The sequence below is a fragment of the Actinocrinis puniceicyclus genome (assembly GCF_018283645.1).
Taxonomy (GTDB): Bacteria; Actinomycetota; Actinomycetes; order Streptomycetales; family Catenulisporaceae; genus Actinocrinis; species Actinocrinis puniceicyclus.
In genome coordinates, this window is sequence record NZ_JAGSXH010000008.1 from 1 (window position 1) to 57,671 (window position 57,671).

At 69.7% G+C, this 57,671-nt stretch carries 48 protein-coding genes, 1 tRNA gene and 2 rRNA genes (1 of these 51 running past the window's edge); 45 read left to right on the top strand and 6 right to left on the bottom strand.

The window, feature by feature from the left end; all coding sequences use genetic code 11:
• Positions 1-286: 286 nt before the first annotated feature.
• Both KGA66_RS03800 and rrf read left to right on the top strand, forming a co-directional pair.
• A 23S ribosomal RNA gene (locus tag KGA66_RS03800) occupies positions 287-3,416 on the top strand.
• A 119-nt stretch (positions 3,417-3,535) separates the two neighbouring features.
• Positions 3,536-3,653: ribosomal RNA gene (gene rrf / locus KGA66_RS03805) — 5S ribosomal RNA — on the top strand.
• A 375-nt stretch (positions 3,654-4,028) separates the two neighbouring features.
• Here rrf and KGA66_RS03810 read toward each other — a convergent pair.
• From KGA66_RS03810 to KGA66_RS03830, 5 genes are all read right to left on the bottom strand, one after another.
• Positions 4,029-5,381 carry a DUF58 domain-containing protein gene (locus KGA66_RS03810; RefSeq protein WP_211464648.1) on the bottom strand — a complete coding sequence of 451 codons (1,353 nt, stop codon included), beginning with the start codon at positions 5,379-5,381 and terminating at the stop codon, positions 4,029-4,031.
• 68 nt (positions 5,382-5,449) lie between these two features.
• Positions 5,450-6,433, bottom strand: a complete 984-nt coding sequence (locus KGA66_RS03815; protein ID WP_211464650.1) for an AAA family ATPase — start codon at positions 6,431-6,433, stop codon at positions 5,450-5,452.
• Between the two features lie 65 nt (positions 6,434-6,498).
• Positions 6,499-7,725 (bottom strand): DUF4350 domain-containing protein, encoded by a 1,227-nt coding sequence (locus tag KGA66_RS03820; RefSeq protein WP_211464526.1) that lies wholly within the window; start codon positions 7,723-7,725, stop codon positions 6,499-6,501.
• Between the two features lie 44 nt (positions 7,726-7,769).
• Positions 7,770-8,483, bottom strand: coding sequence for a DUF4129 domain-containing protein (locus KGA66_RS03825; protein WP_211464528.1), 714 nt, complete (start codon positions 8,481-8,483; stop codon positions 7,770-7,772).
• Positions 8,484-8,485: 2 nt separating this feature from the next.
• Positions 8,486-9,586, bottom strand: coding sequence for a hypothetical protein (locus KGA66_RS03830; RefSeq protein WP_211464530.1), 1,101 nt, complete (start codon positions 9,584-9,586; stop codon positions 8,486-8,488).
• 184 nt (positions 9,587-9,770) lie between these two features.
• Here KGA66_RS03830 and mtrA point away from each other — a divergent pair, with 184 nt between their 5' ends.
• From mtrA to KGA66_RS04000, 34 genes are all read left to right on the top strand, one after another.
• Entirely contained in the window at positions 9,771-10,448 is a 678-nt protein-coding gene (gene mtrA / locus KGA66_RS03835; protein ID WP_211464652.1) for an MtrAB system response regulator MtrA, read from the top strand.
• 190 nt (positions 10,449-10,638) lie between these two features.
• Positions 10,639-12,528 carry an MtrAB system histidine kinase MtrB gene (gene mtrB, locus KGA66_RS03840; protein ID WP_211464532.1) on the top strand — a complete coding sequence of 630 codons (1,890 nt, stop codon included), beginning with the start codon at positions 10,639-10,641 and terminating at the stop codon, positions 12,526-12,528.
• The gene (locus KGA66_RS03845) at positions 12,521-14,383 is read left to right on the top strand and encodes an LpqB family beta-propeller domain-containing protein (protein WP_211464533.1); all 1,863 of its coding nucleotides are present in this window, start codon (positions 12,521-12,523) and stop codon (positions 14,381-14,383) included. The genes mtrB and KGA66_RS03845 overlap by 8 nt, the downstream gene beginning before the upstream one ends.
• Before the next feature lie 70 nt (positions 14,384-14,453).
• Positions 14,454-15,176, top strand: a complete 723-nt coding sequence (locus tag KGA66_RS31375; protein ID WP_211464534.1) for a ComF family protein — start codon at positions 14,454-14,456, stop codon at positions 15,174-15,176.
• A gap of 619 nt (positions 15,177-15,795) precedes the next feature.
• Positions 15,796-16,491, top strand: coding sequence for a ribosome hibernation-promoting factor, HPF/YfiA family (gene hpf / locus KGA66_RS31380; RefSeq protein WP_211464535.1), 696 nt, complete (start codon positions 15,796-15,798; stop codon positions 16,489-16,491).
• 249 nt (positions 16,492-16,740) lie between these two features.
• On the top strand, positions 16,741-17,559 hold the full coding sequence (locus KGA66_RS03860) for a response regulator (RefSeq protein ID WP_211464536.1): 819 nt from the start codon (positions 16,741-16,743) through the stop codon (positions 17,557-17,559).
• A gap of 99 nt (positions 17,560-17,658) precedes the next feature.
• Entirely contained in the window at positions 17,659-18,870 is a 1,212-nt protein-coding gene (locus tag KGA66_RS03865) for a calcium:cation antiporter family protein (RefSeq protein ID WP_246506981.1), read from the top strand.
• 137 nt (positions 18,871-19,007) lie between these two features.
• On the top strand, positions 19,008-20,216 hold the full coding sequence (locus KGA66_RS03870) for an NAD(P)/FAD-dependent oxidoreductase (protein ID WP_211464537.1): 1,209 nt from the start codon (positions 19,008-19,010) through the stop codon (positions 20,214-20,216).
• Positions 20,217-20,326: 110 nt separating this feature from the next.
• Positions 20,327-20,397 (top strand) — tRNA-Gln (locus KGA66_RS03875).
• Positions 20,398-20,608: 211 nt separating this feature from the next.
• Positions 20,609-22,120: a bifunctional UDP-N-acetylglucosamine diphosphorylase/glucosamine-1-phosphate N-acetyltransferase GlmU gene (gene glmU, locus KGA66_RS03880; protein ID WP_312886730.1), complete on the top strand. Its 1,512-nt coding sequence runs from the start codon at positions 20,609-20,611 to the stop codon at positions 22,118-22,120.
• Positions 22,121-22,405: 285 nt separating this feature from the next.
• A complete protein-coding gene (locus KGA66_RS03885) occupies positions 22,406-23,383 on the top strand; it encodes a ribose-phosphate diphosphokinase (RefSeq protein WP_312886731.1) in 978 nt (325 codons plus the stop codon).
• Between the two features lie 15 nt (positions 23,384-23,398).
• Complete coding sequence (locus KGA66_RS03890; protein ID WP_211464540.1) at positions 23,399-23,632, top strand: hypothetical protein; 234 nt, start codon at positions 23,399-23,401, stop codon at positions 23,630-23,632.
• 242 nt (positions 23,633-23,874) lie between these two features.
• Positions 23,875-24,507, top strand: coding sequence for a 50S ribosomal protein L25/general stress protein Ctc (locus KGA66_RS03895; RefSeq protein ID WP_211464542.1), 633 nt, complete (start codon positions 23,875-23,877; stop codon positions 24,505-24,507).
• A 117-nt stretch (positions 24,508-24,624) separates the two neighbouring features.
• A complete protein-coding gene (gene pth, locus KGA66_RS03900) occupies positions 24,625-25,215 on the top strand; it encodes an aminoacyl-tRNA hydrolase (RefSeq protein ID WP_211464544.1) in 591 nt (196 codons plus the stop codon).
• Positions 25,216-25,363: 148 nt separating this feature from the next.
• Positions 25,364-26,677 (top strand): glutamate-1-semialdehyde 2,1-aminomutase, encoded by a 1,314-nt coding sequence (gene hemL, locus KGA66_RS03905; protein WP_211464546.1) that lies wholly within the window; start codon positions 25,364-25,366, stop codon positions 26,675-26,677.
• 61 nt (positions 26,678-26,738) lie between these two features.
• The gene (locus KGA66_RS03910) at positions 26,739-27,404 is read left to right on the top strand and encodes a histidine phosphatase family protein (protein ID WP_211464548.1); all 666 of its coding nucleotides are present in this window, start codon (positions 26,739-26,741) and stop codon (positions 27,402-27,404) included.
• Between the two features lie 43 nt (positions 27,405-27,447).
• Positions 27,448-28,047, top strand: coding sequence for a TlpA family protein disulfide reductase (locus tag KGA66_RS03915; RefSeq protein WP_211464550.1), 600 nt, complete (start codon positions 27,448-27,450; stop codon positions 28,045-28,047).
• Between the two features lie 28 nt (positions 28,048-28,075).
• Positions 28,076-28,888, top strand: coding sequence for a cytochrome c biogenesis CcdA family protein (locus KGA66_RS03920; protein WP_211464656.1), 813 nt, complete (start codon positions 28,076-28,078; stop codon positions 28,886-28,888).
• A 34-nt stretch (positions 28,889-28,922) separates the two neighbouring features.
• Positions 28,923-30,665, top strand: coding sequence for a cytochrome c biogenesis protein ResB (gene resB / locus KGA66_RS03925; RefSeq protein WP_211464552.1), 1,743 nt, complete (start codon positions 28,923-28,925; stop codon positions 30,663-30,665).
• The gene (gene ccsB, locus KGA66_RS03930; protein ID WP_211464554.1) at positions 30,662-31,696 is read left to right on the top strand and encodes a c-type cytochrome biogenesis protein CcsB; all 1,035 of its coding nucleotides are present in this window, start codon (positions 30,662-30,664) and stop codon (positions 31,694-31,696) included. The genes resB and ccsB overlap by 4 nt, the downstream gene beginning before the upstream one ends.
• 151 nt (positions 31,697-31,847) lie before the next feature.
• The gene (locus KGA66_RS03935; protein WP_211464556.1) at positions 31,848-34,034 is read left to right on the top strand and encodes an LCP family protein; all 2,187 of its coding nucleotides are present in this window, start codon (positions 31,848-31,850) and stop codon (positions 34,032-34,034) included.
• Positions 34,035-34,122: 88 nt separating this feature from the next.
• Positions 34,123-35,247 carry a dihydrofolate reductase family protein gene (locus KGA66_RS03940; RefSeq protein WP_312886735.1) on the top strand — a complete coding sequence of 375 codons (1,125 nt, stop codon included), beginning with the start codon at positions 34,123-34,125 and terminating at the stop codon, positions 35,245-35,247.
• Positions 35,248-35,333: 86 nt separating this feature from the next.
• A complete protein-coding gene (locus tag KGA66_RS03945; RefSeq protein WP_211464560.1) occupies positions 35,334-36,785 on the top strand; it encodes a menaquinone biosynthesis decarboxylase in 1,452 nt (483 codons plus the stop codon).
• A complete protein-coding gene (mqnP, locus tag KGA66_RS03950; protein ID WP_312886736.1) occupies positions 36,782-37,702 on the top strand; it encodes a menaquinone biosynthesis prenyltransferase MqnP in 921 nt (306 codons plus the stop codon). Before KGA66_RS03945 ends, mqnP begins: the two co-directional genes overlap by 4 nt.
• 126 nt (positions 37,703-37,828) lie before the next feature.
• Entirely contained in the window at positions 37,829-38,581 is a 753-nt protein-coding gene (locus KGA66_RS03955) for a DUF6264 family protein (protein WP_211464562.1), read from the top strand.
• 94 nt (positions 38,582-38,675) lie between these two features.
• Complete coding sequence (locus KGA66_RS03960) at positions 38,676-39,380, top strand: UbiX family flavin prenyltransferase (protein WP_211464564.1); 705 nt, start codon at positions 38,676-38,678, stop codon at positions 39,378-39,380.
• A gap of 194 nt (positions 39,381-39,574) precedes the next feature.
• Positions 39,575-40,033, top strand: coding sequence for an Lrp/AsnC family transcriptional regulator (locus KGA66_RS03965; RefSeq protein ID WP_211464566.1), 459 nt, complete (start codon positions 39,575-39,577; stop codon positions 40,031-40,033).
• A 138-nt stretch (positions 40,034-40,171) separates the two neighbouring features.
• Positions 40,172-41,335: an aminofutalosine synthase MqnE gene (mqnE, locus tag KGA66_RS03970; protein WP_211464568.1), complete on the top strand. Its 1,164-nt coding sequence runs from the start codon at positions 40,172-40,174 to the stop codon at positions 41,333-41,335.
• A 56-nt stretch (positions 41,336-41,391) separates the two neighbouring features.
• Complete coding sequence (locus tag KGA66_RS03975; protein WP_211464570.1) at positions 41,392-41,943, top strand: GNAT family N-acetyltransferase; 552 nt, start codon at positions 41,392-41,394, stop codon at positions 41,941-41,943.
• 131 nt (positions 41,944-42,074) lie between these two features.
• Positions 42,075-42,473, top strand: a complete 399-nt coding sequence (locus tag KGA66_RS03980) for a DUF4229 domain-containing protein (protein ID WP_211464572.1) — start codon at positions 42,075-42,077, stop codon at positions 42,471-42,473.
• 105 nt (positions 42,474-42,578) lie between these two features.
• On the top strand, positions 42,579-43,436 hold the full coding sequence (locus KGA66_RS03985) for a menaquinone biosynthetic enzyme MqnA/MqnD family protein (RefSeq protein ID WP_312886737.1): 858 nt from the start codon (positions 42,579-42,581) through the stop codon (positions 43,434-43,436).
• A gap of 159 nt (positions 43,437-43,595) precedes the next feature.
• Entirely contained in the window at positions 43,596-44,768 is a 1,173-nt protein-coding gene (gene mqnC, locus KGA66_RS03990) for a cyclic dehypoxanthinyl futalosine synthase (protein WP_211464662.1), read from the top strand.
• Positions 44,769-44,911: 143 nt separating this feature from the next.
• The gene (locus KGA66_RS03995; protein WP_211464574.1) at positions 44,912-46,663 is read left to right on the top strand and encodes a glycosyltransferase family 39 protein; all 1,752 of its coding nucleotides are present in this window, start codon (positions 44,912-44,914) and stop codon (positions 46,661-46,663) included.
• A gap of 9 nt (positions 46,664-46,672) precedes the next feature.
• A complete protein-coding gene (locus KGA66_RS04000) occupies positions 46,673-47,971 on the top strand; it encodes an amidohydrolase family protein (RefSeq protein ID WP_211464576.1) in 1,299 nt (432 codons plus the stop codon).
• A gap of 14 nt (positions 47,972-47,985) precedes the next feature.
• Here the strand turns inward: KGA66_RS04000 and KGA66_RS04005 are convergent, their stop codons facing one another.
• Positions 47,986-48,675, bottom strand: coding sequence for a demethylmenaquinone methyltransferase (locus tag KGA66_RS04005; RefSeq protein WP_211464578.1), 690 nt, complete (start codon positions 48,673-48,675; stop codon positions 47,986-47,988).
• Between the two features lie 42 nt (positions 48,676-48,717).
• Between KGA66_RS04005 and KGA66_RS04010 the strand changes: the two genes are divergently transcribed.
• From KGA66_RS04010 to nuoF, 9 genes are all read left to right on the top strand, one after another.
• Positions 48,718-50,349: a N,N-dimethylformamidase beta subunit family domain-containing protein gene (locus KGA66_RS04010; protein WP_211464580.1), complete on the top strand. Its 1,632-nt coding sequence runs from the start codon at positions 48,718-48,720 to the stop codon at positions 50,347-50,349.
• Positions 50,350-50,425: 76 nt separating this feature from the next.
• On the top strand, positions 50,426-51,730 hold the full coding sequence (locus tag KGA66_RS04015) for a geranylgeranyl reductase family protein (protein ID WP_211464582.1): 1,305 nt from the start codon (positions 50,426-50,428) through the stop codon (positions 51,728-51,730).
• A gap of 144 nt (positions 51,731-51,874) precedes the next feature.
• The gene (locus tag KGA66_RS31385; RefSeq protein WP_211464583.1) at positions 51,875-52,579 is read left to right on the top strand and encodes a DUF433 domain-containing protein; all 705 of its coding nucleotides are present in this window, start codon (positions 51,875-51,877) and stop codon (positions 52,577-52,579) included.
• Between the two features lie 591 nt (positions 52,580-53,170).
• Positions 53,171-53,530, top strand: a complete 360-nt coding sequence (locus KGA66_RS04025) for an NADH-quinone oxidoreductase subunit A (RefSeq protein ID WP_211464585.1) — start codon at positions 53,171-53,173, stop codon at positions 53,528-53,530.
• 11 nt (positions 53,531-53,541) lie between these two features.
• On the top strand, positions 53,542-54,096 hold the full coding sequence (locus KGA66_RS04030; RefSeq protein ID WP_211464586.1) for a NuoB/complex I 20 kDa subunit family protein: 555 nt from the start codon (positions 53,542-53,544) through the stop codon (positions 54,094-54,096).
• The gene (locus tag KGA66_RS04035; protein ID WP_211464587.1) at positions 54,093-54,839 is read left to right on the top strand and encodes an NADH-quinone oxidoreductase subunit C; all 747 of its coding nucleotides are present in this window, start codon (positions 54,093-54,095) and stop codon (positions 54,837-54,839) included. The genes KGA66_RS04030 and KGA66_RS04035 overlap by 4 nt, the downstream gene beginning before the upstream one ends.
• A 29-nt stretch (positions 54,840-54,868) precedes the next feature.
• The gene (locus KGA66_RS04040; RefSeq protein ID WP_211464588.1) at positions 54,869-56,242 is read left to right on the top strand and encodes an NADH-quinone oxidoreductase subunit D; all 1,374 of its coding nucleotides are present in this window, start codon (positions 54,869-54,871) and stop codon (positions 56,240-56,242) included.
• A gap of 11 nt (positions 56,243-56,253) precedes the next feature.
• Positions 56,254-57,000, top strand: a complete 747-nt coding sequence (nuoE, locus tag KGA66_RS04045) for an NADH-quinone oxidoreductase subunit NuoE (protein WP_211464664.1) — start codon at positions 56,254-56,256, stop codon at positions 56,998-57,000.
• Positions 56,997-57,671: the 5' portion of an NADH-quinone oxidoreductase subunit NuoF gene (gene nuoF, locus KGA66_RS04050; RefSeq protein ID WP_211464589.1), read on the top strand. Its footprint extends 645 nt past the window's final position; 675 of the gene's 1,320 nt are visible here — the first part of the coding sequence; its start codon is at positions 56,997-56,999; its stop codon lies beyond the right edge, outside the window. Before nuoE ends, nuoF begins: the two co-directional genes overlap by 4 nt.

Here is a 57,671-nt window from a genome sequence, read left to right on the forward strand (position 1 = left end):
GCTTCATTTCTCCTGCTGTTGTGGGGGGTGGGGTGGGTTTGTTGTCTCGGTGACGGTGGGTGTCCTGCTTGTCATACCGGATGTGCCGGGTGTCTTGGTCTCGTTGTGGGGCTGGGTTCTGGTGTGTGTGGGTGGTGGGTGTGGGGCGTTCGGGTCCGTGGGGTGTTTGTGAACTGGATAGTGGATGCGAGCATCTAGATCTCGATGATCGCGTGCCCTGTGGGGTGCGTGGTCTGGTCTTTATTTTTTTGGGTCTGGTTTCTGTTGTGTTTTTTGACGCCGAGCGTGGTAAGTGATTTAGGGCGCACGGTGGATGCCTTGGTACCAGGAGCCGATGAAGGACGTGGGAGGCCGCGATAGGCCCCGGGGAGCTGTCAACCGAGCTGTGATCCGGGGGTGTCCGAATGGGGGAACCCGGCGCCCGTGATGGGGCGTCACCTACTCCTGAATGTATAGGGAGTGTGGAGGGAACCCGGGGAAGTGAAACATCTCAGTACCCGGTGGAAGAGAAAACAAGAGTGATTCCGTGAGTAGTGGCGAGCGAAAGCGGATTTAGCCTAAACCTTGTGCGTGTGATACCCGGCGGGGGTTGCGCATGGGGGGTTGTGGGACCCTTCTGCATGGTCCGCCGATCGTGTGGGGAGTGAGAAACCGTGGGTGTGGTGGAACGGCATGCGAGTGGCCGGCCGGAGTGGGTGAGAGCCCCGTACACGTCATGTCTGCGGCTCCCGAGGGTGTTCCCGAGTAGCGCGGGGCCCGTGAAATCCCGTGTGAATCTGCCAGGACCGCCTGGTAAGGCTGAATACTTCCTGGTGACCGATAGTGCACGAGTACCGTGAGGGAAGGGTGAAAAGTACCCCGGGAGGGGAGTGAAAGAGTTCCTGAAACCGTGTGCCTGCAAGCCGTCGGAGCGTCGTGCCGCCTGTTGGGGTGGTGCCGTGACGGCGTGCCTTTTGAAGAATGAGCCTGCGAGTCAGTGGCGTGTGGCGAGGTTAACCCGTGTGGGGTAGCCGTAGCGAAAGCGAGTCCGATAAGGGCGGTTGAGTCGCGCGTTCTGGACCCGAAGCGGGGTGATCTAGCCATGGGCAGGGTGAAGCGCCGGTAAGACGGTGTGGAGGCCCGAACCCACCGGGGTTGAAAACCCGGGGGATGACCTGTGGTTAGGGGTGAAAGGCCAATCAAACTCCGTGATAGCTGGTTCTCCCCGAAATGCATTTAGGTGCAGCGTTGCGTGTGCGTGCCGGAGGTAGGGCTCTGGATGGCTGATGGGCCCGACAAGGTTACTGACGTCAGCCAAACTTCGAATGCCGGTACGTTGAGCGTGGCAGTGAGACTGCGGGGGATAAGCTCCGTGGTCGAGAGGGAAACAGCCCAGAGCATCGGCTAAGGCCCCTAAGCGCGCGCTAAGTGGGAAAGGATGTGGGACCGCGGTGACAACCAGGAGGTTGGCTTAGAAGCAGCCATCCTTGAAAGAGTGCGTAATAGCTCACTGGTCAAGTGGTTTCGCGCCGATAATGTAGCGGGGCTCAAGTGCGCCGCCGAAGCCGTGTCTACGCCCGTGATGCCTTCGCCTCGTGCAAGCGGGGTGCAGGGCGGGTGTGGGGTAGGGGAGCGTGCCTCGTCCGGTGAAGCGTCCCTGTGAGGGAGGCGTGGAGGGCGGGGCAGTGAGAATGCAGGCATGAGTAGCGATATCCGCAGTGGGAATCTGCGGCGCCGGTAGACCAAGGGTTCCTGGGCCAGGTTGTTCCGCCCAGGGTGAGTCGGGTCCTAAGGCGAGGCCGACAGGCGTAGTCGATGGGCAACGGGTTGATATTCCCGTACCCGACGTGGACCGCAAGGGCCGAGGCGGCTGAGACTAAGCCCGCTTCTCCCCTCGCAGGCTTTCGGGTCTGTGGGGTGTGGGGGGCCGGTGGCCTAAGGCCGTAGTAGGTGAGTGATGGGGTGACGCAGGAAGGTAGGCGGTCCCGGGCGGTGGTTGTCCCGGGCCAAGCACGTGGGCCGGTCGGCAGGCAAATCCGTCGATCATGTGGCTGAGGTGTGATGGGGAGCCCGTAGGGGCGAAGTCGCTGTGCCTAGGCTGTCGAGAAAAGCCTCTAGCGAGGGACGCGTCGGCCCGTACCCTAAACCGACACAGGTGGTCTGGTAGAGAATACCGAGGCGTTCGGGTGAACTGTGGTCAAGGAACTCGGCAAAATGCCCCCGTAACTTCGGGAGAAGGGGGGCCCCTTATCGTGGTGGACCTAGCGTCCGGAGCGGTGGGGGGTCGCAGAGGCCAGCGGGAAGCGACTGTTTACTAAAAACACAGGTCCGTGCGAAGCTGTAAGGCGATGTATACGGACTGACGCCTGCCCGGTGCTGGAACGTTAAGGGGACCTGTCAGCCTCACGGTGAAGCGGTGAACTTAAGCGCCAGTAAACGGCGGTGGTAACTATAACCATCCTAAGGTAGCGAAATTCCTTGTCGGGTAAGTTCCGACCTGCACGAATGGCGTAACGACTTCCCGGCTGTCTCGACCACAGGCCCGGTGAAATTGCACTACGAGTAAAGATGCTCGTTTCGCGCAGCAGGACGGAAAGACCCCAGGACCTTCACTATAGCTTGGTATTGGTGTTCGTGTCGGTTTGTGTAGGATAGGTGGGAGACTGTGAAGCGCGGCCGCCAGGTCGTGTGGAGTCGTTGTTGAAATACCACTCTGGTCGGCATGGGTGCCTGAACCCGGGTCCGTGATCCGGATCGGGGACAGTGCCTGGTGGGTAGTTTAACTGGGGCGGTTGCCTCCTAAAGGGTAACGGAGGCGCCCAAAGGTTCCCTCAGCCTGGTTGGCAATCAGGTGTCGAGTGCAAGTGCACAAGGGGGCTTGACTGTGAGACTGACGGGTCGAGCAGGAGCGAAAGCTGGGACTAGTGATCCGGCCATGGCGTGTGGAAGCGTGGTCGCTCAACGGATAAAAGGTACCCTGGGGATAACAGGCTGATCTTCCCCAAGAGTCCATATCGACGGGATGGTTTGGCACCTCGATGTCGGCTCGTCGCATCCTGGGGCTGGAGTAGGTCCCAAGGGTTGGGCTGTTCGCCCATTAAAGCGGTACGCGAGCTGGGTTTAGAACGTCGTGAGACAGTTCGGTCCCTATCCGCTGCGCGCGTTGGAGACTTGAGAAGGGCTGTCCCTAGTACGAGAGGACCGGGATGGACGGACCTCTGGTGTGCCAGTTGTCCCGCCAGGGGCACGGCTGGTTGGCTACGTTCGGGATGGATAACCGCTGAAAGCATCTAAGCGGGAAGCCGGCTTCGAGATGAGGTCTCCCTCCAACTTCGATTGGTTAAGGCCCCCTGTAGACCACGGGGTTGATAGGCCCGGCATGTACGCCCTGTGAGGGGTTGAGTGGACGGGTACTAATAGGCCGAGGGCTTACCACACCCCCCAGGGGGGTGCTCGGTGGCCAGTGCACGACAGACGCATCCACTATCCGGTTCACAGACCCCCAACCACACCCCCCGCACGCGGGGGGTGACCGGAACGGGAGGTCTGAGCATGTTGCGGCGGTCATAGCGGCGGGGAAACGCCCGGATCCCTTTCCGAACCCGGAAGCTAAGCCCGCCAGCGCCGAGGGTACTGCCGGGGCGACCCGGCGGGAGAGCAGGACACCGCCGCACAACCAGTACAGTCCGGCCCTGCCCGGGACCACACAGGTCCCCGGGCAGGGCCGCACCGCGTTCACGACCACCACCACCGCTACCACCACCGCTACCGCCCCACCGCCCACACCACTACGGCCGCTACCGCCCAGCGAAACACAGCGGCACAGCCGACCACACATGCCAGCCCGGCTCGGCGCAGGCCGCTCACAGCCCGCGACGCCGAAGCCGGGATTATCCACAGAGCGCAGGAAATCGGTGTTGTCCGCGAACTGATCGACAGCACCGACCGGTGGCAGGGCACGGACCACCGGATCCACGATGCGCCGCGCCAAGGTGTCCGTGAATCGGTCGGCGTGCGGCCGGTCGACGGATTTCCCGAGCCGGCCCGGACTACAACCGGCCGGCGGCCTTCAAGGCGAGATACCGATCCGCCAGCGCGGGAGCGAGCCGTTCGGGCACCGCGTCCACCACCTCGACGCCATGCCTGCCCAACAGCGCGGCGACCTGACGGCGCGTCGAGAGCGTGAGCTCGGCCGAAGCCGCCGCGAACACCGCGTCCGCGTCGCCGCGCGCCGAAGCCAGTTGCGCGACCCGCGGATCAGCCACCGAACCCACCAGCACCCTGTGTCGCCCCGTCAGCCGCCGCACCTGCGGCAGCAGCCCCTCGCCGATCGTGGCCGCGTCTATGCTGGTCAGCAACACCACCAGCGACGGCCTGCGAATCCGTTTGGTCAGGTGCGCGACCAGGGCCTCGGCATTGAGCTCGATCAGCGACGGTTCGAGCACCGCCATCGCGTCGCTGAACAGCGCCAACGTGCGGCCGGGCAGCGCGCCCGTGACCGACGCGCGCAGCCGCTGGTCATAGGCGAGCAGGTCCACCCGGTCGCCGGCCCGCGTCGCCAGCGCCGTCAGCAGCAGCGCGGCGTCGATCGCCGAGTCCAGGCGCGGCACATCGCCCACCCGGCCCGCCGAAGCCCGACTGGTGTCCAACACGATCACCACGTGCCGGTCCCGCTCCGGCCGCCAGGTGCGCACCACCACGTCGTTGCGGCGCGCGGTCGCCCGCCAGTCGATCGACCGCACATCATCGCCGACCACGTATTCACGCAGCGAATCGAACTCGCTGCCCTGCCCGCGTACCAGCACCGGAGTACGTCCGTCCGTCTCGTGCAACCGAGCCAGCCGCGACGGCAGATGCTTGCGACTCTCGAACGGCGGCAACACGCGCAGCCGCCACGGCACCACCCGCGAAATCTGCCGGCCCGCCAAACCGAGCGGTCCCAGCGACCGGACGGTGACCCGGTCCGGCGCCCGATCCCCGCGGCGCGTCGGCGTCAGCACCGATTCGACCCGCAGCGTGCCGTGCGCCGCGATGGACAGTTCGTGACGCGGCTCCCTGGCCGGAGACGCGACGTGCCGCGGCGCCGCCGTGCGCACGAGATTCCCCGCGCTCGGCGTCCAGGAGTCACGCAGAGTTCCCCGCAGCTGCCGATCGCCCGCGTTGACCACGTCGAGGCCGACCGTCGCGCTCTCCCCGAGCCGCACCGTGCTGTCGCCGCCGCGGACGAACGCCAGGTCCCGCACCGAGCCCGCACGCAGCGCGTCCACCGCGATCCCGCAGCCGAGCGCCCCCTCGAAAGCCGCGATCCCCAGCCAGCCGGGTAGGTGGAACACGCCGGACACCACGCCCACCAGCGCCGACCCGGCCGCGGCGAGTGCCCCGGCGCGGCCCGTGAGCACCAGGCTGCCGCGGCCGGCGTCGCCGACGTTATTACGGAGCGCGGAGGCTCGCATCGCTCGCCGCCCGCCGGCTAACGCGGAACGGCGACGGTGGCGAGCACACCATCGATGACCGCGTCCGTCGACACGCCCTCAAGCTCACTCTCCGGCCGCAGCCGTACCCGATGCCGCAGCACAGGGCGAGCAAGAGCCTTGACGTCATCAGGGCTCACATAGTCACGCCCGGACAGCCACGCCCAGGCGCGTGACGCGGCGAGCAGTGCGGTACCGCCGCGAGGCGACACGCCGACAGACAACGCGGGCGCGCTACGTGTAGCGCGCACGATATCCGCGATGTACCCGAGGACCTCCGGGGTCACGGTGACCTTGCGCACCGCGTCGCGCGCCGACTCGAGCTCGTCCCGTCCCGCGACGGGCCGGACCCCGGCGTCCGAGAGCCGCCGCGGATCGAATCCGTCCGCGTGCCGGCGCAGCACCGAGATCTCCTCGTCGCGGCTGGGCAACGGCAGGTTCAACTTCAGCAGGAACCGGTCCAGTTGCGCCTCGGGCAAGGGATACGTGCCCTCGAACTCCAGCGGGTTCTGCGTCGCGGCGACCACGAACGGGAACGGCAGACGGCGCGGGCTGCCGTCCACCGTCACCTGCCGCTCCTCCATGCTCTCCAGCAGCGCGGCCTGCGTCTTCGGCGGCGTGCGGTTGATCTCGTCGGCCAGCAGCAGGTTCGTGAACACCGGCCCTTCGCGGAAGGAGAACTCCGCGGTGCGCGCGTCGTACACCAGCGAACCGGTCACGTCGCCGGGCATCAGATCCGGCGTGAACTGCACCCGCTTGGTGTCCAGCGACAGCGCCGCGGCCAGGGACCGCACCAGCAGCGTCTTGGCGACACCCGGCACCCCCTCCAACAGCACGTGCCCCTCGCACAGCAGCGCGATCACCAGGCCGGTGACCGCCGCGTCCTGGCCCACGACGGCCTTCGCCACCTCGGCCCGCACCGCGCGCAGCGACTGCCGTGCCGCGTCGGCCGGGGAGAGCGCGGACGCTTGAGGGACCGGCATGGTGTTGTCCGTGGCGCCGTCGGCGCCGTCGGCTGCGCCGGAAAGGAAAGCGGTGTCGGACTCGGTCACGATGACCGGACCTCCTGTTCCAGTTGGTCGAGGTGGTCCGCGAGCAGGACCAGGTCGGCTTCGGACTGCGGGGCGTCGCCGGCGAGCAGCCGGGCGACCTCGTTCTCGGTGACGTCGAGCCGGGCGGCCACCGGCGCGACCAGCAGGGACGGATCGGCGTGCGCGCGCGCCGCGGGCACACCGAAATAACCCGCCAGCCGGCCCGCCGTCGCAGCGCGCAGTAGTTCCGCGGCGCGCCCGTGCGCGTTCGCGCGGCGATAAAGCCGCGCATGGCCTTCCACCGTCTCGGAGGCGCGCACCGCGACCGGCAACTGCTCGGTGACGACCGCGCCGAGCCGCCGCCCCCGCCAATAGGCCACCAGCAGCACCGATATCAGCAGTTGGAGCAGCACCCACCAGATCCAGCTCGGCATCAGATCGGTGACTGTAGGCCGCTGCGCACCAGTGCTGCCGCTTCCGCCGCCGCCCGCCGGAATCGTCGTGGTGCTGCCCGGCGCGGGAGTGTTCTGATCCTGGTCGCCGGTGCACAGCGCGCCGCCGCAGTTGCTCAGCGAGGGATCCTCCTCGAAGCTCGGGGCGTACCAGACCAGCTTGGGATGCGCGCCGAAGATCCGCAGCGCCAGTGCCGCGTCGCCGGCCGAGGCCAGTTCGTCGTTCTCGAAGAACGTGGCCGAGCCGAGAGCCACCACATCGTTCGCGCGGTTGCTGGAGTAGGCGAGCGTCGGGAAGCCGTTCACGAAATAGCAGCCTTCGACGGAACCCCCGGCCGCGTTCAGCGTGAACATCGCCGGCGAACCGGTCATCCGGATGCTTCCGGCCGCCACCGCGTCGGGTTGTTCACAGGCCGGGCGCGCGGAGCGGTCGGCACTGTCGGCGTATCCGTTGAAGTGGACACCGGGAACGAACGCGCTGAACACGGCCGGCTCGTTGTCGAGGATGACCACACGCCCGAACCCGGCTTCGGTCAACCGCGAGAGGACCTGGTCGTCCGGGTGCTCATACGCGTCGATGACCAGCGTGCTGCGGGAGCCCGCGTAACTCGCCGCTTCGAGGGGATCCGATACGGGGTAGTACTCGACGCCCTGCTCGCCGAGCAGGTTCAGCAACGCGGTGTCGGAGGTCGGTTCGAGCAGCGGTGAGCTGTCGGCCGATCCGTCTGTGTGAAGGCCCGCTGATACTTGCGCGTGCGCCGGCGCGGTGGCCGCGACCGCAGTGAAGAGCATCGCTGCCGCGGCAGTCGATGACAGGGCACGCCTCACCGCGCTTCTCACTGCATGCCGCCGGGCATGGTAGGCGCGATCGCGATCGGCAGTCGCAGCGTGTCCGGTTGCTGTGTGCGCACCAGTTCGTCAACCTCGCTGATCACCGCGTAAGCCTCGGGTGTGGCGACGTACTCACCGTATTCGACCTCGTCGAAAGCGCGAGCCGCCGCGGCCAGCGCTTCGGCGTGTGCGGACAGGAACACGCCCGCATCCCGCGCCGCCTCGTCCGCGGTGCGGTCCGCGCGTTCCGGCAGCAGGCCGCGCTCGTCCAGGGTCGCGATCACCGCGCGGAACCGTTCCCGCACCGCCGCGGCCCAGTCGCTCCCGGCCGCGGCCAGTTCCGCGTCGTGGCGATGCAACGCGGCCCCGGTCAACACCGTGCGAGCCTCCCGGCCCGAGCCCGCGGACTTGGCGCCCGCCTTCGTCTGCTTGATCTTCTTCTCGGTTCGCGGCTTGCCGAGCCGGCGCAGCACCAGAAGCACCACGACGACGAGGAGAATGGCCGCCAGGATGATCAGGATGACCGTCAGCGCGTGGCCCGGTGACGGCGGACGCGCCGAAGGCGGGGAAGGCTGCGGCACCGCCGTGGACGGTGACGGGCTCGGCGGCGGACTCGGCGACTGCGGGGCGCGGTGATACTGCGGCTTCGACAGCTCCTGGACAGCCCACTGCCGCGCCTGGTCGCTGCCGACCGTCACGGGCGTGTCGGCGTGCGGCATGTTCAGCGCCCCTTCCCGGCCGTGAGTGCGCGCGCGACCCGCGCCCACGCGATGCGGATGTCGAGGCCCTCGCGGCGGAAGCGGCGGTCCACGTACAACATGACCGCCGCGGCCGCGCGGAACGGAGCCGTGAGTACCTGCACCAGCGTGAGCGCGAGTACGTAACCGGCCAGCCACCAGTACGCGGTGCCCGGCACCGGGTCGCCATTGAGCAGGTCGCGCACCCCGAACGCGGAACCGATGTAGTACTGGCAGCTGATCAGCGGCAGCATCGTGACCGTGGCGATCAGCAAGGTCAGCGACGTCGCCCACAGCACCCGCCAGCGGCCGGCCGTCACCAGCCGGTGGGACCGGCGCAGCCCGCTGAGCCGCCGAGCGTCCTCCAGCGCGGCGGCCGGCGCCGCGACGGCCCAGTCGGCGGTGAGCACGGCGCACATCGGCCCGCAGAGGATGGTGATCCAGGCCATCGCCGCGCCGTGACCGCCCTGCGGATCGTCGACGACAAGGAGTGTGGCCAGCGCGTACAGGGCGACGAACACGGCGCGGGGGAATGCGGTGACCGCAGCCAGCGCGACGAGGCGTCCGAGGCGCTGTCGGGTCTCGCCCGTTCCAGCGCCGGCCGACGACGCTCCGTCCACGTAGCGCTTCACCGGCTCCGCGAAGAGGCCCGCCAGGATCGTGACGGCGAAACCCGAGCAGACGATCGGTAGTGCGGCGTGCACGACGAAGACGCCGAAGGTCCCCGCGCCCCGCGTCCGGCCGTACTCGACGAACGTGCTGCCGAGCTCGTCCGTGCTGATCACCGGATGCACCCTGGTCGCGGCCGCCACCGCCGAGTCGAACAGCCACGTCAGCATGAAGTCCACCAGCGCGGCCCCCACCACCAGCAGCGAGGTCCAGCCCAGCAGCGTCACGGGAACGGTCCGCACGGCGCCGACCGCGCCGTCGACCAGCTCGAGGATGCTCAGCGGCCGCAGCGGCACCGGCCGCGCGATCCGCTCGTCGGCCGCCGCCGGGCCGCGCCCGTCAGCGGCACGCAGCACTCTGGTCGCTTCGGGCGCGGGTGCGCCGGGAGAAGCCCAGGCCGTCGGCAGCTCCGGCATCCCCCACCTCGTCTTAGCCCCACGTGACCGCCCCGCGACGGAGCAGGGCCACATCCTAATGCCTCGGCAGCCGAGGTTTCGGTGCTTCGGCGGCAGGAAGTCGGAAGAGCTGAGCTGTGCGTTTCCGGGACCCGATCCTGCGAATGTTGCTATTCGGCGACTAAATGATGCGAAGATGAGCGGCATGAAGGGACGTGTGCTCATCGTCGATGACGACACCGCGCTGGCCGAGATGCTCGGGATCGTGCTGCGCGGCGAGGGCTTCGAAACCGCGACGGTGTCCGACGGCGACCGCGCGTTCGGTGCTTTTCGCGAGTTCAAGCCGGATCTGGTGCTGCTCGACCTGATGCTGCCGGGACGCGACGGCATCGACGTGTGCCGGCAGATCCGGTCCGAGTCCGGCGTCCCGATCGTCATGCTCACCGCCAAGAGCGACACCGTGGACGTCGTGGTCGGTCTCGAATCCGGCGCCGACGACTACGTGATCAAGCCGTTCAAGCCGAAGGAACTGGTGGCGCGGGTACGTGCCAGGCTGCGCCGCGCGGACGAGCCGAAGCCGGAGACGCTCAACATAGGCGACCTTTCCATCGACGTCGCCGGCCACTCGGTCAAGCGCGGCGGTGATTCCATCGCGCTGACCCCGCTGGAGTTCGACCTGCTGGTCGCCCTCGCCCGCAAGCCCTGGCAGGTCTTCACCCGGGAGGTCCTGCTGGAGCAGGTGTGGGGTTACCGGCATGCCGCGGACACCCGCCTGGTCAATGTGCACGTGCAGCGGCTGCGTTCGAAGATTGAACACGACCCGGAGAAACCCGAGATCGTGATCACCGTGCGCGGCGTGGGCTACAAGGCCGGCCCGGCCTGAGCGGACCGGCCCGGGAACCCGAGGCGTCCGATTTGCGTCGTCTTGACGCAGGGGTGGCCCCGGCCCGGTCGGCCTGCCCACCGGGCAACGGCGCGTCGCGGCCCGCTGTGCGCGGGCGCGGTCCTTACCGGACCGTGCACACCCGGACCGTGTACACCTCGGCTGAACAGCGGAACCAACGGTTGGAGCCATGGGCGCAGGCATGGGAGCCAGAACGCGGCGCGCGCTTCGCGCGTTCGGCCGCACCCTGCGTGACCTGCCCGCCCGCTGGCGCCGATCGCTCCAGTTCCGCGTCGTGTCCGTCACCATGGTGCTTTCCCTCGGCGTCGCGGTCGGCCTCGGCTACTTCATAGCCCAGCGGGTCGCCGACGGCATCCTCAGCACCCGGATCGACGCCGCGAAGGAGCAGGCCAACGCCGGTTTCCAGAGCGCGGTGCAGGACTTCAAGAGCCTCGACCCGAGCATCGACACCGGTGTGCTCGCGATGACCGTCTCGCGTTCGCTGTGCCGCAGCAGCACCCTGTTCCAGGTGGTCGTCATCCTGGAGAAGGACCAGGCCGCGATCTCGCCGGTCGCGTGCAACTCACTGGCGCCGTACAGCGTTCCCGGGGATCTGGAGAGCAAGGTCCACGGCGCCGCCTCCGGCCAGGCGTACTACGAGTTCGCCACCGTCGACTACGACAAGCCGCAGGGCAAGGTGGACGCCGTCGTCTACGGACAGCGCGTCGCGGCGAGCAACAGCGGCGTCGATCTGACCGCGGACATCTACTACTTCTTCCCGCTCAGCCAGGACGAACAGAACCTCCAACTGGTCGAGCTCTCCCTGGTGATCGCCGGTCTGATCCTGGTGCTCGCCCTGGTCGGCATCGCGTGGTTCGTCTCGCGCCAGGTCGTCAGCCCCGTGCGGATGGCCGCCGGGATCGCCGAGCGGCTGGCCGCCGGGCGCCTGGAGGAGCGGATGCGGGTGCGCGGCGAGGACGATCTGGCCTCGCTCGCGAACTCCTTCAACAAGATGGCCGCGAACCTGCAGAACCAGATCCGCCGGCTGGAGGAGCTCTCCCGGGTCCAGCGCCGCTTCGTCTCCGACGTCTCCCACGAACTGCGCACCCCGTTGACCACGGTGCGGATGGCCGCCGACCTCATCCATGAGGCGCGCGACGATTTCGACCCGGTGGTCTCCCGCTCCGCCGAACTGCTGCAGAACCAACTGGACCGCTTCGAGGAACTGCTCGCGGACCTGCTGGAGATCAGCCGCTTCGACGCCGGGGCCGCGATCCTCGACGCCGAGCCGGTCGACCTGCGCGCGCTGGTCCAACGGGTCGTGGACAGTTGCGCGCCGCTGGCGGAACGCAAGGGCAGCCCCGTCGTCGTGGAGGCGCCCGGCGAGCCGTGCGTCGCCGAGGTCGACGCGCGCCGGATCGACCGGGTGATGCGCAACCTGATCGTCAACGCCATCGAGCACGGCGAGGGCCGCGAGGTGCTGGTCAAGGTCGCGGTCGCGGACGACGCGGTCGCCGTCGCGGTGCGCGACCACGGTGTCGGGCTGCGCCCCGGCGAGTCCTCGCTGGTGTTCAACCGGTTCTGGCGGGCCGATCCGGCGCGCGCGCGCACGACCGGAGGCACCGGCCTGGGCCTGGCGATCGCGTTGGAGGACGCCAGGCTGCACCACGGCTGGCTCCAGGCCTGGGGCGAACCGGGTGGCGGCTCCCAGTTCCGGCTGACCGTGCCCCGCAACACCCGGGTGGAACTGCTGCGCTCGCCGATCCCGCTCGAGCCGGAGGATTCCAGCCACCGCCTGCGCCGCCGCCACACCTCGGATGAGCAGGCGGCCCAACCGGCCGTGACCCGGCCTCGCACGATCCTGGATCCGGCCGCGTCGACGCGCCCGGGCGCGCTGCGCGGCAACGGCACGTCCGCTGGTTCGCCCGGTGGTCAGGACGCGGCCGCGATCGACCGGGCGACCGTGTCCAGTGCGCCGTCGATCACCGGCTTCGGCGACGGAGACCTGCGCGGTGACGTGCGCGGTGACGTGCATGGCGGCGAGGGTGGCGGCTCGGGCGGCGGGAGCGGGAATGACTAGCGGAAAGGCGGCGCGCGCCGCGGCAGCCGGGCTGCTGGCCGTGCTCGGCCTGCTCACGGCCGGCTGCGTGAACCTGCCCGCGGACTCCGGGGTCAACGCGGTCAGCAAACAGACCGAAGCCGGCAGCGGCTCGGACGTGCGGATCTGGCCGCAGGCGCCGCGGCGGGACCAGGACCAGGCGTCGATCGTGGAGGGCTTTCTCCAGACCGCGGCCAGCGATCCGAGCAACCTGGCCATCGCCCGCGCGTACCTCACCAGCGACGCCCGGAACTGGGATCCGTCCAAGGTCGTCGTCTTCGGCAGCGACGAGACCAGCCCCACGTCGCTGCCCAAGCAGCCCGACACCGTGCAGATAAGCGGAACGGTCGTGGCGACCGTCGGGGACGACGGCACCTACCAGCCGCTGGCCGACGCGCAGCACAAGACCTACTACTTCCACGTGAAGCGCGACGACGCCAAGGGCTACTACCAGATCGACCAGTTGCCGTCCGGCGACTTCGGCATCGCGATGACGCAGGAGACCTTCCGAGCCAACTACACCGAGTACAACCTCTACTATCTCAACGCGGACGCCCCGGACGCGAGCATGGTCCCGGTGCCGGTGTACGTGCGCTCCCAGCCGGACTCCTCGGTCGCCGAGAACCTGGCGGAGAAGCTGGTCAAGGGGCCCGCGCAGTGGCTCGACGCGGCGGCGGGCCCCGTCTCGCAGATCGACCTCGCCGGCCCGGGCAACGCGGTGAGCATCACCGCCGACGGAACGGCCGAGGTAGCGGTCAAGACGCCGAACGCGTGCACGGGGCACGCGCACGGCGTCTGCGAGAGGCTCGCGGCCGAATTCCTGGCCACGTTCAGCAATCTGGCCTCGGTCAACCGCGTGGCCATCGTCGACGCGCACGGCAGCGAACTGGGCGTCGCGGACTCGGTCGAGAACGTCATGCGGCAGTACCACCTCGGACCGGTGGGTTCGGTGCCCGGCACCTACTACTATCTCGGCGCCAAGGACCACCGGGTCTACTACGACGACGGCAAGAACACCCGGCCCGAACAGGTCGGCCCCGCGGACCGCCGCTACTCGCAGCTCGCCGTGACCGACTATGACGGCCGTCAGTCCGTCGCGGCGGTCGTCGATGACCACGGCGCCGACCTCTACCTCGGGGAACCGGGCAATCCGGCGACCCGCGCGCCGACGTGGACCGGTGCCATCAGCTCACTGAGCTGGGACGCCCTGGGGCATCTGTGGTTCATCGACCAGGCCGGCGGCACGCCCGTGCTGTATCGGCTCGACATCACCCAGGGCCTTGAGGCGCGGCCGCAGCGGGTCGACCTGATCGGCGCCGACGCCGGCCCCATCACGATCAAGCAGCTCGCGGTCGCACCGGACGGCCGGCGAGTCGCCGTGGTGTACTCCGAGACCGTCGCGGGTTCCGGCACGGTCTACTCCGTCGGGCTCGGGGTCTACGAGAACAGCGTCGCGGGCCAGCTGCTGGACCTCGCGGAGGCGGTCAACAACCCGATGGTCTACCAGTGGCACGCCGTATCCGACATCGACTGGCACAGTAGCCAGACGTTCCAGTCCCTGGCCGTGCTCGGTGGCTCGCAGGCCTCCTCGCCGTCGGTGATCTCCGAGCTCTACGCGGACGGATCGCCGGTGACCAGCGCCAACGACCTGACCGCGGTCACCGTCAACCCGCCGAACGGCACCAGCGGCATCGAGTGGACCGGCGGCACGCTGCTGGCGACCTATCGCACCGCCCAGGGTGACGATCAGATCAGCCAGTACGCGTTCACCAGCGGTTCGTGGAACCCGCAGGGCACGACGGCCGTGGACGGTCTTTCCCCCAGCTATACCGACTGATCGAATGTGCGCTGATCACACTTGCGTCGTTTGACCGTGCGCGCCCGAATCCCCGCCTTATGATCACCGCGTGGGGGAGGAGTCGGCTCGGTCCAGGCGGCGGTTCTGGTGGAATGCGCTGCTGGACCTCGCGCTGCCCGCGGAGTGTGCCGGCTGTGGCCGCACCGGCGGCGACGAGGTGATCGCGGGTCTGTGCGGTTCCTGCGCCCTCGCGCTCGACGGACCGCCCACGCCGGTCCGGCCGGCGCGCCGTCCGGCCGGGCTGCCTCCGGTGTATGCGCTGGCCCCGTACCGGGATCCGGTCCGCGACGTCATCATCGCCCAGAAGGAACGCAACCGGCTGGACCTGGCCCGCCCGCTCGGCCTGCGGCTGGCCGGGGCCGCGCTGGCCGCCGGCCCGGATGCCGCCGCCGTGTGGCTGGTTCCCGCTCCGTCCACGCGCGCCACGGTCCGTCGTCGCGGCCACGATCCGGTGCACCGCATGGCACGCGTCGCCGCCGCGCAACTGCGCGCCCTCGGGCGCACCGCCAACGTCCTTCCGGCACTGCGCCACCAGCGGGTCGTCACCGATCAAGTCGGCCTCACCCACCAGGAACGGGTGCGCAACCTCTCCGGTGCGCTCACCGTTCGCCGTGCCGCTTCGCGGCGCCTGAGCCAGCGGCCTGTCATCCTCGTCGACGACGTCGTGACCAGCGGGGCCACCCTCGCCGAGGCCGCGCGGGCTCTCGGCACCGCCGGTGCGGTGCCGCTCGGCGCGGCGGTCCTGGCCGCCACCCGGTTCCGCGACCACTGAGCCGCGGCGCCCCGCGCCGCGCTGACCTGCGCTTTCGGACCGAACCAGCGCGCCTGCGGGCTCGCCGGGTCCTCGAACCGCCGTGTGTTCGAGCCGCCGTGTTTTCGAACCGACTGCGCGTGGCGCCCGTGCTCACCGGCAGGCCCACCCCGCGAGATCAGGAGGCCACGCTGAACTCCCAGCCGCGCGAGCCACGCCACGCCATAGTGCGCCACCGCAAAAGGCCAGGTGGGGATGGATTCTTATCACCCAGTTGGCGGACTAGGCCCAACGGCCCCTACCGTTCACGCGTTTGGCGCATTACGTTCAAGGCTATGAGCAGCGCACGAAGCGACTGTAGGCGCGAAGTCGTGTACACCCCGACGCTCCTGGCCGGAACCTGACGCGGCATCTGAGTCGTTACCCCTCCAAAGCCGGATCTTCCCGGCATCGGTTGACAACCGGCAATCCAGTCCCAGGAGGTGGTGCCCCGACCCACTAACGACACAGCCCCTCCGAATCAGCGGAGCGCGACCCCGCGGCGAAATCCGGGGACCGCGCCCGAGCCGCGGGCGGGCCCGTACGAGGGCCGCGCGGCACGGCGTCAGAACAGACAGCGAGCACGAAAAGGGAGACGCGCGTGGACATCGTGGTGAAGGGCCGCAAGACCGAGGTGACCGAGAGGTTCCGTAAGCACGTCCTGGAGAAGCTCTCGCGGGTCGAGCGCTTCGACGGCAAGGCCATCAGCCTCGACGTGGAGTTGTCCAAGGAGCGCAACCCGCGGCAGTCCGAACGCTGCGACCGGATCGAGATCACGCTGCGCACCAGGGGCCCGGTCGTGCGGGCCGAGGCCTGCGCCGGCGATCCGTACGCCGCGCTGGACCTGGCCACCGGCAAGCTGGAGGCCCGCCTGCGCCGCGCAGCCGACCGCCGCCGGGTCCACCACGGCAGGCGCAGCCCGGTCTCGGTGTCGGTGGCCACCTCGACCCTGGCCGAACTCGAGGCCGCCGAACTGGCCGCGTCCCAGCGTCCCGCGCCCGAGCCGGAGTCCGAGGGCCGCGATGTGCGGCACGTCGGCCCGATCGAGGTCGAGGGCGACGGGCCGATGATCGTACGCGAGAAGAACCACACCGCCCCGCCGATGGACCTGTCCCAGGCGCTCTACGAGATGGAGTTGGTCGGTCACGACTTCTACCTCTTCGTGGACGCCGAGACCAAGCAGCCCTCCGTCGTCTACCGTCGCCGCGGATACGACTACGGCGTGATCCATCTGGAGGAGAGCGGCGCCGCCCACTACTCCGGCGAGGACCGATCCGACAGCGCCTCAGCCGCCTGACAGCGGCGGTCCGACCTGACTGACGATGCGACAGCAGGCGCGGATCCGGGCAGTTCCGGCCGGGTCGCCCGAAGACGTGGTGACCACCTCCCGAACGGCACTGTCAATCCCGGGTCCGCGCCAGCTATTATCAGGTTTCGCCGATACTGTGCGATGATGACTCGGTCACTCAGCGTCTCCGGCGTCCCGTCCGGGAGTAACGGGCGCCTGCCCGGACCGGCTGATCCAGGTTCAAGGGGGTAGGGACAGGTGACCCAATCCGAATCCGGCCGACCGGCCGGCGGGCGCCCCGAGGGCGTACCGGTCCAGCCCGGTCGCCCGCGCGCCGACGCCCCGGCGCCCGGTCGTACCCGTTCCGCCTCCCCCTCACCGGCTCGGGGCGCGACCGCCTCGGCCGACGCCGATCCCATCAGGGTCCTGCTGGTCGACGACCACGCCCTGCTGCGCCGCGGCCTGGACATCGTGCTCCAGCAGGAGCCGGACATCGAGGTGGTCGGCGAGGCCGGTGACGGCGCCGAGGCGGTCGAGAAGGCGGGCGAACTGCTGCCCGACGTGGTGCTGCTCGACGTGAAGATGCCCCGGCGCGGCGGCATCGAGGCGGCCGCCGCGATCAAGGAGGTGGCCCCCTCCACCCGGGTCGTGATGCTCACCATGAGCGACGAGGAAGCCGACCTCTACGAGGCGATCAAAGCCGGCGCCACCGGTTACCTGCTCAAGGAGATTCCGCCGCACGAGATCGCCGACTCGATCCGCGCGGTGGCCGGCGGCCAGTCGCTGATCACTCCGTCGATGGCGACCAAGCTGCTGAGCGAGTTCGCCACGATGGCCAGGCACGGCGAGGAGCGGCGCGAACAGGCGCCGCCCGCGCCCAAGCTGACCGACCGCGAGCTGGAGGTGCTCAAGCTCATCGCCACCGGCGCGAACAACAGCAAGATCGCCAAGACCCTGTTCATCAGCGAGAACACGGTCAAGAACCACGTGCGAAACATCCTGGAGAAGCTCCAGCTGCACTCCCGGATGGAAGCCGTGATGTACGCGGTGCGTGAGAAGATCCTCGACCTTCCGTGACGCGCGCCGCGGGCGTCCTTCACGGCGTCCCGGGCCCGGTCCTGCGCGATGAGCCGTCGCGGCGATGCTTGGCCGCGAGATGCCCTACGCTCGGCGGTCATGACGACCATGCCGCCTGCAAGGCCGCCGCAGACCGCGCAACGTTCCCTCATCGGCACAGCGCTACGCCGCTCCGACATCGTCATCATGGCGGGCGCGGCCGTCTTCACGCTCGGTGCCGTGCTCGCCAAGGGCGCGGGCGCGGTGGTGCCGTTCGTCGTCTCCGCGGTGGCGGTCGCGCTGCTCGCCGCGCTGGTCGGCCGGGCGGTGGACCACCTCGCGGACCGGCTCGGCGCCGGCGCGGTCGGCGTGCTGCAGTCGGCGCTGGGCAACCTGCCGGAGTTGTTCATCTGCATCTTCGCGCTGCGCTCACACCTGCTCGACGTGGTCACCTCCGCGATCATCGGCTCGATCCTGGGCAACCTGCTGCTGGTACTCGGGCTCTCCTTCTTCGTCGGCGGCCGCAAGCACGGCGTGTTGCGGTTCTCGCAGCCGCGAGCCCGGATGATCATGGCACTGATGATCCTGTCGGTGGCCGCCATGCTGGTGCCCTCGCTGGCCTCGTACGTCCACGCCGCCGCCGCCAGCCATGAGGCCGGGCTCTCCCGGATCACCGCGGTCGTGCTGCTGGTGGTTTTCGCGCTCTCGATCCCCGCCTCGGTGCGCCGCGAGGAGGCCGCCGGCCGCGGACAGCGCCGGGAACAGGGCGGTCGTGCGACGCGACAGGCCGCCGGCAGTGGTCAGAGCGCCGATCAGAGCGCCGATCAGGACGCGGCACCGGATCACGCCGCCGAGCGCGAGGAAGGCCACCGCTGGCCGCTCGCCCTGGCCGTGTCGGTGCTCGCCGTGACCGGGTTGCTCGCGGCGTACGTCTCCGACCTGTTCGTCAGCGCGCTGCAACCGGCGATGAACGCGATGCACATCTCCGAGGCGTTCGCGGGCCTGGTGATCGTGGCCATCGCGGGCAACGCGGTGGAGAACGCGGTCGGCGTCAAGCTGGCCTGGCAGAACCAGGCGGACCACGCGCTCTCGGTGATCCTCAACAGCCCGCTGCAGATCGCGCTGGTGCTCGCCCCGGTACTGGTGCTGCTCTCCCCGCTGGTCGGCGGCGCGGCCTTCACCCTGGTGTTCAACCCGATGCTGGTGTCGACGGTCGGGATCTCCACCCTCGCGGTCGCCTTCCTGGTCTCCGACGGCGAGTCGGACTGGCTGGAGGGCGCGACGATGGTCGGCCTGTACATCCTGATCGCGGCCGCGTTCTGGTGGGGATAGCCGGCAGAGGTGCGTGACCCGTCGCGCAGGTGCCTTCTATCGTTCCCGATGGGGTCCTGAGTCCCTTCATCCCCCGGCTCGGCGCAGGCAGCGTGGGCAGTGGAAAGGTCCGCGCACCCGACGGAGATGAGGTCACCATGGCCAGCAAGCGAGTAGTGGTTCTCGGCGGCAACTTCGGCGGTCTGGCGGCCGCGCTGGAGGTCAAGCACGAACTGGGTGACGAGGTCGAAGTCCAGGTGATCTCGGCCTCGGACCGATTCCTGTTCAACCCGTCGCTGATCTGGCTGCCGTTCGGAAAACGCTCCGCCCGGGACATCACCTTCCCGCTGGAGCCGACCTTCGACGCGCACGGCGTGGACTTCCTGCACGCCGAGGCGACCGCCATCGATCCGGCCAAGCGCACGGTGACCGCCGGTGGCCGCGACTATGGGTATGACTACCTGATCATCGCTACCGGGTACCAGAACAACTTCGCGGTCGCCCCGGGACTCGGGCCCGACGGTTACGCACAGACGATCACCACGCTGGCCGACGCCGAGCGGGCCGCGACCGCGTGGCGCAAGTTCCTCGACGACCCGGGCCCGGTGGTAGTGGGAGCGACGCAGGGCGCGGCCTGCTTCGGCGCGGCCTACGAGTTCCTGTTCAACGTCTCCTACCAGTTGCGAAAGGCGAAGCTGCACGGTCAGTCGCAGCTTACGTACTTCACCCCGGAACCGTTCCTCGGGCACTTCGGGATCGGCGGTCTGCCCGGCGGGCAGAAGCTGCTGTCGATGTTCCTCAAGAAGGAGGGCATCAAGGCGCTGACCGACGTCAGCGTGCAGGAGGTCACCGGCGACCAGGTGAAACTGACCGACGGCACGTCGCTTCCCTTCCGGTATTCGATGGTGGTGCCGCCGTTCGTCGGGCAGGCTCTCGTGCGCTCGGTTCCGGGTCTGAGCGACGAGAAGGGCTTCATCCCGGTCGATGACACCTACCAGTCGAAGGGGTTCCCGGAGATCTACGCCGCGGGCGTCGCCGCGCAGGTGCCGATTCCGTGGCAGACCTCCGTGCCGGTCGGGATCCCGAAGACCGGCTTCCCCACCGAGTCGATGGCCAAGGTCGCGGCTCACAACGTCGTGGCGGCCATCAAGGGCGAACCGCCCGTGGCGCACAAGGAGTTCGCGGAGATGGCCGCGGTGTGCCTGATGGACGCGGGCAACAACGGCGTCATGATCCTCGCCGACCACATGCTGCCGCCGCGCCGCGCCGGGATCATGATCCCCGGCCCCCAGGTACACGCGATGAAGCTCGGGTTCGAGAAGTACTACCTGTGGAAGAGCCGGCACGGCTACGTGCGTCTTCCCTGACGGGCGGCGCTGCCGAGAGGGCGTTCGGACGACCCGATTCGGGGCGGCGTGTCCCGCCCGGGATGTGCCAGACTAGGCCCCGGTCCTCGCCAAGGCGGGGGCCGGAGCCATCCCGGGTCGTCTAAGGGCAGGACAATCGGTTTTGGTCCGATTAATGGGGGTTCGAATCCTCCCCCGGGAGCTGTTCGTCTCGGCGGCCGCGCGGGCACGGGGCCGATGATCAGCCGGTAGGCTCGGTGCCGAACCAGCAGCCGATGCGCGCTCTTCGGACTCGACCAGGCGGCGGCGCGGGGTTCACCGACGAGAGGCGCCCCACGCCGAGCCGCGGGGTAGCCTACGGCCGCCACGAGGCACGGTTGAGTGCCGAAGAGCCACGATGCCAGGAGACCGGTGTGTCCGAGCCGACCGCGTCAGCCCCCGTCCGTCCCGCAGCCGTCCTGATCCTCGCCGCGGGCGAGGGCAAGCGGATGAGGTCCGCGACTCCCAAGGTGCTGCACACCCTCTGTGGACGCACCATGCTGGGGCATGTGGTCGCCGCGGCGCGGGAACTCGCACCGGAACGACTGGTGGTGGTCGTGGGGCACGGCCGCGAGCAGGTGTCGGCGATGCTGGCGGAAACCGACGCGGCGGCGCTGCCCGTGGTGCAGGAGGTGCAGCACGGTACCGGCCACGCGGTACGCATCGCGATGGAGGCCATCGCCGCGCAGGGCGCCATCGACGGCACGGTCCTGGTGACGTACGGCGACACGCCGCTGCTGACCGCCGCGACCCTGGACGCACTGGTGACGGTGCATCAGGAGACCGGCAACGCGGTGACGGTGCTGACCGCGAACGTGCCGGATCCCACGGGATACGGCCGGATCGTGCGCCGGGACGGCGCGGTGGAGCGGATCGTCGAGCAGCGGGACGCCTCGCCGCAGCAGGCTGCGATCCGGGAGGTCAACTCGGGCGTGTACGCCTTCGACGCGAAGCTGCTGGCGCAGGGCCTGTCCCGGTTGACCACGGCGAACGCGCAGGGCGAGGAGTACCTGACCGACGTGCTCGGGATCCTGGCCGGGGACGGGCATCGCGTCGGCGCGCTCACGGTCGCGGACCATCACGAGATCCTCGGCGCGAACGACCGCGCGCAGTTGGCCCAGCTGCGCCGGATCTTCAACGCGCGGCTGACCGGGCATTGGATGCGTGAGGGCGTCACCATCGTCGACCCCGACACCACGTGGATCGACGTTCAGGTCGCGCTGGAGCCGGATGTGGTGCTGCTGCCGAACACCCAGCTGTGCGGTGCGACGCGGATCGCGGTTGGCGCCGAGGTGGGGCCGAACTGCACGCTCACGGACACGGTGGTCGGTTCGGGCGCGCGTGTGACCAACGCCACGACCGAGGGCGCGGTGATCGGGGAGGCGGCGACCGTCGGTCCGTACACGTACTTGCGGCCCGGCACGCGGCTGGGCCGCAAGGCGAAGGCCGGCGGCTTCGTCGAGATGAAGAACGCACAGGTCGGCGACGGCTCGAAGGTGCCGCACCTGTCTTACGTCGGGGACGCGACGATCGGCGAGGGCTGCAACATCGGCGCGGGGACGATCACGGCGAACTTCGACGGGGTGCGCAAGCACCATACGCGGATCGGCGATCACGTCTTCGTCGGCACGGATACGGTGCTGATCGCGCCGGTGCAGGTGGCCGACGGTGCGTTCGTGGCGGCCGGATCGGCGATCACGCAGTGCGTGCCGGCGGGGTCGCTCGCCGTGGCGCGCGGTCGGCAGCGCAACGTCGAAGGCTGGGTGGAGCGCACTCGTCCGGACACGAAGGCCGCACGGGCCGCGCAGGCCGCGCAGGAGGCACATGCGGCTGCGCAGTCCGCCGAGGCGGGCGAGCCTGCGCAACGGGAGGCCGACGATGCGTAGCCTTATCGGGACAGTCGAGCAGCTGGATGTGTTGTGCCGCGGCTTGGCGCGGCGTCGTGCAATCGGACCTGAATGCACGGTTGACCACGGGTAAACATGCGGACGATAGCAGCAGTTGTTCTGAGACCATAGGATGAAAGACAAGGCCCGGCTTAGCCGGACGGCCAGGACGAATCGCCCTCAATCCGCCCAGCGGACCGGGCGCGGATGCCGGGCCGACCGGGTTTCGCGCCGCCGCGCGCAGCCGGATCGGACCGTGGCAGCGACCCCTGGGGAGTGCGTGCAGTGACCGGGATCTTGGCGACCGGCCAGAAGAAGCTGATGCTGTTCTCCGGCCGGGCGCACCCGGAACTGGCCCGGCAGGTCGCCCGGGAACTGGGCGTCGAGCTCGCGCCGACGCGGGCCTTCGACTTCGCCAACGGCGAGATCTACGTTCGCTTCGAGGAGTCGGTGCGCGGCTGTGACGCCTTCGTGCTGCAGAGCCACACCGCGCCGATCAACCAGTGGATCATGGAGCAGCTGATCATGGTCGACGCGCTCAAGCGCGCCTCGGCCAAGCGGATCACCGTGATCATGCCCTTCTACGGTTACGCGCGCCAGGACAAGAAGCACCGCGGCCGCGAGCCCATCTCCGCCCGGCTGATGGCGGACCTGTTCAAGCAGGCGGGCGCGGACCGGCTGATGGCGATCGATCTGCACACGGATCAGATCCAGGGGTACTTCGACGGGCCGGTCGACCACCTGTGGGCGATGCCGCTGCTGGTGAAGTACATCAGGGAGAACATCGACATCTCCCGGATGACGATCGTGTCCCCGGACGCGGGGCGGGTGAAGGTCGCCGACAAGTGGAGCGACAAGCTCGGCGCACCGATCGCGATCGTGCACAAGCGCCGGGACATCAACGTGGCGAACCAGGTGTCGGTGCACGAAATCGTCGGTGACATCCGCGGCCGGGTGTGTGTGCTCGTAGACGACATGATCGACACCGCCGGCACGATCTGCGCGGCGGCGGAGGCTCTCTACGAGAACGGCGCGGCGGAGGTGATCATCGTCTCGACGCACGCGGTGTTTTCGGGCCCTGCGATCGACCGGCTGAAGAATTCGCGGGTGAGCCAGGTCATCGTGACGGACACCCTGCCGCTGGCCGAGGAGCAGCGTTTCGACAAGCTGACCGTGCTGTCCGTCGCCCCGATCGTCGCCCGCGCGATCTCGGAGGTCTTCGAGGACGGGTCGGTCACCTCGATGTTCGAGGGCGACGCGTAGCAGTCCTCCGGGAACGTGACCGCGGTCGTGTTGAACGTGACCGTGACCGCTCCGACCGCGAGCGGCTATCTGACGGTGTATCCGGATGGCGCGCCGCGTCCGACCGTGTCGAACCTGAATTTCAGCGCGGGAGAGGTGATCCCGAACCTGGTGGTCGTCCCGGTGGTGAACGGCAAGGTGGACTTCTACAACGGCACCGGCGGGAACGTGCACGTCATCGCGGATGTGGCGGGCTACTTCTCAAACTGACCGATCCGCCGCGGCCATCTCGCGCCGCGCGGGCCCGGCCGCGCTCGCCGTAGTCAAGCGGCGTGCGCGGCTCGGGTAGAATCGGGCGAGTTGCCCGGCGAGGGAGGGACCGAGTATCGGTCCGCTCCGTGATCGACGTGCCGATCGAGATGAGGCGACACGGCGGGCAGGGCCCGCCTCCGCCTCGGTGTCGAGTTGCGCCAGATCGCCCAGGCTTCCCGATTCCGAGGAGGAGAAAGACCGTGTCTGAAGTCCGCATCAGCGCCGAACCCCGCGACACCTTCGGCAAGGGCGCCGCGCGCCAGCTGCGCCGCGACGGCAAGATCCCGGCCGTGCTGTACGGCCACAAGGAGGAGCCGGTCCACCTGGCGCTGCCCGAGCACGAGCTGTTCCTGGCGCTCAAGACCCCGAACGTGCTGCTCAACCTGGACCTGGGCGACCGGCGCCAGCTGGCGCTGCCCAAGGCCGTGCAGAAGGACCCGGTACGCCGCAGCATCGAGCACGTCGACCTGCTGCTGGTGCGCCGCGGCGAGAAGGTCACCGTCGAGATCCCGATCGTGACGGTCGGCGACGTGGTGTCCGGCGGCCTGCTGGAGCACACCCTGAACGTGCTCTCGATCGAGGCCGAGGCCACCCACATCCCCGGATCGGTCGAGGTCTCGGTCCAGGGCCTGGAGATCGGCGGCCAGATCCTGGCCAAGGAGGTCACCCTGCCGCGCGGCGCCGAGCTGGTCACCGACCCGGAACACCTGGTCGTGCACGTGCTGGCCGCGCCGACCGCGGAGCAGATGGCCGGGACGGGCGCCGAGGCCGAGCCGGAGGCCGGGGCTGGCGAGAGCGAGACCGCCTCGCCCGAGGCGGGCGAAGAGAGCTGAGCCCGGCAGCACCGGGCCGGCGCCGCACCCCGGAACGTTCCGGGGTGCGGCGCCGCCGTCTGGACCGCCGCGCGAGCGGCGGGCCGGTTCGTCGAGGGAAGGGCGCGGGTCGCACAGATGGCGGCGGACAACGCACCATGGCTGGTACTCGGCCTGGGCAATCCCGGGCCGGGTTACGCGGCGACCCGGCACAACGCCGGTTTCATGGTGGTGGACCTGCTCGCCGAACGGATGGGCGCCCGGTTCAAGGCGCACCGCGGCGGCGCCGACGTGGTGGAGGGCCGGATCGGCGGAACCCGGGTGGTGCTGGCGAAACCGAAGTCGTTCATGAACCTCTCCGGCGGCCCGGCCGCCTCGCTGCGGGATTTCTTCAAGGTGCCGGCGGAGCGGATCGCGGTGGTGCACGACGAACTCGATCTGCCATACGGCACGCTGCGGCTCAAGCGCGGCGGCGGCGACAACGGGCACAACGGCCTGCGCTCGATCAGCAAGTCGCTGGGTACCCGCGAGTATCTGCGGGTCCGCTTCGGGATCGGCCGCCCGCCGGGCCGGCAGGACCCGGCGGACTTCGTGCTCAAGCCGTTCTCCTCGGCGGAGAACAAGGAACTGCCGTTCCACGTCGATCGCGCGGCGGACGCGGTCGAGTCGCTGGTCACCGAGAGCCTGGAGGCCGCGCAGAACCGCTACCACCCGCCGGACGTGCGCTGATCCGCCTTCCGCGGGTGACGGCGTGTCAGCGGCGGGGCCGCGCGGACACCGGGCCCGGTTTCGCGGGCGGCCCGAAGGCGGCCGCCCATCACCGCAGGAGCGCGCGACCGGCCGGTGGATCGCACGCGGTGGGTGCGAGGATGGTCCGGTGAGCTACGACTACGACGCCCCCGAGTCCCAGAAGTTGTTCGACCGCGCGCAGGTGGTGACGCCGGGCGGGGTGAACTCGCCGGTGCGGGCGTTTCGCGGGGTCGGCGGCACCCCGCGGTTCATGGTGTCCGGCAAGGGCGCCTATCTCACCGACGCGGACGGCCGCGAGTACGTGGACCTGGTCTGCTCGTGGGGGCCGCTGATCCTCGGACACGCGCACCCGGCCGTGCTTGAGGCCACCCGCGCCGCGCTGGCGCGCGGCACCTCCTTCGGCACGCCGAGCGAGGGCGAGGTGGCGCTGGCCGAAGCGATCGTGGAGCGGATCGAACCGGTCGAGCAGGTGCGGCTGGTCTCCTCCGGGACCGAGGCGACGATGTCGGCGATCCGGCTGGCGCGGGGCTTCACCGGCCGCTCGAAGGTGGTGAAGTTCGCGGGCTGCTACCACGGGCACGTGGACTCGCTGCTGGCCGCCGCCGGGTCCGGGCTCGCCACGCTCGCGCTGCCGGACACCCCGGGAGTGACGGGCGCGCAGGCCGGGGACACGATCGTGCTGCCCTATAACGACATCGAGGCGGTGCGGGCCGCGTTCGCCGAGTTCGGCGACGAGATCGCCTGCCTGATCACCGAGGCGGCCGCGGGGAACATGGGCGTGGTCCCGCCGCTGGAGGGCTTCAACGCCGCGCTTCGCGACGTGTGTCACGAGCACGGCGCGCTGTTCGTCTCGGACGAGGTGATGACCGGTTTCCGGGCCTCGCGCACCGGCTGGTTCGGCATCGACGGCGTCGCGGCGGACCTGATGACCTTCGGCAAGGTGATGGGCGGCGGTTTCCCGACCGCGGCGTTCGGCGGACGGGCCGAGGTGATGGCGCGGCTCGCTCCGGCCGGCCCGGTCTACCAGGCCGGGACGCTGTCGGGCAACCCGGTCGCCACGGCCGCGGGGCTGGCGACGCTGCGCAACTGCACCCCGGAGGTGTACGAGCACTTGCATCGCACCGCCCGGGAGATCGCCGGGCTGGCATCCGAGGCGCTGGCGAAGGAAGGGCTCGCCCATCGGGTGCAGTTCGCCGGCACGATGTTCTCGATCTTCTTCGCCGAGGAGCCGGTCGTGGACTACGCGGGGGCGAAGCGGCAGGACACCGAGCGGTTCCGGGCCTTCTTCCACGCGATGCTGGCCGAGGGCGTCTATCTGCCGCCGAGCGCGTTCGAGGCCTGGTTCGTATCGGCTGCGCACGACGGCGGCGCGGTGGACCGCATCGCGGCGGCGCTGCCGGTGGCGGCTCGCGCGGCCGCGGCCGCCACCGCGCGCCGGTGACCGTTTCGCGGCAGGCGGGCGCGAAACCGGCCGTTGCGTTCTCTCGCATAGGATGCGCGGCATGACGCAGATCGATCCCGGTGTGAAGACCACGGTTCACCTGATGCGACACGGCGAGGTATACAACCCGACCGGGATCCTCTACGGCAGGCTGCCCGACTTCCACCTGTCGGAACTCGGTCGCAAGATGGCCGAGCGGGCCGCCGAGTTCTTCGGGGAGCGGGACATCGTCGCGGTGGTCGCCTCGCCGCTGGATCGGGCGCAGGAGACCGCCGCGCCGATCGCCGCGCGGCTCGGCCTGGAAGTGGGCAGCGACGCGCGGCTTATCGAGGCCGCGAACTACTTCGAGGGCAAGCGGTTCAGTGTCGGCGACGGGGTGCTCAAGCGGCCGAGCGTGTGGTTTCGGCTGTACAACCCGCTGCGGCCGTCCTGGGGCGAGCCGTATAAGCACCAGGTGGAGCGGGTCAGCGCGGCGCTGGAAGCGGCCCGGGACAAGGCGGTGGGGCACGAGGCCGTGTGTGTCAGCCACCAACTGCCGATCTGGGTGACGCGGCTGGCCGCCGAGCACCGTCGGCTGTGGCACGATCCGCGGCGCCGCGAGTGCACGCTGGCCTCGGTGACCTCGTTCCGCTTCGTCGGCGCGAAGCTGGTGGGGATCGACTACCAGGAGCCGGCGAAGGACCTGCTGCCGCTCAAGAGCACCAAGAAGTTCGTCGCCGGAGCCTGACCCCCGCCGCTTTGCCCGAATAAGCCCGTGCGAGACTCTTCGCATGGTCGTACCCGAAGCTGTCCGGTCGCGCCGCCGCGCGGCCGCGGCGCTCGTCTGCGCGTTCATGGGCGCCGCGGTGCTGGCGGGCTGCTCGAACTCCGTCGGCGGGGCCGGCGACACCGGTTACGTCGCCGCGGCCAAGACCGGTGTGACGAACATCGATCCGGGCCAGCGCGAAGCCGCTCCGACCCTGTCCGGCACGACGCTCGACGGCAAGAAGCTGGCCCTGGCCGACTACCGCGGCAAGGTCGTGGTGGTCAACGTGTGGGGCTCATGGTGCGCGCCCTGCCGGCTGGAGGCTCCCGCGCTGGAGGAGACTTACCAGAAGTACCAGGCCAAGGGCGTGCAGTTCCTGGGCATCAACGTGCGCGACACCAACGCCTCGGCGCTCGCGTTCGTCGGCGCCGACGGCCTCACCTATCCGTCGCTGCAAGACCCGGACGAGACGTTGCTGCTGGCGTTCAAGACCGTCGTGCCGCCGACCGACATCCCCTCCAGCATCATCGTGGACCGCAGCGGCAAGGTCGCGACGCGGATCATCGGCGGCACCACCGAGCCACAGCTCGCGCAGGCGCTCGACAAGGTCCTGAGCGGGAGCTGACGTGTCCACCTCGGGTGTCGAATCGCTGATGTACGGCGGCTCGCTGCTGCTGGCCGCGCCGGTGGCGCTCGCCGCCGGGGCGGTCTCCTTCGCCTCGCCCTGCGTGCTGCCGCTCGTGCCCGGATACCTTTCGTACGTCACCGGGATGTCGGCGGTCGACGCCCAGGATGTTCAAGCCCGCCGGGCCGCGCAGGCCCTGGCACAGGAAGGGGTTGCGGCGCGGGCGGCCGCCGCCGAGCGGCGCAGGCTGCGCGGGCGCACGATCCTCGGCGCGGCGTTGTTCGTCCTCGGATTCACCGTGGTGTTCGTGTCCGCCGGCGCGGCCTTCGGTTACGCCGGCTCGGACCTGATCGTGCATCAGCGTGTGCTTGAGCAGGTGTTCGGCAGCCTGGTGATCCTGCTGGGACTGTTCTTCGCGGGTGCGGTGCCGCAGCGCTGGTCGGGCTGGTTGCAGCGCGACGTCCGGCTGCATTACCGGCCGGCCGTCGGGTTGGCCGGCGCGCCGCTGCTGGGTGTGGTCTTCGGTATCGGCTGGACCCCGTGCCTCGGCCCGACGCTCGCCGCCGTGCAGACGCTGGCCTGGACGCAGGCGTCGGCGGGGCGTGGAGCGTTCCTGTCGGCGGTGTACTGCATCGGCCTGGGGCTGCCCTTCATACTGACCGCCGTCGCGTTCCGCCGGGCGATGACCGCCTTCGGCTGGATCAAGCGGCATTACGCCGCGGTGACCCGGGTGGGTGGCGCGATGCTCGTGATCGTGGGCGCGGCGATGGTCAGCGGGGTGTGGGATCACCTGCTGCACGTGATGCAGGGATGGTTCCCCGGCTTCAGCCTGCCGCTGTGAGGGCGGGAGAGCTAGATGATCCGAGGCGGAGAGCGTGACTGAGCAGCAGACCGACAAGCGGGCCGAGGGCGACGCGCCGGACGCGCAGGGCGCGCCGGCCGGCGACGTCGGCGGCGAGTTCGCCGAGGCCGGCCGGCTCTCGACCGCGCCGCGCCCGGACACCGCCGTCGCGGTGCCCCGGCTCGGCACCAGGGAACTGCTGCGCTGGATGTGGCGGCAGCTGACCTCGATGCGGATCGCGCTGACGCTGCTGTTCCTGCTCTCGGTCGCGGCGATTCCCGGTTCGCTGCTGCCGCAGCGCGAGATCGACCCGAGCAAGGTGCTCCAGTTCTTCGGCGCGCACAAGACGTGGGCGCCGATCCTGGACAGGCTCCAACTGTTCGACGTCTTCGAGTCGGTGTGGTTCGGCGCGATCTACGTCCTGCTGTTCGTCTCCCTGGTCGGCTGCATCCTGCCGCGTTCGGTGGCGCACTACCTGGCGATGCGCGGGACGCCGCCGGCCGCGCCGCGCAACCTCAAGCGGCTGCCGGTGCACGCATCGTTCCGGACCGGGGCTCCCGCCGAGCAGGCCCTGGCCGCGGCGGGAAAGCGGCTCAAGCACCGGCGTTTCCGCACCGCCGCCGGCACGGACACCGGCGGCGCCTGGGTCGCGGCGGAGAAGGGCTACCTGCGCGAGACCGGGAACCTGGTCTTCCACCTGGCGCTGCTGGGCATCCTCGTCGCGGTCGCCATCGGGCACTTCTTCGGGTTCAAGGGAGCCCGGCTGGTCACGGAGGGCACCGGGTTCTGCGACACCGTCGCCGGCTACGACTCGCTGACGAAGGGTCAGGCGGTCTCCGACGCGGATCTGCCGCCCTTCTGCATCCGGCTGGACAAGTTCACCGCCAGCTACCAGGAAAGCGGCGACCAGATCGGCCAGCCGCGCACCTTCGACGCCTACGCGACCTACCAGGCCAGCCCGTCGAGTCCGCAGCAGAAGGTGGACGTGCGGGTCAACGAGCCGATCACGGTCAACGGCACGAACATCTTCCTCGAAGGCCACGGCTACGCCCCCGTCGTCACGGTCAAGGACGGCGAGGGCAAGGTCGTGTACGACGGCCCGGTCACCTTCCTCGGCATCGACGCGAACTTCACCTCCAACGGCGCGATCAAGGTCCCGGACGCCAAGCCGAAGGGCCTGGGTTTCCAGGGCTATCTGCTGCCCACCGCGCTGATCATGCCGGGCTCGATGCCGGCCTCCGTGTTCCCGGCGGCACAGAACCCGGTGCTGATTCTGACCGCGTACGCCGGGAATCTGAACATGGACTCCGGCGAGTCGCAGAGCGTTTACACGCTGGACACGAGCAGGATGACCCGGCTGGACGTCAAGAACAAGAAGGACGCGGCGTCCGGCAACGCGCTGATGCTGGCGGTCGGGCAGAGCGCCACGCTGCCGAACGGCCTGGGCTCGATCACCTTCGACGGCGTCAAGCAGTGGGCGCAGTTCAACATCGCCTACGATCCCGGCCAGCCGATCGCGCTCGGTTCGGCGGCCTTCGCCGTGCTCGGCCTGGTCGGTTCGCTGGGCATCCGCCGCCGCCGGATCTGGGTGCGCGTCAGCGAGACGGGTGACGGCGCGCGGCTGGTCGAGGTGGCCGGGCTGGCCCGCACCGAGGGCGCGACGCCGACCGCCGAGGTGACCCAGGCCGCCGAGGCGCTGGCCGCCGATCTGGGCGTCGTCCCGGACGAACACGAGCAACAGGGCAAGTCCACCCCGCGCACTGGAGCATCAGCGTGATCAACGAGAACCTCGCGCACTACAGCAACCTGTTCATCGCGCTGGCGCTGGTCGCCTACGCCTTCGCGTTCTTCGCGTACTGCGGCGAGTGGGCGTTCGGCTCGCGCTCGCGGATCGGCGCGAAGGCGGCCGCGGTGGGCCGGTCCGGCCAGGCTCGGACCGCCGCGGCGGCCGCGCCCGAGGATGCGGTCGCGTCGGTGGGGGCGTCCGGGGTGTCCGTGCTCACTCGCACCGTGCAGGAGGGCGAGGAGCCCACGGTCGCCGGCGGCTCGCTGCGCGCGGAGATCGTCGGCCGTTTCGCCGTGATGGCCACTTTCATCGGTTTCCTCCTGCACGCCTCCGGCGTGCTGTGCCGCGGCCTGGCCGCGCAACGGGTGCCGTGGGCGAACATGTACGAGTTCTCCTGCGCCGCCGCGCTCGCCATGGCCTTCGCGTACCTGGTGCTGCTGGTGACCGGCCGCAAGGCACGGTGGCTCGGCCTGCCGGTTTCGTTCATCGTGCTGTTGACGCTCGGCCTTGCGTACACGGTGCTCTACACCGACGCCGAGGAACTGGTTCCGGCGCTGCACTCGTACTGGCTGTATATCCACGTCACCGCCGCGGTGCTGTCCACCGGGGCGTTCGGGGTCGCGACCATCGCCACGGTCCTGTACCTGGTCAAGGCGGCGGCTGAGGACGGCAGGCTGCCGCGGCTTGGCGGCGTGCTGGAGCGGGTGCCGTCCTCCGGCGCCCTGGACCGCACCGCGTACCGGGTGATCGCGTTCATCTTCCCGCTGTGGACGTTCGCGGTGATCGCGGGCGCGATCTGGGCGCAGAAAGCCTGGGGCCGGTACTGGGGCTGGGACCCGAAGGAGACCTGGTCCTTCATCGTGTGGGTGATCTACGCGGCCTACCTGCACGCGCGGGCGACCCACGGTTGGAAGGGCCGCGCCGCCGCCTGGATCGCACTCGCTGCTTTCGTGTGCGTCATGTTCAATTACTTCGGGGTTAATACACTGCTCACAGGCAAGCACAGTTACGCCGGGCTGTAGGGTTCCCCGCAGCGCACCGCCTTATCAAGATCCGTAATAGACCGTCCGGCAACCGGGCGGGATCGCGCAGCGTCCTGAAAGGCGACGACAGGGTGTGAGCGAGCCGGGAAGACCGGCCGTGCGAAACCCTCTTGCGGAAGGATCTGGCCTGATGAGCGACGATCGCGGCTGGTACCCGGCATACGGGGCCGACGACCGCGGCGGAGAGGGTAGGCGCCGGGAAGAACCCGGCTACGACCCTTACGCGCAGGGCCAGGGTTCCGTCCGCCCCGGGCAGGGCGAGGGCGTTGCATACCCCGTGAACCGCGGGGGACAGCCGCGTGACCCCCGCCGGGTACCGCCACCGCCGCAGCAGCGGCAGCCGCAGCCGCAGGACCAGTGGTCCGCGGATCCGTACGCGCGCCAGGGACGCGACGGCCGCGGCCCGGGCTCCGGGGGCGGTTCCGGGGGCGGCTGGCCGCCCCGCGAAGGGTGGGCGCCGGGAGCGGCGGGCCGCGGCGCCGAGCGGGCCGCGCCCGCGGACGCCTATCCGTCGCGCGACCCGTACTCGGGCAATGCCGCGTGGGCCCCGGCCGGTGCGCAGCCGCAGATCCCGAGCCGGCGCGGCGCGCCCGGCGGTGACGGCGGCCAGGATGACTGGGTGCCGCGCTCCCGTGCCGGTCGCGCGGGGGAGCGAGGGGACCTGGGCCGCACCGCCGTCGCCTCGGGGGCCGTGGGGATCGCGGACGGGAACATCAACGACGACGTCGACCTGGACGAACTGGACCCGAGCGGCCGTGCCCGGCGCGCGGCCGCGGCGGGCCGCGGTGGCGGTGGCAGGCGCCCGGCCACCGGCAGGCGCAAGGCGATCAAGTGGACCGCGATCGGTGTCTCGACGCTCCTGGTCGCGATACTCGGCATCGGCGCCTACGTGGTGCTGCACCTGACCGGCAACATCAAGCACACCGCGCTGCTGCAGAACGGCGCCACGCAGTCGCCGGAGCCGACCGACAGTTACGGCCGCTCCCAGCTCAACCTCCTCGTCATAGGCTCGGACTCGCGTAACAACCCGGCGGACTGCGCCATCGGCCACGACTGCGGGCCGGGCGCGAACGCGGACGTCGAGATGGTCGTGCACCTTTCCGCCGACCGCTCCAACGCCACCGTCATGTCGATTCCGCGCGACACCGTGGTCATGCTGCCGCGCTGCACCGACCCGGTCAACCACACCAGCGGCGGCGGGTTCGTCGCGACGATCAACAGTTCGCTGCAGTGGGGTCCGTCCTGCACGGTGCTGGCCGTTCACCAACTGACCGGGCTGACCATCGACCATTTCGTGATGGTCGACTTCGTCGGCGTCGAGTCGCTCTCGAACGCGCTCGGCGGTGTCCAGGTGTGCGTCACGAACAAGATGGCCGACCCGAACTCGCGGCTTCGGCTGAACAAGGGCATCAACATGGTCCAGGGCGCCAGCGCCCTGGCGTTCGTGCGCACCCGCCACGGCTTCTACGACGGCTCCGACCTCGGCCGGGAAAAGGCGCAGCACTACTTCCTCGGGCAGATGATCAAGGAAGTGCGCGCCACCATGAACCTGTCCGACTTCGGCACGCTGCTCAAGGTGGCCGACGCGGCGACCAAGGCGCTCACCGTGGACGACGGCCTCAGCGGCGTCACCGGCCTGGAGGGTCTGGCCACGACGATGAACCGGGTGCCCACGAGCCGCATCTCCTTCGTGACGATGCCGTGGAACGTCGACCCGGCCAGCCCGGCGCACGTCCAGGTCGCGCAGCCCTACGCGGAACAGATGTTCCAGAACATCCGCAACGACGTGCCGTACTCGAGCGGCCCGGGTGCGAAGAGCAGCGCCGCGGCCAGTGGCGCCCCGGCCCCGAGCAGCGCGCCTCCGGCGACCTCGGCCGTCGCCGTGAACAAGGCCGCGGTGCGCGTCCAGGTCCTCAACGGCAGCGGCGTGGCCGGCCGCGCCGGCGCGATCCGCGACGCGCTCTCGGGCCAGGGCTTCTCGCTGGCGACGGTGGGCGGCAACGCCGCCGCCGCCTCCGCCACGAAGGTCTACTACCCCTCGAACCGCGCCGACTCGGCGGCGGCGGTGGCCTCCGCCCTCGGACTGCCGAACTCCGCGCTCAAGGAGTCCGGCGCGTACTCGGAGGTGGCCGTGGTGCTCGGCACCGACTGGACCTCCGGCACCACCTTCGGCGGTGCGGGTGCCTCGGGTTCGGGTTCGGGTGCGGGTGCGACGCCTACCGCGGCAGCGAGCGCCCCGGCGGTCTCCTCGCTGTCGAACGCCGGGGACACCGGCAACACCTGCATCCCGGTGAACCCGTTCTACGTCGTCAAGTAGCAGCGCCGCCACCCGCGCACGATCCCGGCTGCACGCGGGCTGCGCCGGCTGCATGCGGCTGCGCCGGCCGGTAGCCCACAATGGAGCGGTGACTGTGACAGCGCCCTGGGTCGTCCTCAGCTGTACGACCTCGCTCGACGGCTGCCTGGATGACACGGCCGCGCGGCGGCTGCTGCTGTCCAACGACGCGGACTTCGACCGGGTCGACGCGTTGCGCGCGTCCGTGGACGCGATCCTGGTCGGCGCGGGCACTGTGCGCGCGGACAACCCCCGGCTGCTGGTGCGCTCCGCGACACGGCGCGCTGCCCGCGTGGCCCGCGGTGAACCGGCGAGCCCGCTGCGGGTGGTGCTGTCCGGCTCCGGAGAGCTTGATCCCGCTGCCGCGGTGTTCGCCGCGGAGGGCGCCGAGACGATCGTGTACCCGGCGGCCGGCCGCGGGGTCGGCGGCCGGCCGGTGGACCCGGGCGAGGTGCTGGACGATCTGGCGCGGCGCGGGGTGCGGCGGTTGATGGTCGAGGGCGGCGCTTCGGTGCTCACCCGGTTCCTGGCCGACGACCTGGCCGACGAGCTCCAGTTCTCCGTGGCGCCGTTCCTCATCGGCGATCCCGCGGCGCCGCGCGCCTTCGGCCCGGCCGGCTATCCGCAGTCCTGCGACCGCCGGATGATCCTCGCCGACAGCGGCGCGCTCGGCGACGTGCAGTTCTCCCGCTATCTGGTCGACCGCCGCGCGCGGGACGGATCAGCCCGGGGGCGCGGCGCGGACCTGCGCCTGTTGCGCCTGGCCGTGGAGCTGTCGCGCTCCTGCCCGCGGGTCTCCGGCGCGTACTCGGTCGGCGCGATCGTCACCGACGGCCGGGGCGCGGTGATCTCGACGGGGTACTCGCGGGAACTGCTGCGCGGCCTCGGCGACCCGGAGAAGAACCACGCCGAGGAGGTTGCGCTCGCCAAGCTGGACCCCGCGGATCCGCGGCTTAAGCAGGCGACGCTGTACACCTCGCTCGAACCCTGCTCGCCGCGCGCTTCCCGGCCACTGAGCTGCACGGACCACATCCTCGCGGCCGGCATCCCGCGGGTCGTGCTGGCGCTGCGTGAGCCGGCGCTGCTCGCGGTGTGCGACGGCGCCGACCGGTTGCGCGCCGCGGGGGTCGAGGTCGTCGAGCTGCCTGAACTGGGCGCACAGGTGCGCGAGGTCAACTCCCACCTGCTGGGTTGACGGGCGCGGACGAGGGCGGCGCCCGCGCCTGCCGGAAACCGCCCTGCGGATGCTTGAGCGGTGATCCCGCCGTGGATACTTGAGCCATGGCCTACGAAGATCTGCGCTCCTTCCTGCGGACGTTGGAGCGCGAGGGGGAGCTGCGCCGGATCAAGGCCCAGGTCGACCCGTACCTGGAGGTCGGCGAGATCACCGACCGGGTGCAGAAGGCGCACGGCCCCGCGCTGCTGTTCGAGAACGTCAAGGGTTCGGACCTGCCGTTGGCGATGAACGTGTTCGGGACGCGGCGCCGGCTGTGCCTCGCGCTGGGCATCGAGAGCCTCGACGAGATCGGCGAGCGGATCGGAGAGCTGCTCAAGCCCGAGCTGCCGCACGGGCTGTCCGGGTTCAAGGACGCGCTGGGCAAGGTGGCGCAGCTGCGCTCGGTTCCGCCGAAGCACGTCAGGAGCGCGCCGTGCCAGCAGATCGTCCTGACGGACGATCAGGTCGACCTCGACGCGCTGCCCGCGTTGCACACGTGGCCGCAGGACGGCGGCGCGTTCTTCAACCTGGGCCTGACGCACACCAAGCATCCTGAGACCGGCCTGCGCAACCTCGGGCTGTACCGGCTCCAGCGGCACGACGCGCGCACCATCGGCATGCACTGGCAGATCCACAAGGACTCCACCAACCACTACGCCGTGGCCCAGCGCCGCGGCGAGCGGTTGCCCGTGGCCGTGGCCTTCGGCTGTCCACCGGTGGTCACCTACGCCGCGACGGCGCCGCTGCCGGCCGACATCGACGAGTACATGTTCGCCGGGTTCGTGCAGCGCGAACGGGTCGAGCTGGTGGACTGCAAGACCGTGCCGCTCCAGGTGCCCGCGCACTGCGAGGTGGTGCTCGAAGGCTGGCTCGAACCCGGCGTCGTGCGGCCCGAGGGTCCGTTCGGCGACCACACGGGCTTCTACACGCCGGTCGAGCCCTTCCCGGCGCTGACCGTCACCGCCGTGACGATGCGCAAGAACGCGTTGTTGCAGTCGATCGTGGTGGGCCGGCCGCCGACCGAGGACGGACCGTTGGGGAAGGCCACGGAGCGGTTCTTCCTGCCGCTGCTCAAGACGATCATCCCGGACATCGTGGACTACGATCTGCCGGAGACCGGCGGCTTCCACAACTGCGCGATCGTGTCCATCGACAAGCGCTACCCGAAGCACGCGCAGAAGGTGATGAACGCGATCTGGGGCGCGCACCTGATGTCGCTGACCAAACTGATCGTGGTCGTGGACGCGGACTGCGACGTGCACGACTACGCCGAGGTGTCCTGGCGCGCGTTCGGGAACGTGGACTACGCGCGGGACCTGCTGTTGACCGAAGGCCCGGTGGACCATCTGGACCACGCCTCGTATCAGCAGTTCTGGGGCGGCAAGCTCGGCATCGACGCGACCCGTAAGCTGCCGGGCGAGGGTTACACCCGCAGCGGGGGCTGGCCCGAGATGATCGCGCCGGACCCGGCGACCGCGGCGCTGGTGGACCGCCGCTGGAAGGAATACGGACTGTGAGCGCGACGGCCCCGGTCGAGAGCGTCGCGTCGGCTCACGGCGTCGGCGGGAAGTTCAAGGCGTTCAAGAGCCTGGTGCTGCTGGAGCACTCGGTGTTCGCGCTGCCTTTCGCGTACATCGCGGCGCTCACCGCGATGTACCGCGCCACACGCAGCGTGCACTGGCTGCAACTGCTGCTGATCACACTGGCTATGATCGGCGCGCGCACGTTCGCGATGGCGGTCAACCGGATCATCGACCGCGAGTTCGACGCGCGCAACCCGCGCACGGCCGGGCGGGAACTGGTCACCGGGGTGCTCACGGTGCGCACGGCGTGGATCGGGGCGGTGCTGGCTCTCGGTCTGTTCCTCGGCTCGGCCGCGGCACTCAATACGCTGGCTCTCGCGCTCGCGCCGGTCGCCGTCATCCCGCTGGTGGTCTACCCGTACGGCAAACGCTTCACGGACGTGCCCCATGCGCTGCTGGCGCTCGCGCAGGCGGTCGGCCCGACCGGGGCGTGGATCGCGGTGACCGGCCGGTGGTCCTGGGACGCGGTGGTGCTCGGCCTGGCGGTCGGGATCTGGATCGGCGGGTTCGACCTGATATTCGCGTTGCAGGATATCGACACGGACCGCGCGCAGGGGCTCGGTTCGGTGCCGGCGCGGTGGGGTGTGCGCACGGCGCTGATCGGTGCGCGCGCGTCGCACGCGGTCACCACGGCGCTGTTCGTCTGGTTCGGGCTGCTGACCGGCGCGGGCGTGTTCTGGTGGCTGGGCCTCGTCGTCGTCGCCGGGGCGTTCGTGTACGAACACTCCCTGCTGCATCCCGACGACCTGTCGCGGCTCAACCGGGCGTTCTTCACCGTGAACGGATTCGTGGGTATCGCGCTGTTCTGCTTCGCACTGCTGGACCTGGTGACCCGCGGGCTGCGCGGCTGACCCGCCGCCATCCGCGTCGCCCGCGTCGCCCGGGCCGCCGGGTATCGGTTTGACAGCGTGTCCGCCCGGCGCAAGACTGTCGCGTTCTGATCCAGCGAATCAATACACTTATCCATCGGGGGGATCGTGAGCAACGACAGTCCTTTCGCGGCGCCCGGAAACGAAGCGCCCGTGCCCGCGGCGGACGGCGCAACGCTGCAGGCGCCGCCGCCGACTGGGCCGGCCGCCACGGCGATGGCCGCTCCGGCGTGGCCTGCCGCGCCCGGCGCCATGGCGCCGGGGCAGGCGGGCTACGGGGGCATTCCCGCCGTACCGCCTCAGCCGCTGCGGCCCAACCGCGTCCTCGCCATCCTGCTGATCGTGGTGAGCGCGGCGTACGTGGTGCTGTGTCTGGTCGAGATCTCGGCGTTGGCGCACCGGGTCTCGCTGGCCAACCAGCTGATCTCCGACCCGACGTCGGTCACGCTCGATCAGGCGGACTCCGCTGACAGCACGGTCTCCGGCCTGAGCATCGTCGCGCTCGTGGTGTTCTTCGGCACACTCGTGGTGATGGGCATCTGGCAGAGCTCGTTACGGAAGACCTTCGGACCGACCGGCCAGTACCAGGGGATTTTGCGGCAGGGCGGTTATCAGGTCTTCCGCGTCGTGTGGCTCGTGTCGATCGCCATGTCGATCTTCCTGCGCGGCGGCGGCACGCTCGACACGCCCCAGGACGTGATCAGTCACGACCACAAGTACATGATCTACTTCGGCCTGCGCGCCGCGCTCGGCGTGCTGCTGATCTTCCTGGCCGTCCGCCTGATGCGGGTCACGCAGCGCGCGGTCACGCTCGCGCAGACCGGCTACAGCCCGGACGCGGCGCAGTTCCTCCAGCAGTGAGGACGGTCGGAAGCTGACCCGAGCGGGCCGCGCGGTGCACCACACCGTGCGGCCCGGTTTCGTTTCCGGGACGCGCACCGGCAATCATGAATCCATGACCGGAGCTCAGCAGGCAGCGCGCAAACCGTGGGTCGTCGGCGTTTCCGGCGCGTCCGGTACACCGTACGCGGCGGCCGCGCTGCGCGGCCTGTTGGAGGCGGGCGAGAGCGTCGACCTCGTGGTGAGCCGGGCGGCGCGGCTGACCATCCTGGACGAGACCGGGATCGGGTTCCGCGACGCTCAATGGCGTGACGACCTCGCGCAATGGCTCGGCTGGGACGGTGGCGGCGAGGCGGACAAGAAGGCCCGGGAACTGCTCGACGCGGTACGTTACTGGGCCGCCGGGGACCTGGCCGCCGGGCCGTCCTCGGGCAGTTACCCGGTGAAGGGCATGCTCGTGATCCCCGCGTCCACGGCCTCGGTCGCGGGCATCCGGCTCGGCCTGTCGAAAGACCTGCTGCAACGCGCCGCCGACGTCACGCTCAAGGAACGCAGACCGCTGGTGCTCGTCGTGCGGGAGACGCCGCTCAACTCGCAGACGCTGGAGCATCTGCTCGCGCTCAGCCGCGCCGGTGTAGTCGTACTGCCGGCCTCGCCGGGCTTCTACGCGGGCGCGCAGGACGTTCAGCGCCTTGTGGACTTCGTGGCCGGCAAGGCGCTCGACGTGCTCGGGGTCGAACATTCGCTGTTACGGCGCTGGCAGGGCGAACTCGGAAGCGCGCTGGCGCAGCAGGACGCGCGCCCGAGCGGACCTCGCTGAGAACGGACCCCGCCGAGCCTTCGAATCCACGCTGATCATCCCGATTTGCGCGTGAGAACGAAGGTTGTAGCGTGGATGCGGCGGCCCGTTGAAAAGCGTCTGCGCGTTATTCGCCCGGCGGCTGGCAACCCAGGTTCGGCTGCACAGGTCCGGCGACCGTGGGACCGGACCGGACACCCTCCAAGGGGGAGCAGATGGATGCCGTCGACCGCACGCTCATCGAGACGTTGCGCGCCAACGGTCGCGCCACGTACGCCGAACTGGCCCGGCTGGTCGGCCTCTCCGGCCCGACGGTCACCGACCGGATCAGCCGGCTTGAGCAGGCCGGGGTGATCACCGGATACCGCGCCGTGATCAACCCCGGTTCGGTGGGACTCGGCGTCACCGCGCTCATCGGGGTCCTGCTTTCAGACGCCGCCGACCTGGAGGACGTCGGGCGCCGGCTGCGGGACGTCCCCGAGATCGAGGACTGCTGGTTCGTGGCGGGGGAGGAGTCGTACCTGCTGAAGGTGCGGGCCGCCGACCCGGTGGGCCTGGAGAAGATCCTCGGCCGGCTCAACCGCATCCGCGGTGTCGCCCGCACCCGCACCACGGTCGCGCTGTCGACCAAGTGGGAGGGGCGCCAGCCACCGCTCGACGCGGAACAGTTGTGACGGGCCGCCCGATCCGGCTGCGGCCCGAGGCCGCTCCTGCGTCTGTCTGTGCGCCCGGCCGCGCGCCGCGGACGCCGGGCGATGACATAGGCTCGTAGTTCAGTCGACCCTTTCACGCCATCAGGGAGGCCGTGAGCCATGGACGCCGGACTCAAGCGCGAGCTCGAAGAGAAGGTGCTCGCCGGGCAGCGGCTGAGCTTCGATGACGGCGTGGCCCTGTACGCGGCCGACGACCTGGCCTGGCTCGGCGAGCTGGCCCACCACGTGCGCACAGTGAAGAACGGCGACCGGGTGTACTTCAACGTCAACCGGCACCTGAACATGACGAACGTCTGCTCCGCGTCGTGTGCGTACTGCTCGTTCCAGCGCAAGCCGGGCGAGAAGGACGCGTACACGATGCGTATCGACGAGGCGGTGCGGCTGGCCAAGGCGATGGAGCCGGACGGCATCACCGAGCTGCACATCGTCAACGGCCTGCACCCGACCCTGCCGTGGCGCTACTACCCCAAGTCGATCCGGGAGCTGAAGGCGGTGCTGCCCGGGGTCTCCATCAAGGCGTTCACCGCGACCGAGATCCACTGGTTCGAGAAGATCTCCGGGATGAGCGCCGACGCGATCCTGGACGAGCTGATCGACGCCGGGCTCGAGTCCCTGACCGGTGGCGGCGCGGAGATCTTCGACTGGGAGGTGCGCTCGAAGATCGTGGATCACGCGACGCACTGGGAGGACTGGTCCCGCATCCACCGGCTCGCGCACGGCAAGGGGCTGCGTACGCCCTCGACGATGTTGTACGGGCACATCGAAGAGCCGCGGCACCGGGTGGACCACGTGCTGCGGCTTCGCGAGCTGCAGGACGAGACCGGCGGGTTCGCCGTGTTCATCCCGCTGCGCTTCCAGCACGACTTCCACGACTCGAAGGACGGCAAGCAGCGCAACCGGCTGATGACCCAGCCGATGGCGACCGGGGCCGAGGCGCTGCGCACCTTCGCGGTCTCCCGGCTGCTGCTGGACAACTTCGACCACGTCAAGTGCTTCTGGGTCATGCACGGGCTGACGACCGCCCAGCTGGCGTTGAACCACGGCGTGGACGACCTGGACGGCTCCGTGGTCGAGTACAAGATCACGCATGACGCGGACCGGTTCGGCACCCCGGACAGGATGACCCGCGAGGACCTGCTGGAGCTGATCCGCGACGCCGGGTTCACGCCGGTCGAGCGCAACACGCGCTACGAGGTGGTGCGGGAGTTCGCCGGACCGGACCCGGACCGGCGCGAGCAGCCGCAGGCGATGAGCTTCGGCTGACCGCCGCGACCATGAAATTGCATGCGTCATGCGGAAAGTTCATGCATACTTGACGCATGACGCTGGAATTCGCGGTCGACCCCGAGCTGACCGAGACGCTGCGGGCGCAGATCCTCGCCTGCTGGACCGAGGTGTCCAACGCCGGCGGCGCGGTGGGTTTCGTGCCGCCGGTCACGACGGAGGACGTGCGGCCGGACGCGGAAAGGCTCTACGCGGCCGTCGAAAGCGGCCAGGACCGGTTGATCATCGGGCGCGAGACGGGGGCCGCCGCAGCGGGCGCGGCGGACGGCGGGCGGCTGGCGGCGGTGGCCACCCTCTCGGGCCACCTGTTCCGGCTCACCGACCACTGGCGCACGGTCAAGCGGGTGATGGTCCATCCGGACTTCCAGGGGCGCGGTTACGGTCTGTCACTGATGGCCGAGGTGGAACGGGTGGCGCGCGCGATGGGCCTGGAGATGATCACCCTGGACCTGCGCGGCGGCACCGGCAACGACGCCTTCTACAAGAAGTGCGGGTATGTCGAATTCGGCCGCCTGCCCGGGGCGTTGCGGCTGAGCGCCGATGACTACCGGGACCGGATCTACATGGTGCTTCCTCTGCGCGAATGAACCGAGCGGGAAGGTGTCTCCCGCGTCCGACACCTGGGGATCGGCGCCCGGCGGGCGTGGGGTACCGTGAAATCGTCGCGCGAAAAAAGGTTGCGCCCGCCAGGGCAGCGGTATCACTAGGGGTTGCGATCATGAGCGAGCGAGTCGGCGAGAAGCAGGCCACAGCCACAGCCACGGCGCGCGCCGCGAACGCCGCCACGGCGGACAAGTCGCCCCCGCTCCCCGAGGCCACGCAGCGCCAGCCCGCGCTCGAGACCCGCCACGCGGTGCTCCGGTACACCACGCTGCGGCTGGCGCTCTTCCTGGCCGCGCTCGTGGTGGTGTGGGGTATCGCAGTGGTCTTCCACATGGACCTCGGCTCCCAGCTGTCCCGGCTCACCCTGCTCGCGGTATCCCTGCTGCTCTCCAGCGCCGCGTCGTTCATCGTGCTGTCCAAGCAGCGCGACGCCATGTCCGCCGGGATCGTCGCCCGCACGCAGCGGCTGGGCAGGAAGTTCGACGACGCGGCATCCTTCGAGGACGAAGAGTGACCGGATTGTCGCGCAGTGTGCGTTCCGTGCGGGTGATTGCTGACGGTGCATCACCTTGGCGTCCCGATCGCGGCCGCTCGCGGTCGGCGGCGTAGTGTGCTGAGCGTGGACAAACCGCGAGTCGGACACATCCAGTTCCTCAACTGCGTACCCATCTACTGGGGCCTCGTACGTTCGGGCGCCCTGCTCGATTTGGACCTGATCAAGGACACCCCGGAGCGGCTCTCCGAGCAACTGGTCGACGGCCGGCTCGACATCGGCCCCATCTCCCTGGTCGAGTACCTCCGCCATGCGGACGACCTGGTCGTGCTGCCTGACGTCGCCGTCGGTTCCGACGGACCGGTGATGTCGTGCAACCTCGTCTCACAGCTGCCGCTGCCCGACCTCGACGGCGAGCGCGTCGCCCTCGGCTCGACCTCGCGCACGACGGTGCAACTCGCCCGGCTGGTGCTGCGCGAGTGCTACAACGTCGAGCCCGCCTACTACACCTGCCCGCCGGACCTGGCCCAGATGATGCAGGAGGCCGCCGCCGGGGTCCTGATCGGGGACGCGGCGCTGCGCGCGTCCCTGCACGAGGCGCCGCGGCTCGGCCTGCGCGTGCTCGACCTGGGCGAGGCGTGGAAGGACTGGACGGGTCTGCCGATGGTCTTCGCCGTGTGGGCGGTGCGCCGCGACTTCCTCGCCCGCCAGCCCGCGCTCACCCGCGAGGTGCACCGGGCCTTTCTACGCTCCCGGGACCTGGCGATGGCCGAGGTCGACAAGGTCGCCGCGCAGGCGACCCGCTGGGAGGCGTTCGACGCGGCGACCCTGGAGCGTTACTTCACCACGCTCGACTTCTCCCTGGGCCCGCGGCAGCTGGCCGGCGTGCGGGAGTTCGCCAGCCGGGTCGCCGCGCAGATCGGGGTGGACCCGCGGGTGCGCATCGACCTGCTCGCCGACGACCCGGACGCCACGGCCGCGTAGGCTGGGGACGGCATTGAACGCTCTTCGAATTCAGCCGGGGCTCGGGGCGGCCATGGGCTTCGCGCCGCTTCGCGCCGGGTGCCCGCCACGGTGACCGGCGCCGCGCTCCAGGCTGAGTTCGACGAGGGGGATTCGACCCGGAAGGTCGGTAGGGAACAGATGGTTTCGCTCGGCACCGAACTGCAGGACGCCCTCGACCGCGCCGCCGACGGCGGCCGGATCAGCGAGCAGGAGGCCCTGGAGCTCTACCGGCACGCCCCGCTGCACGCGCTCGGCCGCGCGGCCGACGCCGCGCGCCGCAAGCGCTTCGCCGGCACCGCGGACATCGCGACGTACATCATCGAGCGGAATATCAACTACACCAACGTGTGCGTCACGGCGTGCAAGTTCTGCGCGTTCTACGCCCCGCCCAAGTCGGAGAAGGGCTGGTCCCGCGACCTCGACGAGATCCTGCGCCGCTGCGGCGAGACGGTGCAGCTCGGCGGCACCCAGATCATGTTCCAGGGCGGCCATCACCCGGACTACGGCGTCGAGTACTACGAGACCGCGTTCCGCGCCATCAAGGCCCAGTACCCGCAGCTGGTGATCCATTCGCTCGGCGCGTCCGAGGTGCAGCACATGGCCAAGGTCTCCGGCGTGGGCATCGAGGAGGCGATCGCCCGGCTCAAGACGGCCGGCCTGGACTCCTTCGCCGGCGCGGGCGCGGAACTGCTGCCCGCGCGGCCGCGCAACGTCATCGCCCCGCTCAAGGAGTCCGGCGAGCGCTGGCTGGAGATCATGGAGAGCGCGCACCGCCTCGGCCTGGAGTCCACCTCGACCATGCTGATGGGCACCGGTGAGACCAACACGGAGCGGATCCGGCACATCGCGATGATCCGCGAGGTGCAGGACCGCACCGGCGGTTTCCGCGCCTTCATCCCCTACACCTACCAGCCGGAGAACAACCATCTCAAGGGCCGCACTCAGGCCACCACGATCGAGTACATCCGGATGATCGCGATCGCCCGGCTGTTCCTGCACAACGTCGCGCACATCCAGGGCTCCTGGCTGACGGTCGGCAAGGAGGCCGGGCAGTTGACGTTGCACTACGGCGCGGACGACCTCGGTTCGGTGATGCTGGAGGAGAACGTGGTCTCCTCGGCCGGCGCGCGGCACCGCTCCAACCGCATGGAACTGATCAACCTCATTCGCACCGCCGGACGCGTCCCCGCGCAGCGCGACACGCTCTACAACCACCTGGTCGTGCACACCGACCCGGCCGACGACCCCGTCGACGACCAGGTGCGCTCACACATCGCCTCCACGGCGCTTCCGCTGGTCGAGGTCGGCTGACCGGCGCCGGGAGACATCGCGAGTCGCCGCGACCGGCCCGCCGGCCGGACCGCCTGGCGGGCGGGCGCCGCACAAGGTTTCGGTTCGCTGGAGGAGCCGTGTCGTTCGGTCGGGCCCCGCTGAATCCTGATTAGGATGCGCGGGTGAGCGTATCGGTCGGTCGCGCACGGATTCCTGATCCCCGGGCGCTGCGGTCTGGAGGTTCCGCGACCGCGCCGACCGGCTCCAGCCGGTCCGGGAGCGCTGCTCTCCTGCCGGCCGCCGCGGTCCTCCTCGGCGTCGTCGTTGCGATCGTGGCGGCCGTGGCGACCGGCGGCATCTCGATTCCGCACAATGACGGCTGGTCGTACAGCCGCGCCGCGCAGGTCTTCGCTCGTACCGGGCACGTCCGATTGTTCAACTGGAACAAGATGGGGCTGGTCGGGATGTTCATCCCGCTCGGTCCGCTGGGCGCGTCCGTCACCGTTCAGCAGTGCTTTGTCGCCGCGCTCGCGATCGTCGGGCTGCTTGCGGGATACGACGTGCTGCGGCCTATGCTCGGCAGCCGCCGCGCCGGCCTCGGCACGCTCGTCATCGCGCTGTGGCCGTCGTTCGGATTGCTCGCCACCTCGTTCCACACCGATATCCCAGCCTTCGCCGCCATCACCCTGACGCTGGCCTTCGGCCGCAGGGCGCTCGATCTCTGCTCGCCGTGCCGGCTGTACGCGGCCTGCCTGGTCGGCCTGTGGGGCGCGACGATCCGCGAGCAGGCCCTGGCCGCGCCGGCGGCCGTGCTTGCCGCCGCCCTCCTTCGGCCCGAGACGCGCCGCGCGCTGGGTCTCACCCGCATCCTGGCCGTCGGCGTGGCACTGATGGCCGGCCTCGGCGCGTTCGAACTGTGGCGGCGCGGCGTTCCCGGTGGCGGTGCGCCGCCGTTCGCGAACAGCATCCTGACCACACGGCTGGTCACCGCGCAGGCCGGCGAGGCGTGGCTGACGATCTCACTCGGCGTCAGCCCGGCCGTATTGCTCGGGTCGCGGCCGCTGCGCTGGTCGCGACCCGCCCGAGTGGCCGCACTGCTGGCGTTGTGCGGCTGCGTCGCATCGGCTCTCGCCAACCCGCCGTTCCTCGGCAATTACGTCGACCGCACCGGCGCTTACGCGAGCGCGTACCTCGGAAGCCGCCCGCGGATCTTCCCTCACCTCGCCTGGGACCTGCTCATCGTCCTGGCCTGCGTCTCCGGGGCGCTGCTTGCCGGCTTGGCGGTCGAGCGCGTCCGCGGGCTGCGTGTCGAGGTCAGCTTGTTCGCGCTGCTGACGTTGCTGGGTTCCGCCATGGAAGTGGGCCAGGGCACTGCTCTGTTCGATCGCTACATGCTTCCGCTTGCGCTGCCGGCTGTCGCCCTCGCGCTGCTCGACCCGATCGGCCTGGAAGCGATCGGCCTGGAAGCGATCCGGCCGCGACTGGTGCGCGTGGCCGTATCAGCGGCAGCGGGCGCCCTCATGGCCGGTACCGCGCTGCTGATCACCATAAGCACACTGGTTTTCGACAGTGCGGTCTGGAACGCGGCGCAGCATATCGTCGACCGCGGTTCGGCCTCCGCCGGATATGTCGACGCGGGCCTGGACTGGGCCGGCTGGCACTCGACGACCGGGATGGGCGAGAGCCCCGCCGCCGATGCGGAGTTCGGCATCTACCGGCGGGACGCCTTCCTTTCGAACCATCAGCAGTGCTACGTGGTCGCCGCTTCGCCGCAACGCGACGTCGGCTGGACTCTCGTCGAGACGCCCCGGTACCGCAGATACGGCCTCTTCGGCGCCGCTCACCTGTACGTTTACCGGACCGCTGAGACCCCGTGTCACGATGGGGGCGGCCCTTCCCGAAGGGGCTCGGCCGGACCCCGCCCGATCCAATAGGCTCATCGCATGCTGACACTGCACAGTGCGCCCGTCGTCGTTCCCGTCACCCGTGAGCCGATCGTGGACGGCGCCGTGCTGGTGGACGGTGACCGGATCGCGGCCGTCGGCCCGCGCGGGCGGCTCGCCGCGCAGCATCCCGGCGCGCGGGAGCGGGTCTGGACGGGCATGCTGACCCCCGGGCTGGTCAACGCGCACGCGCACCTTCAGTACACGGACTTCGAGGAGCTCAACGCGCTCGGCGAGCCCTTCCCGGTGTGGCTGGGCCACATGGTCGCCAAGCGCTCCACCTTCGACGACGCGCTATGGCAGGAATCCGCCCGCCGCGGGCTGCACCTGATGTTCCGCAGCGGCACCACGGCCGTGGCCGACATCGTCACCGAGCCCGCGGTTCTCGGTCCGACCGCCCGCAGCGCGATCGCCGGGATCTCCTACCTGGAGGCGGTCTTCGAGGACGCGCGCAGCTGGTCGGACTCCGGCCGCGCCCGCATGCTGGCCGCGCTGGACGCCGCACCGTCCGGTCGCACCCTCGGGCTGTCGCCGCACACCCCTTACACGATCTCGACCTCGGTCTTCGTGGACTGTCTCGCCATCGCCCGCGAACGCGGGCTGCGCACCCACACGCATGTGGCCGAGTCCCCGGCCGAGGTTCAGTACGTGGCCACCGGCGGCGGTCCGTTCGCGCAGGACATGCTGCGCTTCGGCAAGGCGATGGAGCTGATCCGCGACGGAGGCAGCGGCCTGAGTCCGGTCGGGTACCTCGACAAGATCGGCGCTCTCGGCCCCGACGTGCACGCGGCGCACTGCGTGCACTGCGATGCGGCGGACCGTGACGTGCTTCGCGCCAGGGGCGTCTACGCGGCGTTGTGCGTCAGGTCGAACCGCATCCTCCAGGCCGGCGAGCCGCCGGTCGCCGAATACCTGGCCGAGGGCTCGCCGTTCGCGATCGGCACCGACTCCCTGGCCTCCAGCCCGAGTCTCGACCTGCTGGAGGAGGCCGCGACGCTGCGGGATCTCGCGCTGGTGCAGGGCTACACCGAACCGGACCTCGACCGGCGGATCGTCGAGGCCGCCACGCTCGGCGGCGCGGCGGCCATGAGCCTGTCGGACGTCGGGCGGCTCGAGGAGGGCGCCCGCGCGGACCTCGCGGTGTTCGAGGTTCCGGCGCTCGAAGCCGTGGCGGGCGCCGACCCGCGCCAGGTCTACTCGGCACTGCTGGACGCCGCAGCCGCCAAGACGCACCGCTGCCTCGCGACCGTGCTCGGCGGCACGATCGTGCACCGCGCAATGCCCGGCTCGTCCGATTAGGGCCGATGCTCGGGTCAGGCGCGGGCGCGGTGCAGGGCGACGATGCCGCCGGTCAGGTTGCGCCAGGCCACACCTGACCACCCGGAAGCGCGGATGAGCGTCCCGAGCCCCTTCTGGTCGGGCCAGGCGCGGATCGATTCGGCGAGGTAGATGTACGCATCCGGATTCGACGCGACCCGCTGCGCGATCGCCGGGAGTGCCCGCATCAGGTACTCGATGTAAACCGTGCGCAACGGCCCGTTGGTCGGATGTGAGAACTCGCACACCACCAGGCGCCCGCCCGGCTTGGTCACCCGGCGCAGTTCGCGCAGCGCGGCCGTCGTGTCGGTGATGTTGCGCAGCCCGAAGGAGATCGTCACCGCGTCGAAGGCGCCGTCGCGGAACGGCAGCCGCAGCGCGTCGCCGGCGATGAAGGCCGTCTGCGGATTGCGCTGCCGGCCGACCCCCAGCATGCCGAGGGAGAAATCACAGGCCACCACGGACGCCCCGGCCTGCTGGAACGGAATCGACGAGGTGCCGGTCCCGGCAGCGAGATCGAGGACTCGCTCGCCCGGATGCGCGTCGACCGCCGCTGCCACCGCTTGCCGCCAAGCGCGCGTCTGACCCATCGACAGCACGTCGTTCGTCAGGTCGTACCGGTCCGCCACACCGTCGAACATCGCGGCGACTTCGTGCGGTTCCTTGTCCAGGAAGGCTCTGCTCATGGACCTATCCTGGCACCTTCGAAAGAAAGTAGGACGCAGGCGGTGTCTTTCCAGCGTCACTCGGAAGAGTGTCACACCGACCGCCCCGGGACTCGCCGGGGACTGCTGCGGGCACTCGCGTCCGCGGCCGGGCTCGGGCTGGCCCTGACCGCGGCGACCGCGTGCAGCGGCGCCGGCGGCGCTCCTGCCACGGCGGGCTCGGCCGGGGGCAACGCGACGGCCGCCGCCTCGCCGTCGCCCAGCCTGAGCGACGTCGCGGCGGAGAACGCCAAGCCCGGCACGACGGCCTGGAACATCCCGGCCGGTGCTGTCGGCCCGCAGAACGCCATCCAGGGCTACACGGACCAGGCATCGGTGACGCCGGGCCAGTCTTTCAAGCTCTTCGTCTCCACCACTGCGCCCGCGTTCACCGCGACCGCGTACCGCATCGGTTACTACAGGGGCACGAACGGACGCCAGATCTGGCAGTCCTCGAGCACTCCCGGCAAGCTACAGACCGCGCAGAGCATCACGCCATCCACACACACCGTCGAGTGTGAGTGGTCGCCATCGCTGACCGTCTCCACCGCGTCATGGCCGCCCGGCGATTACTTGATCAAACTCGTCGCCTCGAACGGTCACGGTCAGCGATACGTACCGCTCACCGTGCGCTCCACGGATACGGCCGGGAAGATCGTCCTCGTCGCGGGAATCACGACCTGGCAGGCGTACAACGCCTGGGGCGGTTACTCGCTCTACCACGGGCTGACCGGCTCCGGGGACCGCGCGCGCGCCGTCTCCTTCGACCGGCCCTACCTCGATCCGGACGAGGAGGCGGGCGACGGCCTCTTCTTCCCCTTCGACCAGGGGCTGGTGACCTTCGCCGAGGAACACGACCTGCCGGTCGCCTACGCGACCGATCTCGAACTGGAGACCGATCCCGCCCTGTTCGCACACGCCGCCGCGATCGTCACCGACGGGCACGACGAGTACTACTCGGCCGCAATGCGCCAAACCCTCACCGCGGCGCGCGGCGCGGGGACGAACCTCGCGTTCCTCGGCGCGAACGCGATCTTCCGGCACGTCCGCTGGGGCTCGACCCGGGTCGGAGCGGATCGCCTGATCATCTGCTACAAGGACGCCGCCTCCGATCCGATGTTCTCGACGGACAAGACGCAGACCACGCAAGACTGGCGGGACGGACCCGACCCGCGCCCTGAGAACGTCCTGACCGGCGCGTACTACCAGTGCAACCCGGTCGACGCGCCGTATGTCGTCTACGACCCGGCGAACTGGATCTTCGCCGGGACGGGTGTGAGCAAGGGCACACGCTTCCCCGGTCTGGTCGGACCCGAGTACGACCGCGTCGTCGACATCCCGACCACGCCGCACCCGATCGAGGTGCTCAGCCACTCTCCGCTGACGTGCGACGGTCACAGCGGTTATCAGGAGTCGGCGTATTACACGACGTCCTCCGGCGCAGGGGTCTTCGATGCGGGCACCATGCGCTGGGTGTGCGCGCTCGGCAATCGCTGCGCATCGCACCTGAACGAGGCCGGTCGTGCCTTCGTACGCACCGCGACGCTCAATCTCCTCACCGCCTACGCGCAGGGACCGGCAGGCAAGATCCACGCTGCTCACGACAACACCGCCGCCGACGGTGTACCGCACTCCGGTGGGCCGGGTATCGACTGATCATCGCGCGTTCTCCGCTGATCGCAGACGGGCCGGTGCGCGCCATCGCGTCACCGGCTCTGTCTAGACTGCTTCCGTGCCGACTGAACACGCCGCCGCGCAGGACCGCGCCGCCTCCGAGAACAACGCCGACGCGATCGTCGTCGGCGCCGGGCCGGCCGGAGCGGCCACGGCCTACCACCTCGCCCAGACCGGGCTCGATGTGCTGTTGCTGGAGAAGACCGAGTTCCCGCGCGAGAAGATCTGCGGCGACGGCCTGACCCCGCGCGCGGTCACCCAGTTGATCCGCATGGGCATCGACACCTCGCCGGAAGCCGGTTGGCTGCACAACAAGGGCCTGCGCATCATCGGCGGGGGCCGGCGCCTGGAGCTGGAGTGGCCGGAGCTGGCCTCGCACCCGAACTACGGTCTGGTACGCCCGCGCTCGGACTTCGACGAACTGCTGGCCCGCCAGGCGCAGAAGGCCGGAGCGCGGCTGCTGGAGCAGTGCAACGTCACCGGCCCGATCCGGGACGAGCGCACCTCGCGGATCGTCGGGGTGACCGCGAAGCTCGGTTCGCAGAAGCGGGAGACGGTGTTCCGCGCGCCGATCGTCGTCGCCGCGGACGGCAACTCCACGCGGCTGTCCATCGCGATGGGCCTGCACAAGAGGGACGACCGGCCGATGGGCGTGGCGTACCGGGCTTATTACCGCAACCCGCGGCACAACGACGACTGGCTTGAATCCTGGCTCGAGCTGCGGGACGCCGAGCACCCCGACCTGCTGCTGCCCGGTTACGGCTGGATCTTCGGCATGGGTGACGGCACGTCCAACATCGGCCTGGGCATCCTCAACACCTCGACCGCGTTCGGCAGCGTGGACTATCGCGACATGATGCGCCGCTGGCTGGCCACGACCCCGCCGGAGTGGGAGCTGACCGAGGAGAACCGCACCGGCCCCATCCGCGGCGCGGCGTTGCCGATGGGCTTCAACCGCAAGCCGCACTACACCCGCGGCCTGCTGCTGGTCGGCGACGCGGGCGGCATGGTCAACCCGTTCAACGGCGAGGGCATCGCGTACGCGATGGAGTCCGGGGAGATCGCGGCGAAGGTCATCGCGCAGGCCCATTCGCGCCGGACCGCCTATGACAGGGAACTGGCACTGTCCGACTATCCCAAGGTGCTGAGCCAGACCTACGGCGGTTACTACACGCTCGGCCGGCTGTTCGTGGGCCTGATCGGCAATCCGAAGGTCATGCGCGTGGCCACGCAGCGCGGTCTGTCCCACGCGATGCTGATGCGGTTCACGCTCAAGCTGCTGGCGAACCTGACCGACCCGCGCGGCGGCGACGTGATGGACCGGATCATCAACGGCCTGAGCAAGGTCACACCCAGCGCATAGCGGTGTGGATCCGCGCGCCGCGCTCCGGACGCCATCCGCGTGCCAGTCCGCAGGGTCCGCGCGCTGTCCAGCACTACCGACACGCGGTGCTGCCGACGGGGTGGGCTGGCTGACTTGTGACGGATCCGGCCGCTAGGATTGATCGTGTTCTCGGCAGTGAAGAGTCGTCAATCCGAGCGGGCGGCCCACGAACAACCAGGGAGGCAGCGTCATGGCGTACTCGACCCAAATGGCCGCAGCGCTGTCCGGTGCAACCAGGGCCAGATCCGCAGTTGGCGACAGGACCGTGGCTCCGGCCCCTTTCTTCACCCCGAGCTGGGAATAAAGCCTCGTGCGCTCTACTCGTTTCGGGACATACTCGCGCTGCGTGCGTTCGCCCGGCTGCGTGAAGAATTCTCGCTCCAAGCCCTGCGCCGCGCGGTGGGTAATCTCCGTGAACTAGGTGAGATCGATCACCTGTCCGCATACAGTCTCGTCGCGGAGGGCAAGTCGATCGTCTTGTACGAGGATGACGAGCATGGCACTGATCTGCTGAAGACGCCTGGTCAACGGGTAGTCGCGACCCTCGCGGACATCATGGCGCCCTTTACTCCGCGTCCGGGCGTGATCGTTCCTCACCTGCTGCACCCATATGACCACGTCTCACTGGACCCGGAGACACAGGGTGGACAACCCGTGATCACTGGAACTCGGGTCCCGAGCGAGGAAGTCGCCGCCTTGTTGCGCGACGGCGTCCCGGCCGAAAAGATCGCCGAATACTATCCGTCGGTCAATGCCGAAGCCGCGCGGGATGCCGAACGCTTCGCCCGATACGTCGGCAGCTACTCCACCGGAAGTCGTGCTGCTTGATGTGGGTCCTCGTCGATGAGAACTCCGCCTGGCGTCCCTAAGCGTGCACCCTGATCGTCATGAGCGGGACACGCGGGCTTGGCTGTGACGACGACACCCGGCCGTTTGTGAGCAGCCGTGCGCGCGAGTGCACAAGCGCCCACCGTGATCGGCTTCTACCTGACGTAGAGCTTCGAATCAAGTCGGACGTCCGGATCCTGAGAGGACTTTCGCCTCTTACATCCGGCGGTCCACGCGTTCGCGAACACGTTCCACGGCGGTGTCACGGGCCCGTGTGAAGATCGTCACAAGCCTGTCTCAACGACCAACTGACTTGTCCAAATGCGCCCTGACCTGGGCGTGATTGAGATCACACAGCGCGTGGGGCCAGGCAAGAGCTAGGTTACGGATCAACGGGCCGCCTAAAGGGGGCCCCGTGGCGAGTATCACATCGCCCAGGCCGTAGGATTGCCGTCGATCGGCAGTACCGACGGCCGATTCCGCCCCCGGCTTGTGAACGGCTTCACGAGGCGGGCCGGTCAGGGGGCGGCTGCCACCCGTCGACGAGGACGCCGGCGGACTACGACTAGCGGCGGAAAGGTGGCGGCACGCGTGGACACGTACGTGCCGATCCTGGCCCTGGGCCTGATCGCGGCGGCGTTCGCGATCTTCTCGGTGGTCATCGGCTCGCTTACCGGTCCGAAACGGTACAACCGGGCCAAGCTCGACAGCTACGAGTGCGGCATCGAGCCGACCCCGCAGCCGGTCGGCGGCGGTCGGTTCCCGGTCAAGTACTACCTGACCGCGATGCTCTTCATCGTCTTCGACATCGAGATCGTCTTCCTCTACCCGTGGGCCGTCGCCTTCGACGCGCTCGGCTGGTTCGGGCTCGCGGAGATGGTCCTGTTCGTCCTAACCGTCCTGGTCGCTTACGCCTACGTGTGGCGGCGCGGCGGCCTGGACTGGGACTGAAAGGTTCTGCGATGGGCCTAGAGGAGAAGCTCCCGAGCGGGTTCATGCTCTCCACGGTGGAGGGACTGGCCGGGTACATGCGCAAGGGCTCGCTGTGGCCCGCCACCTTCGGGCTGGCCTGCTGCGCGATCGAGATGATGGCCACCGGGGCCGGTCGCTACGACCTGGCCCGCTTCGGCATGGAGGTCTTCCGGGCATCGCCGCGTCAGGCCGACCTGATGATCGTGGCCGGCCGGGTGAGCCAGAAGATGGCCCCGGTGCTGCGCCAGATCTACGACCAGATGCCCAACCCCAAGTGGGTGATCGCCATGGGCGTGTGCGCATCCTCCGGCGGGATGTTCAACAACTACGCGATCGTGCAGGGCGTCGACCACGTCGTGCCGGTGGACATCTACCTGCCCGGCTGCCCGCCGCGGCCGGAGATGCTGATGGACGCGATCATCAAGCTGCACGCCGAGATCCAGGCCATGCCGCTGGGCGTGGACCGGGAGAAGGCGGCGCGCGCGGCGGAGCAGGCCGCGCTCAAGGCACTGCCCACCATCGAGATGAAGGGGCTGCTGGCGTGAGCGGCGAAGAAGCGGCCGTCGAGAAGCCGCAGCCGCTGGCCGTGCAGGAGGCTGAGATCGTCGCGGTCCGCAAGGGCATGTTCCCGAGCGGCGGCGCCGGTTTCCGCAGCGGTGGCGGCGACACCTCCGGCTACGGCCGGCTGGAGCGCAGGATCGAACTGCCTGGACAGTCCCCGCGGCCGTACGGCCCGGGGGACTCGTACGGAGCCTTCGACGAGATCGAGAACGAGCTCTTCGGCGCGCTCGACGAGCAGGGCTTGGCCCCCGAACTCGCCATCGAGCGCGTGGTGGTGCATCGCGGCCAGATCACCTTCCAGGTCCGGCGCGAACACCTGGTGCAGGTGGCACGGACGCTGCGCGACGACCCGGCGCTGAGATTCGAGCTGTGCCTCGGCGTGTCCGGCGTGCACTTCCCGTACGAGACCGGGCGCGAACTGCACGTGCTGGTGCCGCTGATGTCGATCACGCACAACCGGCGCATCCACCTGGAGACCACCTGTCCCGACAGCGACCCGCACATGCCGTCGCTGTACAGCGTGTACCCGGCCGTGGACTGGCACGAGCGCGAGACCTGGGACATGTTCGGGATCGTCTTCGACGGCCACCCGTCGCTGACCCGGATCCTGATGCCGGACGACTGGCCCGGGCACCCGCAGCGCAAGGACTATCCGCTCGGCGGCATCCCGGTCGAGTTCAAGGGCGCCCAGATCCCGGCGCCGGACCAGCGGAGGTCGTACCAGTGACCATTCACGCGGAGAGGGCGGCCGGCGACATGTCAGACGCCTCCAAGCCGGACGCGGGCGCACCGCCCACGACCGAGGAACTGCACGGCGACCCCTACGGCTCCGGAGACGAGCACGGCGGCCGGGTCTTCACCGTCAACGGCGGGGACTGGGACGAGATCGCCGAATCGCTCGGCGAGGCGCCCGAGGAGCGCATCGTCGTCAACATGGGCCCGCAGCACCCGTCCACGCACGGGGTGCTGCGGCTGATCCTCGAACTCGAAGGCGAGACGGTCACCGAGACCCGCGTCGGCATCGGTTACCTGCACACCGGCATCGAGAAGAACCTCGAATACCGCAACTGGACTCAGGGCACGACGTTCGTCACGCGGATGGACTACCTGACCCCGTTCTTCCAGGAGGCGGCCTACTGCCTCGCGGTGGAGAAGCTGCTGGACATCGAGGAGCAGGTCCCGGACCGCGCCAGCGTCGTGCGGGTCATGCTGATGGAGCTCAACCGGATCTCCTCGCACCTGGTGGCGATCGCCACCGGCGGCATGGAGATGGGCGCGCTGTCCGTGATGATCTTCGGTTTCCGCGAGCGGGAACTGGTGCTCGACATCTTCGAGATGATCACCGGCCTGCGGATGAACCACGCGTACATCCGGCCCGGCGGGCTGGCCCAGGACCTGCCGCCCGGCGCGGTGGACAAGGTGCGCGAGTTCCTGGCGCTGATGCCCAAGCGGATGAAGGACATCGCCGCGCTCTGCAACGAGAACGCGATCTTCAAGGGCCGCACCGAGGGCGTCGGGCACCTGGACCTGACCGGGTGCATGGCGCTCGGCATCACCGGCCCGATCCTGCGGTCCACCGGCCTGCCGCACGACCTGCGCAAGGCGCAGCCGTACTGCGGATACGAGAACTACGACTTCGAGGTCTGCACCTGGGACACCAGCGACGCCTACGGGCGTTACCGGCTGCGCATGGACGAGATCGCCGAATCGCTCAAGATCGTCGAGCAGTGTCTCGACAAGCTCAAGCCCGGACCGGTCATGGTCGAGGACAAGAAGATCGCCTGGCCCGCTCAGCTGGCCCTGGGCGGCGACGGCATGGGCAACTCGCTCGACCACATCCGGCACATCATGGGCGAATCCATGGAGGCACTGATCCACCACTTCAAGCTGGTGACCGAGGGCTTCCACGTGCCGCCCGGCCAGGCGTACGTCGCCGTCGAGTCGGCCAAGGGCGAACTGGGCTGCCACGTGGTCTCCGACGGGGGAACCCGGCCGTACCGGGTGCACTTCCGCGACCCTTCCTTCAACAACCTCCAGGCCACGGCCGCGATGTGCGAGGGCTCCATGGTGGCCGACGTGATCGTCGCGGTCGCCTCGATCGACCCCGTCATGGGAGGGGTGGACCGGTGACGGACGTGTTCATCACCAGCAATCCGCAGCTTCCCGGCGCGAACACCACGGCGCCGGCGACGCAGACTTCGTACGCTGACGCGCCGGAGGTGCGTGAGCGCTTGGTCAAGGACGCCCAAGTGCTCATCGCGCGCTACCCGCAGCCGCGTTCGGCACTGCTGCCGCTGCTGCACCTGGTGCAGTCGCAGGACGGCTACGTCACCGGCGACGGCGTGCAGTTCTGCGCCGAGATGCTGGGACTGTCCACCGCCGAGGTCTCCGCGGTCTCGACGTTCTACTCGATGTACAAGAACAAGCCGGTCGGCGACTACCACGTCGGGGTGTGCACCAACGCCCTGTGCGCGATCATGGGCGGCGACGAGATCTTCGCGACGCTCAAGGCGCACCTGGCGGTCGGCAACGACGAGCGCACCTCGCCGAGCCAGGGTGAGCGCTCGCTCACGCTGGAGCACATCGAGTGCAACGCCGCCTGCGACTTCGCCCCGGTCATGACGGTCAACTGGGAGTTCTTCGACAACATGACCCCGACCAGCGCGGTCGAGCTGGTGGACGCGCTGCTGGCGGGGCACGAGGTCAGCGCGAGCCGCGGCCCGGCGGTGTGCAGCTTCCGGCAGACCGAGCGGATCCTGGCGGGTTTCGAGGACGAGCGGCCGGACGCCGTGCACGCGGGCGGCTCGGCCGGACCGGCGAGCCTGGAGGGCCTGAAGCTGGCCCGCCAGCAACAGCAGGACTCTGACGGTGCGGAGGACCGGGCATGAGCAAGCTGTCCCCAGTGCTCTCCCGCGCGTGGGACGACCCGCGTTCCTACACGCTTGAGGGCTACCGCAGACACGACGGTTATCAGGCGATTGGCAAGGCCCTGGCCATGCCGCCGGATGACGTGATCAAGCTGGTGAAGGACTCCGGGCTGCGCGGCCGCGGCGGCGCGGGCTTCCCCACGGGCATGAAGTGGTCCTTCATCCCGCAGGGCGACAACAAGCCGCACTACCTCGTGGTCAACGCGGACGAGTCAGAGCCGGGCACGTGCAAGGACATCCCGTTCCTGATGGCCAACCCGCACGAGCTGATCGAGGGCATCATCATCGCGTGCTACGCGATCCGCGCCGACCGCGCCTTCATCTACCTGCGCGGCGAGGTGGTGCACGTGCTGCGCCGGCTCCAGGCCGCGGTGCGCGAGGCATACGAGGCCGGGTACGCCGGCAAGAACATCCTCGGCTCCGGGTTCGACCTGGAGATCGTCGTGCACGCCGGGGCCGGCGCGTACATCTGCGGCGAGGAGACGGCGCTGCTCGACTCGCTGGAGGGATACCGCGGACAGCCCCGGCTGCGCCCGCCGTTCCCGGCCATCGAAGGGCTCTACGCCAGCCCGACCGTGGTCAACAACGTCGAGTCGGTCGCCTCGGTGCCCGCGATCCTGCGCAACGGAGTG

What these genes read in the sequence shown, in the direction of transcription:
- KGA66_RS03815 (WP_211464650.1), bottom strand. Translation starts at nt 6,433, where the DNA reads ATGCCGGTCCCTCAAGCGTCCGCGCTCTCCCCGGCCGACGCGGCACGG.
- KGA66_RS03820 (WP_211464526.1), bottom strand. Translation starts at nt 7,725, where the DNA reads ATGCTCTTCACTGCGGTCGCGGCCACCGCGCCGGCGCACGCGCAAGTA.
- KGA66_RS03825 (WP_211464528.1), bottom strand. Translation starts at nt 8,483, where the DNA reads ATGCCGCACGCCGACACGCCCGTGACGGTCGGCAGCGACCAGGCGCGG.
- KGA66_RS03830 (WP_211464530.1), bottom strand. Translation starts at nt 9,586, where the DNA reads ATGCCGGAGCTGCCGACGGCCTGGGCTTCTCCCGGCGCACCCGCGCCC.
- mtrA (WP_211464652.1), top strand. Translation starts at nt 9,771, where the DNA reads ATGAAGGGACGTGTGCTCATCGTCGATGACGACACCGCGCTGGCCGAG.
- mtrB (WP_211464532.1), top strand. Translation starts at nt 10,639, where the DNA reads ATGGGCGCAGGCATGGGAGCCAGAACGCGGCGCGCGCTTCGCGCGTTC.
- KGA66_RS03845 (WP_211464533.1), top strand. Translation starts at nt 12,521, where the DNA reads ATGACTAGCGGAAAGGCGGCGCGCGCCGCGGCAGCCGGGCTGCTGGCC.
- KGA66_RS03865 (WP_246506981.1), top strand. Translation starts at nt 17,659, where the DNA reads ATGACGACCATGCCGCCTGCAAGGCCGCCGCAGACCGCGCAACGTTCC.
- KGA66_RS03870 (WP_211464537.1), top strand. Translation starts at nt 19,008, where the DNA reads ATGGCCAGCAAGCGAGTAGTGGTTCTCGGCGGCAACTTCGGCGGTCTG.
- pth (WP_211464544.1), top strand. Translation starts at nt 24,625, where the DNA reads ATGGCGGCGGACAACGCACCATGGCTGGTACTCGGCCTGGGCAATCCC.
- KGA66_RS03910 (WP_211464548.1), top strand. Translation starts at nt 26,739, where the DNA reads ATGACGCAGATCGATCCCGGTGTGAAGACCACGGTTCACCTGATGCGA.
- KGA66_RS03915 (WP_211464550.1), top strand. Translation starts at nt 27,448, where the DNA reads ATGGTCGTACCCGAAGCTGTCCGGTCGCGCCGCCGCGCGGCCGCGGCG.
- KGA66_RS03920 (WP_211464656.1), top strand. Translation starts at nt 28,076, where the DNA reads ATGTACGGCGGCTCGCTGCTGCTGGCCGCGCCGGTGGCGCTCGCCGCC.
- KGA66_RS03935 (WP_211464556.1), top strand. Translation starts at nt 31,848, where the DNA reads ATGAGCGACGATCGCGGCTGGTACCCGGCATACGGGGCCGACGACCGC.
- KGA66_RS03945 (WP_211464560.1), top strand. Translation starts at nt 35,334, where the DNA reads ATGGCCTACGAAGATCTGCGCTCCTTCCTGCGGACGTTGGAGCGCGAG.
- KGA66_RS03960 (WP_211464564.1), top strand. Translation starts at nt 38,676, where the DNA reads ATGACCGGAGCTCAGCAGGCAGCGCGCAAACCGTGGGTCGTCGGCGTT.
- KGA66_RS03965 (WP_211464566.1), top strand. Translation starts at nt 39,575, where the DNA reads ATGGATGCCGTCGACCGCACGCTCATCGAGACGTTGCGCGCCAACGGT.
- mqnE (WP_211464568.1), top strand. Translation starts at nt 40,172, where the DNA reads ATGGACGCCGGACTCAAGCGCGAGCTCGAAGAGAAGGTGCTCGCCGGG.
- KGA66_RS03975 (WP_211464570.1), top strand. Translation starts at nt 41,392, where the DNA reads ATGACGCTGGAATTCGCGGTCGACCCCGAGCTGACCGAGACGCTGCGG.
- KGA66_RS03980 (WP_211464572.1), top strand. Translation starts at nt 42,075, where the DNA reads ATGAGCGAGCGAGTCGGCGAGAAGCAGGCCACAGCCACAGCCACGGCG.
- mqnC (WP_211464662.1), top strand. Translation starts at nt 43,596, where the DNA reads ATGGTTTCGCTCGGCACCGAACTGCAGGACGCCCTCGACCGCGCCGCC.
- KGA66_RS04000 (WP_211464576.1), top strand. Translation starts at nt 46,673, where the DNA reads ATGCTGACACTGCACAGTGCGCCCGTCGTCGTTCCCGTCACCCGTGAG.
- KGA66_RS04005 (WP_211464578.1), bottom strand. Translation starts at nt 48,675, where the DNA reads ATGAGCAGAGCCTTCCTGGACAAGGAACCGCACGAAGTCGCCGCGATG.
- KGA66_RS04030 (WP_211464586.1), top strand. Translation starts at nt 53,542, where the DNA reads ATGGGCCTAGAGGAGAAGCTCCCGAGCGGGTTCATGCTCTCCACGGTG.
- KGA66_RS04040 (WP_211464588.1), top strand. Translation starts at nt 54,869, where the DNA reads ATGTCAGACGCCTCCAAGCCGGACGCGGGCGCACCGCCCACGACCGAG.